Origin of the sequence: Campylobacter sp. CH278 (genome assembly GCF_004378845.1) — a bacterium.
Lineage (GTDB): Bacteria > Campylobacterota > Campylobacteria > Campylobacterales > Campylobacteraceae > Campylobacter_D > Campylobacter_D jejuni.
On sequence record NZ_RYXZ01000005.1, the window covers coordinates 115,344 to 157,023 of the forward strand.

At 31.0% G+C, this 41,680-nt stretch carries 46 protein-coding genes (1 of these 46 running past the window's edge); 28 read left to right on the forward strand and 18 right to left on the reverse strand.

Translation table 11 applies throughout. From position 1 onward, the window contains the following. A protein-coding gene (locus ELQ04_RS05625; protein WP_002791314.1) for a 50S ribosomal protein L25/general stress protein Ctc crosses the window boundary here: on the reverse strand, positions 1-502 show its 5' portion. Its footprint begins 35 nt before the window's first position; only the first 502 of its 537 coding nucleotides appear in the window; the start codon lies at positions 500-502; its stop codon lies off the left edge, out of view. Positions 503-632: 130 nt separating this feature from the next. Between ELQ04_RS05625 and ELQ04_RS05630 the strand changes: the two genes are divergently transcribed. From ELQ04_RS05630 to bioD, 3 genes are read left to right on the forward strand one after another with little or no spacing between them, the layout of a single operon-like run. Then, positions 633-971, forward strand: coding sequence for a multidrug efflux SMR transporter (locus tag ELQ04_RS05630; RefSeq protein ID WP_002936895.1), 339 nt, complete (start codon positions 633-635; stop codon positions 969-971). A gap of 2 nt (positions 972-973) precedes the next feature. After that, positions 974-1,288 (forward strand): multidrug efflux SMR transporter, encoded by a 315-nt coding sequence (locus tag ELQ04_RS05635; protein ID WP_002794052.1) that lies wholly within the window; start codon positions 974-976, stop codon positions 1,286-1,288. Between the two features lie 9 nt (positions 1,289-1,297). After that, entirely contained in the window at positions 1,298-1,903 is a 606-nt protein-coding gene (gene bioD / locus ELQ04_RS05640; protein ID WP_002892869.1) for an ATP-dependent dethiobiotin synthetase BioD, read from the forward strand. Here bioD and ELQ04_RS05645 read toward each other — a convergent pair. Then, entirely contained in the window at positions 1,890-3,173 is a 1,284-nt protein-coding gene (locus ELQ04_RS05645) for an adenosylmethionine--8-amino-7-oxononanoate transaminase (protein ID WP_002936893.1), read from the reverse strand. The two genes, bioD and ELQ04_RS05645, sit on opposite strands and share 14 nt — an antisense overlap. Positions 3,174-3,240: 67 nt before the next feature. On the opposite strand from ELQ04_RS05645, the gene ELQ04_RS05650 reads away from it, so the two are divergent. Genes ELQ04_RS05650 through ELQ04_RS05680 form a run of 7 tightly spaced genes read left to right on the forward strand, consistent with a single transcriptional unit; the run spans position 3,241 to position 8,408 of the window. Beyond that, positions 3,241-4,383: a pyridoxal phosphate-dependent aminotransferase family protein gene (locus ELQ04_RS05650; RefSeq protein WP_002936892.1), complete on the forward strand. Its 1,143-nt coding sequence runs from the start codon at positions 3,241-3,243 to the stop codon at positions 4,381-4,383. After that, complete coding sequence (locus ELQ04_RS05655; RefSeq protein ID WP_002936891.1) at positions 4,380-4,991, forward strand: pimeloyl-ACP methyl esterase BioG family protein; 612 nt, start codon at positions 4,380-4,382, stop codon at positions 4,989-4,991. The genes ELQ04_RS05650 and ELQ04_RS05655 overlap by 4 nt, the downstream gene beginning before the upstream one ends. Next, positions 4,988-5,674: a malonyl-ACP O-methyltransferase BioC gene (gene bioC / locus ELQ04_RS05660; RefSeq protein WP_002936890.1), complete on the forward strand. Its 687-nt coding sequence runs from the start codon at positions 4,988-4,990 to the stop codon at positions 5,672-5,674. Before ELQ04_RS05655 ends, bioC begins: the two co-directional genes overlap by 4 nt. Positions 5,675-5,724: 50 nt before the next feature. Further along, the gene (modA, locus tag ELQ04_RS05665; RefSeq protein ID WP_002936889.1) at positions 5,725-6,474 is read left to right on the forward strand and encodes a molybdate ABC transporter substrate-binding protein; all 750 of its coding nucleotides are present in this window, start codon (positions 5,725-5,727) and stop codon (positions 6,472-6,474) included. Further along, entirely contained in the window at positions 6,471-6,872 is a 402-nt protein-coding gene (locus ELQ04_RS05670) for a hypothetical protein (RefSeq protein ID WP_002936888.1), read from the forward strand. Before modA ends, ELQ04_RS05670 begins: the two co-directional genes overlap by 4 nt. Next, on the forward strand, positions 6,865-7,539 hold the full coding sequence (gene modB, locus ELQ04_RS05675; protein ID WP_002936881.1) for a molybdate ABC transporter permease subunit: 675 nt from the start codon (positions 6,865-6,867) through the stop codon (positions 7,537-7,539). Before ELQ04_RS05670 ends, modB begins: the two co-directional genes overlap by 8 nt. Next, positions 7,536-8,408 (forward strand): sulfate/molybdate ABC transporter ATP-binding protein, encoded by an 873-nt coding sequence (locus ELQ04_RS05680; protein WP_134224472.1) that lies wholly within the window; start codon positions 7,536-7,538, stop codon positions 8,406-8,408. The genes modB and ELQ04_RS05680 overlap by 4 nt, the downstream gene beginning before the upstream one ends. Before the next feature lie 11 nt (positions 8,409-8,419). On the opposite strand, the gene ELQ04_RS05685 is transcribed toward ELQ04_RS05680, so the two are convergent. The 5 genes from ELQ04_RS05685 to surE all read right to left on the reverse strand — a co-directional run bounded on the left by ELQ04_RS05685 (position 8,420) and on the right by surE (position 11,955). Continuing rightward, a complete protein-coding gene (locus ELQ04_RS05685; RefSeq protein WP_002936878.1) occupies positions 8,420-9,238 on the reverse strand; it encodes a CPBP family intramembrane glutamic endopeptidase in 819 nt (272 codons plus the stop codon). A 114-nt stretch (positions 9,239-9,352) separates the two neighbouring features. Then, positions 9,353-10,099, reverse strand: coding sequence for an OXA-184 family class D beta-lactamase OXA-623 (locus tag ELQ04_RS05690; protein ID WP_002936877.1), 747 nt, complete (start codon positions 10,097-10,099; stop codon positions 9,353-9,355). Further along, complete coding sequence (locus ELQ04_RS05695; RefSeq protein WP_002936876.1) at positions 10,096-10,545, reverse strand: GNAT family N-acetyltransferase; 450 nt, start codon at positions 10,543-10,545, stop codon at positions 10,096-10,098. Before ELQ04_RS05695 ends, ELQ04_RS05690 begins: the two co-directional genes overlap by 4 nt. Then, the gene (locus ELQ04_RS05700) at positions 10,529-11,185 is read right to left on the reverse strand and encodes a ThiF family adenylyltransferase (RefSeq protein ID WP_002876872.1); all 657 of its coding nucleotides are present in this window, start codon (positions 11,183-11,185) and stop codon (positions 10,529-10,531) included. The genes ELQ04_RS05695 and ELQ04_RS05700 overlap by 17 nt, the downstream gene beginning before the upstream one ends. Beyond that, positions 11,182-11,955 carry a 5'/3'-nucleotidase SurE gene (gene surE / locus ELQ04_RS05705; protein WP_044778202.1) on the reverse strand — a complete coding sequence of 258 codons (774 nt, stop codon included), beginning with the start codon at positions 11,953-11,955 and terminating at the stop codon, positions 11,182-11,184. Before surE ends, ELQ04_RS05700 begins: the two co-directional genes overlap by 4 nt. A gap of 178 nt (positions 11,956-12,133) precedes the next feature. Between surE and ELQ04_RS05710 the strand changes: the two genes are divergently transcribed. The 11 genes from ELQ04_RS05710 to ELQ04_RS05755 all read left to right on the forward strand — a co-directional run bounded on the left by ELQ04_RS05710 (position 12,134) and on the right by ELQ04_RS05755 (position 22,241). Continuing rightward, a complete protein-coding gene (locus ELQ04_RS05710) occupies positions 12,134-13,270 on the forward strand; it encodes an MFS transporter (protein ID WP_002936874.1) in 1,137 nt (378 codons plus the stop codon). Further along, the gene (locus ELQ04_RS08875) at positions 13,243-13,503 is read left to right on the forward strand and encodes a hypothetical protein (RefSeq protein WP_002936872.1); all 261 of its coding nucleotides are present in this window, start codon (positions 13,243-13,245) and stop codon (positions 13,501-13,503) included. Before ELQ04_RS05710 ends, ELQ04_RS08875 begins: the two co-directional genes overlap by 28 nt. Before the next feature lie 141 nt (positions 13,504-13,644). After that, the gene (gene peb3, locus ELQ04_RS05715) at positions 13,645-14,397 is read left to right on the forward strand and encodes an AcfC family glycoprotein adhesin PEB3 (RefSeq protein ID WP_002886243.1); all 753 of its coding nucleotides are present in this window, start codon (positions 13,645-13,647) and stop codon (positions 14,395-14,397) included. A 96-nt stretch (positions 14,398-14,493) separates the two neighbouring features. Further along, on the forward strand, positions 14,494-15,588 hold the full coding sequence (gene lpxB, locus ELQ04_RS05720) for a lipid-A-disaccharide synthase (RefSeq protein ID WP_002936871.1): 1,095 nt from the start codon (positions 14,494-14,496) through the stop codon (positions 15,586-15,588). Positions 15,589-15,599: 11 nt separating this feature from the next. Further along, positions 15,600-16,085, forward strand: coding sequence for a transcription elongation factor GreA (gene greA / locus ELQ04_RS05725; RefSeq protein WP_002851733.1), 486 nt, complete (start codon positions 15,600-15,602; stop codon positions 16,083-16,085). Positions 16,086-16,094: 9 nt separating this feature from the next. Continuing rightward, positions 16,095-16,853 (forward strand): UDP-2,3-diacylglucosamine diphosphatase, encoded by a 759-nt coding sequence (locus tag ELQ04_RS05730; protein ID WP_323469985.1) that lies wholly within the window; start codon positions 16,095-16,097, stop codon positions 16,851-16,853. Further along, positions 16,846-17,802 (forward strand): chemotaxis protein, encoded by a 957-nt coding sequence (locus ELQ04_RS05735; protein ID WP_002936868.1) that lies wholly within the window; start codon positions 16,846-16,848, stop codon positions 17,800-17,802. Before ELQ04_RS05730 ends, ELQ04_RS05735 begins: the two co-directional genes overlap by 8 nt. Before the next feature lie 3 nt (positions 17,803-17,805). Then, positions 17,806-20,115, forward strand: a complete 2,310-nt coding sequence (locus ELQ04_RS05740) for a chemotaxis protein CheW (protein ID WP_134224474.1) — start codon at positions 17,806-17,808, stop codon at positions 20,113-20,115. Between the two features lie 4 nt (positions 20,116-20,119). Continuing rightward, complete coding sequence (locus ELQ04_RS05745; RefSeq protein WP_002826355.1) at positions 20,120-20,641, forward strand: chemotaxis protein CheW; 522 nt, start codon at positions 20,120-20,122, stop codon at positions 20,639-20,641. Next, positions 20,641-21,264 (forward strand): phosphoserine phosphatase SerB, encoded by a 624-nt coding sequence (gene serB / locus ELQ04_RS05750; RefSeq protein WP_002857594.1) that lies wholly within the window; start codon positions 20,641-20,643, stop codon positions 21,262-21,264. The genes ELQ04_RS05745 and serB overlap by 1 nt, the downstream gene beginning before the upstream one ends. Further along, positions 21,264-22,241, forward strand: a complete 978-nt coding sequence (locus ELQ04_RS05755; protein WP_002936866.1) for a transaldolase — start codon at positions 21,264-21,266, stop codon at positions 22,239-22,241. The genes serB and ELQ04_RS05755 overlap by 1 nt, the downstream gene beginning before the upstream one ends. Here ELQ04_RS05755 and ELQ04_RS05760 read toward each other — a convergent pair whose 3' ends face one another. The 10 genes from ELQ04_RS05760 to ELQ04_RS05805 form a co-directional block, all read right to left on the reverse strand. Beyond that, the gene (locus tag ELQ04_RS05760) at positions 22,242-22,664 is read right to left on the reverse strand and encodes a hypothetical protein (RefSeq protein WP_002851686.1); all 423 of its coding nucleotides are present in this window, start codon (positions 22,662-22,664) and stop codon (positions 22,242-22,244) included. Beyond that, entirely contained in the window at positions 22,661-25,930 is a 3,270-nt protein-coding gene (gene carB / locus ELQ04_RS05765) for a carbamoyl-phosphate synthase large subunit (RefSeq protein WP_002936865.1), read from the reverse strand. Before carB ends, ELQ04_RS05760 begins: the two co-directional genes overlap by 4 nt. Positions 25,931-26,190: 260 nt before the next feature. Beyond that, positions 26,191-26,940: a rod shape-determining protein MreC gene (gene mreC / locus ELQ04_RS05770; RefSeq protein WP_002877813.1), complete on the reverse strand. Its 750-nt coding sequence runs from the start codon at positions 26,938-26,940 to the stop codon at positions 26,191-26,193. Continuing rightward, positions 26,930-27,970: a rod shape-determining protein gene (locus ELQ04_RS05775; RefSeq protein WP_002936864.1), complete on the reverse strand. Its 1,041-nt coding sequence runs from the start codon at positions 27,968-27,970 to the stop codon at positions 26,930-26,932. The genes mreC and ELQ04_RS05775 overlap by 11 nt, the downstream gene beginning before the upstream one ends. 11 nt (positions 27,971-27,981) lie before the next feature. After that, complete coding sequence (clpX, locus tag ELQ04_RS05780) at positions 27,982-29,205, reverse strand: ATP-dependent Clp protease ATP-binding subunit ClpX (RefSeq protein WP_002936863.1); 1,224 nt, start codon at positions 29,203-29,205, stop codon at positions 27,982-27,984. After that, positions 29,198-29,989, reverse strand: a complete 792-nt coding sequence (gene lpxA, locus ELQ04_RS05785; protein WP_002936861.1) for an acyl-ACP--UDP-N-acetylglucosamine O-acyltransferase — start codon at positions 29,987-29,989, stop codon at positions 29,198-29,200. Before lpxA ends, clpX begins: the two co-directional genes overlap by 8 nt. Beyond that, positions 29,989-30,429, reverse strand: a complete 441-nt coding sequence (fabZ, locus tag ELQ04_RS05790) for a 3-hydroxyacyl-ACP dehydratase FabZ (RefSeq protein WP_002851782.1) — start codon at positions 30,427-30,429, stop codon at positions 29,989-29,991. Before fabZ ends, lpxA begins: the two co-directional genes overlap by 1 nt. Before the next feature lie 94 nt (positions 30,430-30,523). Then, positions 30,524-31,615 (reverse strand): epoxyqueuosine reductase QueH, encoded by a 1,092-nt coding sequence (locus ELQ04_RS05795; protein ID WP_002936860.1) that lies wholly within the window; start codon positions 31,613-31,615, stop codon positions 30,524-30,526. After that, entirely contained in the window at positions 31,615-32,070 is a 456-nt protein-coding gene (gene bcp / locus ELQ04_RS05800; RefSeq protein WP_002851665.1) for a thioredoxin-dependent thiol peroxidase, read from the reverse strand. Before bcp ends, ELQ04_RS05795 begins: the two co-directional genes overlap by 1 nt. Next, the gene (locus ELQ04_RS05805) at positions 32,067-32,273 is read right to left on the reverse strand and encodes a 4-oxalocrotonate tautomerase family protein (protein ID WP_002936859.1); all 207 of its coding nucleotides are present in this window, start codon (positions 32,271-32,273) and stop codon (positions 32,067-32,069) included. The genes bcp and ELQ04_RS05805 overlap by 4 nt, the downstream gene beginning before the upstream one ends. A gap of 176 nt (positions 32,274-32,449) precedes the next feature. On the opposite strand from ELQ04_RS05805, the gene ilvE reads away from it, so the two are divergent. The 6 genes from ilvE (at position 32,450) to ELQ04_RS05835 (ending at position 39,102) form a co-directional block, all read left to right on the forward strand. Then, a complete protein-coding gene (gene ilvE / locus ELQ04_RS05810; protein ID WP_002857493.1) occupies positions 32,450-33,364 on the forward strand; it encodes a branched-chain-amino-acid transaminase in 915 nt (304 codons plus the stop codon). Between the two features lie 12 nt (positions 33,365-33,376). Further along, on the forward strand, positions 33,377-34,465 hold the full coding sequence (locus ELQ04_RS05815) for a prohibitin family protein (RefSeq protein WP_002854522.1): 1,089 nt from the start codon (positions 33,377-33,379) through the stop codon (positions 34,463-34,465). 12 nt (positions 34,466-34,477) lie between these two features. Next, entirely contained in the window at positions 34,478-35,008 is a 531-nt protein-coding gene (locus tag ELQ04_RS05820) for a DUF2393 domain-containing protein (RefSeq protein WP_002851753.1), read from the forward strand. Beyond that, positions 35,008-35,517 carry a DUF2393 family protein gene (locus ELQ04_RS05825; RefSeq protein ID WP_002872028.1) on the forward strand — a complete coding sequence of 170 codons (510 nt, stop codon included), beginning with the start codon at positions 35,008-35,010 and terminating at the stop codon, positions 35,515-35,517. The genes ELQ04_RS05820 and ELQ04_RS05825 overlap by 1 nt, the downstream gene beginning before the upstream one ends. Positions 35,518-35,999: 482 nt before the next feature. Next, a complete protein-coding gene (locus ELQ04_RS05830) occupies positions 36,000-36,575 on the forward strand; it encodes a cytochrome c3 family protein (RefSeq protein WP_002936857.1) in 576 nt (191 codons plus the stop codon). A 10-nt stretch (positions 36,576-36,585) separates the two neighbouring features. Then, entirely contained in the window at positions 36,586-39,102 is a 2,517-nt protein-coding gene (locus tag ELQ04_RS05835; RefSeq protein ID WP_002936855.1) for a molybdopterin guanine dinucleotide-containing S/N-oxide reductase, read from the forward strand. 23 nt (positions 39,103-39,125) lie between these two features. Here ELQ04_RS05835 and zupT read toward each other — a convergent pair whose 3' ends face one another. After that, positions 39,126-40,001, reverse strand: a complete 876-nt coding sequence (gene zupT, locus ELQ04_RS05840) for a zinc transporter ZupT (protein WP_002851840.1) — start codon at positions 39,999-40,001, stop codon at positions 39,126-39,128. Positions 40,002-40,201: 200 nt separating this feature from the next. On the opposite strand from zupT, the gene ELQ04_RS05845 reads away from it, so the two are divergent. After that, positions 40,202-41,680: methyl-accepting chemotaxis protein (locus ELQ04_RS05845; protein WP_134224475.1), on the forward strand; the 1,479-nt coding region annotated here is incomplete at its 3' end.

Below are 41,680 nucleotides of genomic sequence, written 5' to 3' on the forward strand. Positions count from 1 at the left end.
TATCAGCATCAATCATAGTTACTCCCGCAGGAACTACAATATCACGAACAAGTAAAGCATCACCCACATCAAGTTTACTTACATCAAGTTCGAAGAAATTTGGTAAATTTTCAGCTGCACATTTTACTTTTAATCTTCTTTTTGATTGGATTAAAACACCTTTATTTTTAAGACCTATAGCTGTTCCTGTGATTTTAACTGGAACCATGTATTTAGAAATCACACCTTTTTGTGCAACTTTTAAATCCACATGTTTAAGTTCTGCAGTTACAGGATCTTTTTGATAATCCACAACTACAACGCTTAAAGTTTGAGAACCTACTTTTACATCAAAAATTAAAGTAGTTTTTTTACGAACTTCCTTAATAAACTCATTTACTTTAAAAGCGGCATTGATGTTTTCTAATCCTTTTCCATAGATGTTTGCGATTAGATAACCATCTCTTTTTAAAGCTTTAGCAGCTTTTCTACCGATACTCTCTCTAACGATACCTTCTAACATCTTTTGTCCTTTCTTAAAAAATGAGCTTTGATTATATCTAATTTTGGCTTATGGAAAAGTAAATTTATAGCTTCTTTAATTTCTTTAAGATATAATTTGTTTTATAAATTATGTTAATTTAAGGCTTCATGTGAATGAAAAATTCAATATCAATATAGCTTGGTTTTTAATAATCTTAGGTGGGATTATAGAATGCTTTTGGGTAAACGGACTTAAATATTCTACAGAAATTTGGCATTATATTTTAACAGCCATTGGAGTTTGTATTTCTTTTACTTGCTTTTTAAAAGCTTGTGAAAGACTTGAAGTAAGTATTACTTATAGTGTTTTTGTAGGCATTGGCACTGTTGGGGTGGTTTTAAATGAAATGTTTATTTTTAACGAGGCTGTTTCTATAGTTAAACTTGTGCTTATAGCGATTTTACTTTTAAGCATTATAGCCCTTAAATGGGTAAGCAAGGAAGCTTAGTTATGGAATGGTTTTATTTGTTTTTAGCTACTGCTTGTGAAATTTTTGGTGTGGTGATCATGAAAGAACTTGTAAGCACTAAAAACAAGCTTTACCTTTTGGCTTTGATTGTGTGTTTTGGATTTTCTTTTACTTTTTTAAGCTTAAGTATGCAAAATATCGCTATGAGTGTTGCTTATGCTATATGGACAGGAGCTGGAACTGCTGGTGGGGTAATGATAGGAGTACTTTTTTATAAAGAAAGTAAAAGTTTTTTAAAACTTTTTTTAATCGCTGTGATTATTGCTTGTACAGTAGGTTTAAAATTTCTTTCTTAAGGATTTTTTGTGCAAATTTATGTAAGTGGAATACATACTGATGTAGGAAAAACACATTTTAGTGCAGCTTTTTGTGCGAATTTTAACTATGATTATTTTAAACTCATTCAAGCAGGAACTCCAACAGATAGCGAGTTTATTGCAAAATTTAGCCCAAAAACAAAAATTTTTAAAGAGGGTATTTTTTTGCAAACTCCAGCTTCCCCTCATCTTGGAAAAATCAAAGAAAAGCTTGATTATAAAGCTTTAGATATCATTTTACCAAAAAGTGAGAACCTACTTATTGAGCTTGCGGGTGGGCTTTTTTCTCCTATGGATGAAAATTACACTATGATTGATTTTGTGAATATTTTCAAACACCCTACGATTTTAGTAGCAAAATACTATCTTGGAAGTATTAATCATATTTTACTTAGCATTGAAGCTTTAAAGCAAAGAAATATTAATATTTTAGCCCTTGTGATGATGGGTAAAAAAGATATCTTGCAAGATGATTTTATAAAAAATTATGCAAAAATTCCTATAATCAATCTTGATTTTTTTGATGAAAATAACATTTTAAATCAAGATTTTAAAGAGCAAATGCAAGAAATTTTGCAACTTAAAATTCCTTAAAAATTTGTTCTAAACTCTCTACTACATAAACGATTTGTTCTTTTGTGATGATGTAAGGAGGCATAAAATAAATCGTATTTGCTAAAGGTCTTAAAAGCAAACCTTTTTCTAAGGCTTTTTGAAATACAAAAAGTCCCACGCGTTCGTGTTTATGGCTTAAAATATCAAAAGCACTGATCATTCCACAAGTTCTAAAATTTCCTAAAAAATCAAATTTTTTAAGTTTTGAAAATTCTTGCTGGATAAAGGTGCTTAAAATTTGATTTTTTTCTAAAATATTTTCATTTTCAAAGATATCTAAAACCGCATTAGCTGCTGCACAAGCTAGAGTGTTTCCTGTATAACTATGAGAGTGTAAAAAGGCTTTTTGTTCGCTATAGGGTGCATAAAAGGCATTATAAATTTCATCCTTTGTAAGCACTACAGAAAGAGGCATAAATCCTCCTGTAATCCCCTTTGAAAGACAGATAAAATCGGGGCTTTGTTTGCATTGATGCAAGGCAAACAAAGTGCCTGTGCGTCCAAAACCCACTGCAATTTCATCAAAAATCACTTGCACATTAAAATCATGGCAAAGCTTGATCACTTCATCAATAAAACCAGCTTCATACATGTGCATATTTCCCGCACATTGCACCAAGGGTTCAAGTATAAAAGCGCAAATTTCATTCGAGTGTTTTTCTAAAATATCTTTTAAAATTTCAAGCTCTTTAGTATAGTCTTTACCTTGTGGCACAGGAGTGCTTAAACACTCTAAAAGCAAGGTTTTGTAAGTATCTTTATAAAGTGCAACATCGCCCACACTTAAAGCCCCTAAGGTTTCGCCATGATAGGAATTGCTTAGGGATAAAAATTTATTTTTTTTCAAACCTTTATTTAAATGATAATGAAAACTCATCTTAAGTGCTACTTCAATGGCACTTGATCCATTATCCGCATAAAAACATTTATTAAAATCACGCCCCACTTTTTCACAAAGTCTCGTAGAAAGCTTGATGATAGGCTCATGTGTAAAACCTGCTAAAATCACATGCTCAAGCTCATCAACTTGTTTTTTGATGGCATTTGCGATTTTTTCATTACAATGACCAAAAAGATTTACCCACCAAGAACTCACACAATCCATATAAGCCTTATCATCAAAATCATAAAGCCATACGCCTTTTGCTTTTTTTATAGGGATTAAAGGTAGGGTTTCGTGATCTTTCATTTGTGTGCAAGGATGCCAAATGTGTTTTAAATCGAGATTTTTTAAGATTTGATTTTGCATTATAACTTCTTTTTTAAAAATATTTTGGCAAAATAATACTTTAAATTTTTAAATTTACAGGAAAAAAATGAAGCTTGAAAAAATTTTGCAAGATCTAGAGCAAAATCACAATCTAAGAACTCTAACGCCTTTAAAACATGAAAATAAATTTGTTTATAAGCAAGATCAAAAACTTTTAAATTTAGCAGGAAATGATTATCTTTATTTGGCGTCTTCTAAAGAGTTAAAAGCTGAGTTTTTAAACACCCTAAAAGAGCAAGATTTGTTTTTTTCAAGTTCGAGTTCAAGAAGTTTGAGTGGAAATTTTGAAATTTATGAAGAATTAGAAAGTTTTTTAAAGACTAAATTTAAAGATAAGGAAATTTTACATTTTAATAGTGGTTATCATCTAAATATCTCTTGTATAGCAGCACTTTCTAGCGTTTCTAAGACGCTTTTTTTAGCCGATAAATTTATTCATGCAAGTATGATTGATGGCTTAAAACTTGGTGGGGCTGATTTTTTTCGTTTTCATCACAAAAATATGAATCATTTAGAGAGTTTGATCCAAAAACATTATGAAAATTATGAAAATATCATCGTTTTAAGCGAAGCTTTGTTTAGTATGGATGGAGATTTTAGCGATTTTAAAACTTTGTGTGAGCTTAAAAAGCGTTATGATAAAATCAAGCTTTATATAGACGAAGCACACAGCGTGGGTTGTTTTGATGAAGAGGGTTTGGGGCTTGTTAAAAAACTAGCCTTGGAAAATGAAGTGGATTTTTTGGTTTTTACCTTTGGAAAAGCCCTTGCTTCCATAGGTGCTTGTATGATATGCGAGGAAAAATATAAAAAATTTTTCATCAACAAAGCTAGAGCTTTTATTTATTCTACAGCCTTGCCACCTATTAATATAGCTTGGACGCAATTTATTTTTAAAAAAATGCCTTATTTTAAGAAAGAAAGAGAAAAATTAGAGCTTTTAAGCACTTTTTTTAAAAGTAAATTGCAAGAAAAAAATCACACTGTTTTAGGTGATGCTTATATTATTTGCTTGCTTTTAGGTGAAAATAAAAAAGCCTTAGAAATTTCACAAAAACTCCAAAAAGCTGGATTTTTTGCTCCTGCGATCAAAGAACCTACCGTGCCAAAAAATACAGCTAGAATTCGTTTTTCTTTGCACGCAGGACTTAACACAGAAGAACTTGAAAGGATAATAGAGCTTTTATGAAATATGAATTTTTATGTAAAAATCCTGATTCAAAAAAACTTATAGTGGTATTTGGAGGGTTTGCTTCACATCCTAGTCATTTTTCGCATTTAAAAAGCAATAAAAATGTGATTTTATTTTATGATTATGAAAATTTTGATTTAAATTTTGATTTCAAAGCTTTTGATGAACTTTTTTTAATCGCTTTTTCTATGGGAGTTTACGTAGCAAATAGACTTTTAAAAGAGCTTCATTTTAAACAAAAAATAGCCATAAATGGCACAAATTTAGGCATAGATAAATTAAAAGGAATTCATCCTACAATTTTTAAAAAAACCCTGCAAAATTTTAAATTAAAATATTTTAAAGAAGTTTTATTTGAAGAACGCAAAAGCTTAGCCAAAGATTTTATTTTTAAAGATGAAAAATCTTTGAAAATAGAGCTTGAAAAACTTTTTGACTTTGCTTTAACAAAACAAGAAGAAAATTTGCTTTGGGATAAGGTTTATTCAAGTAAAGAAGATGAAATTTTTCCACCAAATGCCTTGAAAAATAGTTTTAAAAATTTGATTTTTTTAGATGAACCGCATTTTGCTTTTTTTCATTTTAAAACTTGGGATGAGCTTTGAATTTTTTAAAAGCAAAAGATTATGAAAAACATGCAAAAGTGCAAGATTTTATGGGTTTAAAACTTTGTGAAATTTTAAAAGATTTAAAAATTTCACATTTTGAAAAAGTATTTGAATTTGGTTGTGGTAGGGGTGAATTTAGCAAAAAACTTCAAAATTTCATTACTTTTAATGAGTATTTAAAAAACGATATTTTAAACTTTAAAGAAAATTCTAATATTTTAATTTTTGATATGAATGAAATTGCAAAACAGGATTTAAGTAAAGAGAAATTTGATCTTATTGTTTCAAATGCAACTTTGCAATGGCTTGATTTAAAACGCATTATACCAAGTCTTAGAAATATGCTAAATCAAAATGGAATTTTACTTCTTTCTACTTTTGCAAAACAAAATTTAAAAGAAATCAAACAAAGTACGGGTTTTGGTTTAAATTATTTTAGCTTAAATGAATTAGAGCAAATTTTTAAAGTCTATTTTGATGAAGTAAAAATCACTCAAGAACTCATAGAATTAAGCTTTAATAATACTTTAGATGTTTTCAGGCATTTAAAATTAAGCGGTGTAAATTCTTTAGGATTTTATCCTTTAAATAAAAGTTTTTTAAAAGAATTTGAAGAAAAATTTCAAAACAAACTCACTTATCATCCTGTATTTATTTTATGCAAAAATGATATAAAATGAATTTTTTGTGTTATAATCCAAAAATTAAATTTTTACACAAGGAAAACTAAATGAAAAAGTTTATAGTATTTTTTGGGATTTTGTTTTTTGTTTCGTGTTTAAATGCACAAAATTTAAGTATTTTCGCGGCTTCTTCAGCTTCAAAGGCAATGAGTGAAGTTAAAGATGAGTTTTTAAAAACACATCCAAAAGATAAAATAGAATTGGTTTTTGGTGCTTCTGGAAAATATTATGAGCTTTTAAAACAAGGGAGAGAATTTGATCTCTTTTTTTCAGCAGATACTAAATATGCTAAGGCTATTTATGATGATAAAAATGCCTTAATAAAGCCAAAAGTTTATGTTTTAGGAGTTTTGGCTTTGTATAGTTTGGATGAAAATTTACTCCAAGGAGGTGTTGAAAATTTAAAAGAAAAGGCAGGTAAAATCACGCATCTAAGCATAGCCAATCCTAAAGTAGCTCCTTATGGAGTAGCGGCTAAAGAAGTACTTGAAAATTTGGGTTTAAATGAGCTTTTTAAAGACAAAATCGTTTTAGGCGAAAATATCTCAGTACCTGTTTTACATGTAGATAGTAAAAATGCAGATATAGCTATAGTGGCTTATTCTTTAGTTTCTCCTATCAATCATCCTAAAGGTAAAACAAGCATTATTAATCCAAAGTATTTTAGCCCTTTAGAGCAAAGTTATGTCATAACAAAATACGCTAAGGATAAAAAATTAGCCTTTGAATTTAGTGAATTTATTAGTTCTTCAAAAGCAAAAGAGATTTTTAAAAAATACGGATTTAGCACACCATGAACCTTATAAAAGGACAAATTTGTGAACTTTTAAATCAAGAGGATATAGTTATTGTTAAAATACTTTCTAAAGAAGTGATTTTTAATGTTTTAATGCTTGAATTAAAATCTTTAGAAAATTTAAAAATTGGTGCGAGTGTAGAACTTCTTTTTAAAGAACATGAGCTTTGTTTTAGCACAAGCAAAACTCTTTTAAGTGTTGAAAATTCTTTTTTAGCTAAAATTACAAAAATTAAAAAAGGCGAACTTTTGTATCAGGTATTTTTTGATTTTAAAGGTAATGAGCTTTCTAGTATCATCACTAAAGAAAAAGCCTTAGAACTTGAACTTTGTGAAAATCAAGAATGGCTTTGTTTTGTAAAAGCAAATGATATTGTATTAAGGAGTCATAGTGCTTGATCCAGCTTTTTTACAAACCCTTTATCTTACTTTTAAACTTGCTTTTATCACGACTTTTATTCTTTTTTTTATCGGTGTTTTTTTAGCTTATTTGTTAAGTTTTGTGCGTTTTCCTTTTAAAACAATCCTTCAAAGCTTTATTTCTTTACCTTTGATTTTACCTCCTAGTGTTTTGGGATTTTATCTACTTGTAACTTTTTCGGCTAATAGTTTTTTAGGGCAAGTTTTAAAAGAATATTTTAATCTTTCTTTAGTTTTTAGTTTTGAAGGCCTTGTTTTTGCTTCTTTGATTTTTTCTTTGCCTTTTATGGTAAATCCTTTACAAAGTGCCTTTTCATCGATCAATCCAAATTTGCTCGATGCTTCTTATAGTTTAGGTAAAAGTAAAATTTATACTCTTTTTAGAGTGATTTTACCTAATTCTAAAGCAGGAATTTTTAGTGCTTGTGCGATGAGTTTTGCTCATACTGTGGGTGAATTTGGAGTCGTGATGATGATAGGAGGACATAAACAAGGCGAAACTTTAGTGGCTAGTATAGCTATTTATGATGAACTTGAAATCTTAAACTATAGCTTAGCCCATCAATATGCTTTTATATTGTTTATTTTTTCTTTTTTAGTGCTTTTTAGTCTTTATTTTGTCAATAAAAAAATGAGTTTTCAATGATAAAAATTGATATCAATCATCCTATGAATACCGCTAAAGGAAGGATGGATTTAAATTTTAAAAAAGATATAGAATCAGGAAAAATTACTGCACTTTTTGGCGAAAGTGGAGCAGGAAAAACTACTCTTTTAAAAATCATAGCAGGGCTTATAAGACCTGAATTTGGGCGTATAGAAGTAGATAATGAACTTTGGTTTGATTCTTCAAAAAATTTTAGCTTAGCTTTACAAAAAAGAAAAATTGGTTTTGTTTTTCAAGATTATGCGCTTTTTCCAAATATGAATGTAAAAGAAAACATCGCCTATGCCGCTAGTTCTAAAGCAAAGGTTAGTGAGCTTTTAGCCTTAATGGGTCTTGAAAATTTGGCTAAAATTTATCCTAAACATTTAAGCGGAGGACAAGCACAAAGAGTAGCTTTAGCAAGAGCTTTAGCAAGGGAGCCAAAAATTTTGCTTTTAGATGAGCCTTTAAGCGCTTTGGATTTTAAAATGCGTGCCAATTTACAAGATGAATTGGCTAAAATTTTAGAATATTTTAAGATAAGCACTTTATTGGTAAGTCATGATTTAGCTGAAATTTATAAGTTAAGTCATAGAATTTTAGAGCTTAAAAATGGAAAAATCATTAAGGATTTTCCTAAAAATGAATTTTTTACTCATTCAAGTATTAGTGCGAAATTGCGTTTGAGTGCAACTTTGCTAGAAATTAAAAAAAGTGATATTTTAGTGGTTTTAACTTTGCTTTTAAATCAAGACATTATTAAAATTACTCTTAGTGAAGAGGAATTTTTAAAAGCTTATCAAGATATAAAAATAGGCGACACTCTCATACTTTCAGTAAAAGCTTTCAATCCTTTAATTCTTAAATAATACATACTTAATTATGATTTCAAATAAAAAGGATAAGTAAAAAATATTAGATGGATTAAATTTAATCCGCAATGAAATAATACACTTATCCATAAACTTTTACTATATTTATATGCTAATCCATATATAATTCCAGCTAAACTCGCAAAAACAATCATTAAAACTCCACTTCTATAATGGATCAATCCAAAAGCTATACTTGCTATCAATAAAGCAAAATTTGGATTCAAAATTTGAGAGAGTCTTTGTTGAAGATAACCTCTAAAATACACTTCTTCAACCAAAGCTACCAATAAAACATTAGAAAATAAAAAATAGGGCAACCACCAAGGTAAGCTAAATTCAAATTTCAAAACATTGAAATACCAAGGTATAGATAATAAAAATAAAGGACTTAAAATTAATAAAATCCATTTTAGCAATGAAGCTTTTACATAATTTTTATTTGTAAATAAAGCAGGCAACAATAAAAATAATATAAATACACCCAAAGGCTTATCAAAATTAAAATATAAAGTAAATGGCGCACTATTTTCACTTGCATAAACCTTATCTAAAACTTTTATATTATTAATTCCTGGTATAAAATGTAAAAATAAACCTATACAAAAAACAAACAATATCAATTCTAAAATAAGTGATTTTTTATATCTATAATATAAAGCCAACCCAAATGCAATAATATTAATTGCTATAAAAGTGATATTAATTATCTTAAAATAATAAGCAAAAAATACACTAATTATAAAAAATAAATAAGCTGTTTTAATTTTATTAAAAGACAACAAAACCAAGGCAAGTGCTAAAAAAGCATAAGTTACCATAGACATCTAACATTCCTCTTAAATAAATTTAATATAATCAGTATATTTTATATCTATTTTTCTTAAAAGCTATTATATTGCGATATTTTTATCATTAAACAATTTCTTATAAAAGCTTAATTAATTTAAAGAATAAATATATTTTTCTAGCAATTTTTCTCTTATTTTAATATTTTTAATGTCCTTTATATCAACATTTAAAGCAAAAGATAAAATTTTGTTTTTAGTCTTTACGAATCCAACAATCCAAGCTAAATTTATATTATCATTAAAACCTGTTTTAGCATAAATTTTTTGTATTTTATTTTCTTTAAAAAGAAGAAGTTTTTTGACTTCTTCTTGACTTTTATTGGAAAAGGGTAAAGAATTTTGTGAAAGTTTAAAAAGTAAATCAGCTTGATTTTTTGCAGAAATTTGCAAAGAATTATCCAGCCAAAAAGTATCGATTTTTGAAATTTTTGCATTTCCATAAGAAAGTTTATTTAAGCTTTCTTGCATGGTTTTAAGTCCTATTTTTCTTGCCAATTCTTTAAAAGCAGGCACTTGAGAGCGTTTTATGGCTGAGCTTAAACTAGCATCTTGTTTCCAAGAGGGCAAAAATACTTTTTCGCCCTTATAATGATAAAAAATTTCCTTTGTATCTTTAATTACACCATTATCAAGCGCAATTAAAGCATTAAAAATTTTAAAAGTTGAAGCAGGAGAAAAGGTTTGTTTTGCTCTTTGAAAATCATTACTTGCATAATTTTTTCCATCAAAGACTATAAAAGTCCCACTTGTATTATAATCTTTAAAAAAATCTTCTAATATTTTATCTTGTCCAAAGGCAAAATTTAAAATCCATAAAAACAAGATGATTTTTTTCATAAATTTCCCTTTTTCATTAAAAAGTTTTTTAAAATTTGTCCTTCTTTTGAGACTTCATTTTCTCTAATAACCTCAAAGCCATTTCTTAAAAAGAAGGGTTTTGCGCTTAAAGAAGCAAAAACATAAAGTTCTTTGTAAGAGTATTTTTTTAATACAAAATCGAGCAAATCTTTAGCCAAACCAAGTTTTGTAAATTTAGGGTGAGTGAAAAGTAAATCAAGCATTTTCTCATCTTCTTTTAAACTTATAAAACTTACAATTTCTCCTTGTTTTTCATAGATATAAACAAAATCTTTTGTGAATTTTTCTTCCCATTTTTTCTTATCTATCTTAATCCAAGCTTTGATTTGATCTTTAGTATATTCTTTAACGCAAAGCTTACTCACACTTTCTTTGAAAAGTTTTATGCAAGGGATTAAATCTTGAAATTCAGCTCTTCTTATCAAGTATTTTTCTCATTGCTAAACTTGCCAAAGCTAAACCAAAAGAAGCCGTTACACCCATAAAAGAACCCAAATCTTTACAATGTGCTTCTTCATCAGAAAATACCACATCAAAATTTCCCTTAAAGCCTGATTTTCTAAGTTCATAACGAAATTTTTTCGCTAAAGCATCGCCGTGAGTTTTAAAAATACTTGTAGTTTTAATGCGTGTTGGATCAAGCTTTCTAGCTCCACCTGTTGAAGAGATAAAAATTTGTTTTTTAAAATCTATAAGATGAGCCAAAGCTACTTTTGCAGGGATATCATCAATGGCATCTATGATAAGATCAAACTCGCTTAAATCAAAATTTTTTAAAAAATCTTCATCGATTTTGCTGACTATACCTTTAGCCTTATAAATTCTTTCAAATACTTTAGCTTTTTCTTCGCCTATATTTTCGCTATGAATTTGGCGATTTTGATTGGTGATTTCAAATTTATCCGCATCGATTAAAGTAAGGTTTTTAAAACCACTACGATAAAGCGCATCAACGCAAATTCCACCCACTCCACCAAGTCCGCAAACCAAAACTTTTGTTTGTGAAATTTTTTGAAATTTTTCTTCTCCAACTAGCCATTTTATACGTGTAAATCTATCATTCATTCTTTTGCCTTTAACCATTTTTTAACTTTTTTCATTCTTTCATAAGCTGTAAGATCCAGCATTATAGGTGTTATTGTAGCGTAACCTTTTTTAAGTAAGGCAATATCGCTATTTTTCTCATCTTCAAAGTCTAAATTCGCCGCTGCAAGCCAATAGTACTCCACTCCTCGTGGATTGACATTTGAGTGGGCTTCAAAATTATAAACCCTTTTACCTGCTTTACAAATTTTAATACCTTTGATTTTTGATTTTGCAGGAAAATTGATATTTAAAAATTCTTTTTTTTCCAAAGGAAAACCTTTATCAAAAATATTTTGAATGATTTTTTTGGTAATTTTTAAAGCATTTTTATAGTCTATTTCTTTTTCGCTTTTTTTATAAAATTGAGAAAGAGCGATAGCAGGAATTCCTTGTAAAACCGCCTCCATAGCTCCTGCGCAAGTTCCTGAGTAGGTAATGTCTTCGCCTACATTTGCTCCTTTGTTAATCCCACTGATTACAAGATCAGGCAAGCGTGTTTTATAAAGTGCGTGAAGTGCAAGATAAACACAATCTGCAGGAGTGCCATCATCAAGTTTGTAAAATCTTTTTCCTACTTTAACAAAACGCAAAGGTTTGGTTAGGGTTATAGAGTGTGAACAAGCTGATTTTTCACTAGCAGGAGCTACTATGGTAATCTTGGCTTTAAATTCTTTTTTTAACATCTTAATGAGTTTTTTAAGTCCTTCGCTTTCATAGCCATCGTCATTAGTGATAAGAATTTCTTTCATTGTCTTCCTTGCAAAAGATAAAATTTGGATTTTAACATATTTTTTTAAAGCTTCATAGTATAAAAATTTTAATTTTAAATTATATAAATTTCGTATTATTTTTAATTATTTTTTTATTTTATATCGATTAATATTATTTAAACTATAAAAATATAAAGCTAGCAAGGAGGGTTTAAATATGTTTGATTTTTTCAAACCTAAGGCAAAAGCTATTAAATTTCCTAAAGAGGAAATTTTACCTAGATATTACAAAATGAGAACTTGGAGTTTAAGTGGGGTTTTTATAGGATATATGGGATATTATCTTGTACGAAATAATATCACTCTTTCAACTCCATTTATACAAAATCAACTTGATCTCAGTAAATCAGACATCGGAACAATCACAGGCTCAATGCTTATAGCTTACGGGATTAGCAAGGGTGCAATGAGCGTTATAAGTGACAAAGCTGATCCTAAAAAATACATGGCTTTAGGTCTTATTTTATGTGCTCTTGTAAATGTTTTACTTGGTTTTTCAAATTCTTTTTACGCTTATGTAGGTTTTGTTATCGCGCTTGGGGTTTTTCAAGGTATGGGGGTAGGTCCTTCTTTTATCACTCTTGCAAACTGGTATCCTAAAAAAGAGCGGGGAATTTACACGGCCGTTTGGAATATCTCACATAATATAGGAGGCGGGATAGTTGCTCCTATAGTTTCGCTTTCAGGTTTTGCTTTAGCAGCATTATTGGGTGTGAGTATGGCGGATTTTAATGAAACATATTGGCACATGAATCATTTTTATGTTCCTGCTGTTTGTGCAGTTATCATTAGTCTTTATGTGCTTTATGCAGTTAAAGGAAGTCCTAAAAATGAAGGTTTGGTTGATATTACTGAAATCAATGAAATGCGAGGGATTAAAACAGAAGAAATCAAAGCTATAGAAACTCCAAATTTAAGCAGTTTTGAAATTTTTTATCGTTATGTGCTTAAAAATAAAAATGCTTGGTATGTGGCTTGGATGGATACTTTTGTTTATATGGTGCGTTTTGGGCTTATTTCTTGGCTTCCTATTTACTTGCTAGAAACAAAAGGCTTTAATAAAGAACAAATGGGTATTGCCTTTTGGCTTTTTGAATGGGCTGCTATACCTTCTACTTTACTTGCAGGATATATTTCAGATAAAATTTTTAAAGGCTATAGAATGCCTCCTGCTATAGGTGCTATGGTGATTATTTTCTTTATGATTATTGGATATTTTACTTCAAATAATCTTTATATGGTTATTTTCTTTGCAGCTATGGCGGGGTGTTTGGTCTATATACCAAATTTTTAGCAAGTGTGCAAACTATGGAAGTCGTTCCTGCTTTTGCAGTAGGATCTTGTGTAGGACTTCGTGGCTTTATGAGTTATGTAGTTGGCGCTTCACTTGGAACAAAAGCTATAGGTTGGGCTGTGGATTACTATGGTAGTTGGAATGCTGGTCTTATCATGCTCCTTAGTGCTTGTATTCTTTGTATACTTTGTTCTACTTTATGTCATTTTAGCGCCAAAAAGAAGTATCAATAACAATTTTAACTTTTGCTTGCAAAAATACCAAGCAAAAGTTAGATTTTAATAATATTTTTATTACATTATAACTATTTATTAACATATAATTTCTAAAATCTTACCTTCAATCAATAAAAATTTATCATAAAAGGAAATACTATGAAAAAAATTATTACTTTATTTGGTGCATGTGCCTTAGCTTTTAGTATGGCAAACGCAGATGTAAATCTTTACGGACCAGGTGGCCCACACACGGCCTTAAAAGATATAGCAAGTAAATATAGCGAAAAAACAGGCGTTAAAGTGAATGTAAATTTTGGTCCTCAAGCGACTTGGTTTGAAAAAGCTAAAAAAGATGCAGATATTTTATTTGGCGCTTCGGATCAATCGGCTTTAGCTATAGCAAGTGATTTTGGAAAAGATTTTAATGTGAGTAAAATCAAGCCTTTGTATTTTAGAGAAGCCATCATACTTACTCAAAAAGGCAATCCTTTAAAAATCAAAGGTTTAAAAGATTTGGCTAATAAAAAAGTAAGAATCGTTGTGCCCGAAGGTGCTGGAAAGAGCAATACTTCTGGAACTGGAGTTTGGGAAGATATGATAGGTAGAACTCAAGATATAAAAACCATACAAAATTTTAGAAACAATATCGTAGCTTTTGTTCCAAATAGTGGAAGTGCAAGAAAGCTTTTCGCACAAGATCAAGCCGATGCTTGGATCACTTGGATTGACTGGTCAAAAAGTAATCCTGACATAGGAACTGCCGTAGCTATAGAAAAAGATTTGGTTGTTTATAGAACTTTTAATGTGGTAGCTAAAGAAGGTGCGAGCAAAGAAACACAAGATTTTATTGCTTATTTAAGTTCTAAGGAAGCTAAAGAAATTTTTAAAAAATACGGCTGGAGAGAATAAACCTTCATACACGCTTTTTAGCGTGTATTCTTGCATAACTTCTTTTAATTAAGCCAAAATAAGATAAAATGTTTAAAATATTGATAAGGAAATTTTTTGAAAACCTTTTTAGTTTGTGCCTTAGAGCCCTCAGCAAATTTGCATTTAAAAGAAGTTTTAAAAGCTTATAAAAAAGACTTTGGAGAATTTGAACTTCATGGGATTTATGATGAGAGTTTATGTAAAGAATTTGATTTAAATTCTAAACCACTTTATAGCTCACATGAGTTTAGTGCTATGGGTTTTATAGAGGTTTTGCCACTCGTTTTAAAAGCCAAAAAAGCTATAAAAGAGCTTGTAAATTTAAGTTTTACTCAAAAAATAGATGGGATTTTATGTATAGATTCGCCCGCTTTTAACATACCTTTTGCCAAGGCTTTAAAAAAATCAGGCAGTAAAATTCCACGCATTTATTATATCTTGCCTCAAGTTTGGGCGTGGAAAAAAGGTCGCATACCTATCATAGAAAGTCATTTTGATATTTTAGCTTCTATTTTACCCTTTGATAATCAGTTTTTTAACAAAAGCACTTATGTAGGCCATCCGCTTTTAGATGAGATAAAAGAATTTAAAAATCAAGAAGATATTAATCATACATTTTCAAAAAAAGATGATGAAAAAACTATAGCCTTTTTACCAGGTTCAAGGCGTAGTGAAATTAAGCGTTTGATGCCTATTTTTAAAGAACTCTCGCAAAAATTTAAGGGTGAAAAAATTCTTTGCGTTCCCTCATTTAATCTTGAAAAATTAGAAATTTATGGTGATATTAGTGAATTTAAGATAGAAAGTAATACCCCAAAAGTGCTTAAAAAAGCTGATTTTGCCTTTATTTGTAGTGGAACAGCTACTTTAGAGGCGGCTTTGGTGGGAACTCCTTTTATTCTTGCTTATAAAGCAAAAGCTATTGATATTTTTATTGCAAAACTTTTTGTAAAATTAAAACACATAGGACTTGCAAATATTTTTTGTGATTTTGCTAAAAAAGAAGCTTTAAACCCTGAATTTTTACAAGATAAAGTCAATGTTTTAAATTTATATGAAGCTTACAATAAATATGATTATAAGGCATTTTTTGCTAAAGTTGACTTTTTAAAAGAATATTTACAATTTGGAAGTGCTAAAAATTTAGCAAAAATCCTAAGCGAAATATAAAAGGATAAATCATGCAAAAAGAACCAATGAGTCAATTTGGCTATGATAAATTAGCCGCAGAATTAAAAGATTTAAAAGACAATCAACGCCCTGCCGTTGTAATAGAAATCGATACAGCAAGGAGTCATGGGGATTTGAAAGAAAATGCGGAATACCATGCTGCAAGAGAAAAACAAGCTTTGATAGAAAGTCGTATTGCAGAGCTTAGTGACTTGCTAGCAAGAGCTCAAGTGATCGATCCTTCAAGCTATGAACATGATAGTGTGAAATTTGGTTCAAGTGTTGTGATCATGGATTTGGATACAGAAAAAGAAAGTAAATATACTTTAGTAGGAATTTGCGAAGGAGATTTAGATAAGGGTTATATTTCCATCGCATCTCCAATAGCAAAAGCTATGCTTGGGAAAAAAGAAGGAGATGATTTTAAAGTGCGTTTGCCAAAAGGTGAGAGTGAATTTGAAATCCTTTCTATAAATTATGAGCCTTTGAAATTTTAAGGATAAAAAATTTTACTACAAAATGGAGCGATTTTAATCGCAGATGCTCATGAAAATGAACAAAGAAAGGGATTTTGGGAATTTTTACAAGCCTTAAAGAAAGGTAAAATTTCCACCCCTCAACTCATACTTATGGGTGATATTTTCGATTTGCTTATAGGCGAAATCTCTGCTACACATGAATTTGCTAAACCTTACATAGAACTTTTAGAAGAATTGGCCTTAAAAATTGAAATTATCTACTTAGAAGGCAATCATGATTTTAATCTTTCTTGTTTTTTTAAAAGGGTAAAAATTTTTAACTTACAAGAGCAGCCCATAAAGCTTAATTTGCATACAAGTAAAGGTAATAATCTTGTTTTAAATAATGCTTTTATAAAATTAGCTCACGGAGATATTTTTTTACCACCTCTTTTACAATTTACTCTTAAAACATTAAGAAATCATTATTTGCTTATATTTTTGAATTTTTTAAATATTATTACTTGTAATTTTATTTCAAATAAAATTCTTCAAAATCAAAACAAAAAAAACCTTTTTTATCAAATAAAAGATTTTGAAAATTTAGCGAAAAAAAGATATGAAAGATATGAAAATTTAGGATTTTGGGTATGTGAAGGACACTATCATCAAAATCATCAAATCAACAAAGAAAACATTAAATATCTTAACTTAGCTAGTTTTGCATATGAGAGAAGTTTTTTTGTAGTAAAATATCAGCAAGAAATCAAATTTCGAGAACAGAAATTGAGGGGTCAAAATGTTTGATGAAAATATCGTGAAAACGGGTTCAAATGAAATGGAGCTTGTCGATTTCCGTATCTTTAAGCAAGGACACGATAAAGTCTATGAAGGAATTTATGGTGTAAATGTTTCTAAGGTAAGGGAGATTATAAAAATCCCAAGCCTTACAGAACTTCCAGGTGTACCTGATTACATCGAAGGTATCTTTGATCTTCGTGGCGTGGTTATACCTGTAGTCAATCTTGCCAAATGGATGCAAATCACTGAGCCAGAAAGCACTATGCTAAAACCTAGAGTTATTATTACTGAATTTAGCAATATTCTTATTGGTTTTATAGTTCACGAAGCAAAAAGAATTCGTAGAATAAACTGGAAAGATATAGAACCAGCAACTTTTTCTACAGGATCAAGTGCTTTAGATAAAGGTAAAATCACAGGTGTAACACGCATTGAAAATGATGAAGTGTTGCTAATTTTAGATCTTGAAAGTGTTGTTGAAGATTTAGGAATTTACGCTCCAAAAACAGATATAGATTTTGGAAAAATAGAAAAATTTACTGGAACAGCACTTATACTTGATGACAGCATGACTGCTAGAAAACGCGTCAAAGAAATGATGCAACAGATGGGCTTTCAAGTTGTTGAAGCTAAGGACGGCGTAGAGGGCATAAACAAATTAGAAGAATTAAGCCAAGTTTATGGTGAAAGTTTAAATGATACTTTAAAAATTATAGTAAGCGATGTCGAAATGCCACAAATGGATGGTTTCCACTTTGCTGCACGCATTAAAGAAGATCCAAGATTTAAAGATATTCCTATAGTCTTTAACTCGTCTTTATCAAATGAATTTATGAATGAGAAAGGTGTTCAAGAAGCTGGTGGAGAAGGCTATCTTGTCAAATTTAACGCTAGCGATTTCTTCAATGAAATTGCAAAGGTTATTAAAAAACATCAATCTCAAGAACAGGGGTAAAATATGGAAGATATGCAAGAAATACTTGAAGACTTTTTGGTTGAAGCTTTTGAGCTTGTTGAGCAAATCGACCATGATTTAGTAGAGCTTGAATCAAATCCAGAAGATTTAGAATTATTAAATAGAATTTTCCGTGTTGCACATACGGTTAAAGGATCATCAAGTTTCTTAAATTTTGATGTTTTAACAAAGTTAACTCACCACATGGAAGATGTTTTAAACAAAGCAAGACATGGCGAGTTAAAAATAACTCCAGATATCATGGATGTGGTTTTAGAGTCTATTGATAGAATGAAAACTTTGCTTAATTCCATTCGTGATAATGGCAACGATACTGCTATTGGTATGGATATAGAACCAATTTGCGCAAGATTAACAGCTATTTCAGAAGGAGAGTCTCCTGTTGCGGCAACAGATTCAAATGAAAAATCTATTCCACAAGCAGAACCAGAAGCACCAAAACAAGAAACAACTACTCCTGAACCTGAAGTAGATGTTAATCAATTAAGTGATTCTGAAGTTGAAGCTGAAATAGAAAGACTTTTAAAAGTTAGAAAAGCTGAAGATCAAGCTCGTCGCGCACAAAAAAAACAAACAACAAATGCGGCACCTAAACCGACTAACAATACAGCAAATAAACCTGCGGAAAGTGGAGAGAAAAAAGTTCCTGCTTCAGGTAGTAATGCTAGCAGTATAGATCAAACCATACGCGTGGAGGCAAAAAGATTAGATCACTTAATGAATCTAATTGGGGAGCTTGTTTTAGGTAAAAACCGTTTGCTTAAAATTTACGATGATGTTGAAGAGCGTTATGAAGGAGAAAAATTCCTTGAAGAACTTAATCAGGTTGTAAGTCAATTAAGTATTATTACAACTGATGTTCAGCTTGCTGTAATGAAAACAAGAATGCAACCTATAGCAAAAGTTTTCAATAAATTCCCAAGAGTTGTTCGTGATTTGAGTCGTGAATTAGGAAAGCAAATAGAACTTGAAATTACAGGTGAAGAAACTGAACTTGATAAATCTATCGTAGAGGAAATTGGTGATCCTATCATGCATATGATTAGAAATTCATGTGACCATGGTGTTGAGGATCCAGCAACTCGTGCAGCTAATGGAAAACCTGAAAAAGGTATAGTTCAACTTAAAGCTTATAATGAAGGCAATCACATCGTTGTAGAAATTACAGATGATGGTAAAGGACTTGATCCAAATGGCTTAAAAGCAAAAGCTATAGAGAAAAATTTGATTACCGAAAGAGAAGCAGATCAAATGACAGACAAAGAAGCTTTTGCTTTGATTTTCAAACCTGGTTTTTCAACTGCGGCTAAAGTAACAAATGTTTCAGGTCGTGGCGTAGGAATGGATGTTGTTAAAACCAACATCGAAAAACTAAATGGGGTAATTGAAATTGATAGTGAGTTAGGTAAAGGAAGTTCATTTAAACTTAAAATTCCTCTTACCTTGGCAATCATTCAATCTTTACTTGTAGGAACTCAAGAGGAATTCTATGCAATTCCACTTGCAAGCGTTCTTGAAACAGTTAGAGTGCCAATTGATGATATCTATACTATCGAAGGTAAAAATGTATTACGCTTAAGAGATGAAGTGCTTTCTCTTGTGAGACTTTCAGATGTATTTGGAGTTAAACAAGTCCTTGAAAGCGGTGATCAAACTTATGTCGTTGTTATAGGGGTAGCAGAAAGCAAGCTTGGTATTATAGTAGATACTCTTGTAGGACAAGAAGAAATAGTTATTAAATCTATGGGTGATTATTTACAAAATATCCAAGGTATAGCAGGAGCTACAATCCGTGGTGATGGTAGAGTGACATTAATCATCGATGTAGGTGCTATGATGGATATGGCTAAAGAAATTAAAGTTGATATTAAAGCGCAATTAGAATCAAGCGCGAAAAAACCTAAAGAACAACCAAGTGATTATAAAGTCTTAATTGTAGATGATTCTAAAATGGATAGAACCTTAATGCAAAAAGCTTTAGAACCGCTAGGAGTTAGTTTAGTTGAAGCAACAAATGGTGTTGAAGCATTGAATATTATAAAATCTGGCGAACATGATATTGATGCAATGCTTATAGATATCGAAATGCCAAGAATGGATGGATACACCTTAGCTGGTGAAATTAGAAAGTATTCTAAATATCGTAACCTACCACTCATTGCAGTTACTTCAAGAACAAGTAAAACTGACCGCTTAAGAGGTGTTGAAGTGGGTATGACTGAATATATCACTAAACCTTATTCTCCAGAATACTTGGAAAATGTGGTTAGAAAAAATTTGAAACTAGGATAAGAATATGAGTAATGAAAAATTAGAGCAAATTTTGCAAAAACAGCAAACTCAGATGGCTGGTCCTGATGTCGATCAAAGAGAAGATGATATCATCCAACTTGTCGGCTTTGTAGTTGGAGATGAGGAATATGCGATTCCAATTCTTAATATACAAGAAATCATCAAACCTATAGAATATACTAGAGTTCCTAGTGTACCTGATTATGTTCTAGGGGTTTTTAATATGCGTGGTAATGTTATGCCACTCATTGATCTAGCTCAACGCTTTCATTTAGGAAGTTCTAAAATGACACCTCAAACAAGATATATTGTTTTAAGAGGTGAGACAAATGGAACTGGAGTTGGAGGAAATGCTGGTTTTGTTATAGATAGATTAACTGAAGCAATTAAAATTCACAGAAACAGAATCGATCCACCACCTGAAACTTTAGTTAAAGACAAAGGTATGATTTATGGTATAGGAAAAAGAGATGAAAATATCTTAACTATACTCAAAGTAGAAGCTTTACTTAAGCGCGAATTTTAATGATTAAACTTTGTGTTTTTGACTTTGACGCTACTTTAATGGATGGTGAAACCATCGATATTTTAGCTACAGCGCATGGCAAGGGTAATCAAACAAGCGAAATTACCCGCCATGCCATGGCTGGAGAGCTTGATTTTTTCGAAAGTCTTCAAAAACGAGTAAGCCTTTTAAAAGGTATGTCTTATAAAAAAGTTTTAGAATTAGGTAGTACACTTCCACTAATGCATGGAGCACATGAACTTATCCAATATTTAAAATCTAAAAATATACAAATTGTTATTTTTAGCGGTGGTTTTCATGAAGGCATAGATCCCGCTATGCAAAAACTTGGAATTAGCCTTGGTTTTGCAAATTATCTGCATCATAAAAATGACATTTTAACAGGGCTAGTTGGTGGGGAAATGATGTTTTCAAATTCAAAAGGCTTAATGCTACAACGATTAAAAAGCTTTTTAAATTTGAAAACAGATGAAGTGATGTGTGTTGGCGATGGGGCAAATGATTTGGCAATGTTTAACGAAAGTGGATTAAAGATTGCATTTTGCGCTAAAGAAATTTTACGTTCCAAAGCTGATATTTGCATAGATATAAAAGACTTAAAAGAAATAATAAAGGTAATATAATGAAAAATTTTTCTCTTTGGTGTGATTTTATAGAAAATAGTTTTTTAGATAATGAATTTTTAAATTTATTATCACATGGAATTAATGGTGCTACTTCAAATCCTGCTATTTTTAAAAATGCTATTTTAAATTCTCCAATTTATAAAGATAAAATTCTTAAATTAAAAGGAAAAAAAACAAAAGATATTTATGAAGAATTAGCAATTTCTGATATTCAAAAAGCAGCTGATAAATTAGCTCCTCTTTTTTATCAAAAAAACGATGGATTTATAAGTATTGAAATAGATCCAAGACTTCATGATAACACGACTCTTAGTTTAGGCGAAGCTAAAAGACTTTATAGTACTATTAGCAAAGAAAATGTAATGATTAAAATTCCAGCTACAAAAGCTTCTTATGAAGTAATGTATGAACTTATGAAAAATGGTATTAGCGTCAATGCTACCTTAATTTTTTCTCTTGAACAAAGTCAAAAATGTTTTGAAGCTTTAAATGCAGGTTTAGTCGAATTTAGAAAAAACAATATAGCCTTAAAAGAACAAAATACTAGAACACCACAAGCTGTTATAAGTATTTTTGTAAGTCGTTTTGATAGACTTTTAAATCCTAAAGCCAAAGAGCAAAATCGTATTGGAATTTTAAATGCAAATTTAGCTTATAACAATATCTACTCAAAAAATGAACCTAATATTCGCGCCTTGTTTGCAAGCACTGGAGTTAAAGGAGATGATCTGCCAAAAGACTATTATATCAAAGAACTTCTTTTTGAGAATTCTGTTAATACTGCTCCTCTTGATGCAATAGAGGCATTTAAAGGAAAAATGGATTTTAAAAAACCTTTAATGAATTTTGAAATTTATACAGAACTTAATCAAATTATTTCTCAAAGCGAACGAGAAAAAGCTTGCAATGATTTATTAAGCGATGGCATAGAGCAATTTTGTATTGCTTTTGAAGATATTTTAAAATCTCTTTAATTAACGTATTTTTATCATTTTATTCTTTGAAAGTTTTAATATTTTTGATGGGATATTTTCGAAAAATTTCTCATCAAGTATTATATCAGCAACACTTCTAGCCCATTCTTCATCAAATTCTTTTCCATGCTTGTTTGCCGAAGATGAATAAAAATAGCCATTTTTACTTAAAAAATTCGCATGTTTACACTCTTTCACAATACGAATGGCCTGATTATTTGGATAAATAAAAGTTGTTTTTTTAGAACGACGTACTAAATTTTTAAAAGATTTTGGAATTCTTGCTAAACTTTTTAACTCGCAAAATTTCGCAGAAGTGATTAAGCAAGGTTGATTTTTATCTCTACCTTTTAAAGCATTAATCTCTTCTAAATTTTTACTTAAAAATCCTACCGTAGTATCTGTTTGAGCTAAATAAATCAAGATTTAAGCCACTCTTGCAAACTCTTTACATCTAGACAAGATTTACTCTGTATAGCTTTAATCGATTTTGCACCTGCTAAAGCTGATCGTAAATTTGTAAAATAAGGTATTTTAAAACGAATGATATTTTCACGAATTTTTTTCGTATCACCTTTAAAACTGTGATTATCACTTGTATTGATAACTAAGTGAATTTCTCCATTTTTCAATTTATCTTCAACATTGGGACGTCCTTCTGAAATTTTATGCACAAGTTCGCACTCAAAACCACTTTCTAAAATTTCCTTGCAAGTTCCCCCAGTTGCCATAAGTTTAAAGCCAAGCTTTACATATTCTGCAGCAATTTTTTTGGTATATTTTTTATCCTTATCTTTTAAGGAGATAAATACCACACCTTGCTCTGGAAGATGATTAAACGATGCGATTTGACTTTTTGCGTAAGAATTTGCAAAATCCTTGCTTATACCCATAACTTCACCCGTTGAACGCATTTCAGGGCCTAATTCTAAATCACTTCCGCTAAGTTTTGCAAATGGAAATATTGCTTCTTTTACGCTCATATATTTTGGAGTTTTAGGGCGTAAAATTTTAGTATCAAAATTAACCACTTTGAAAGTATCATAAAATTTTAAAGCTTCTTTTAAATTTCCTTGCCACATCACACGCGTTGCCACTTTTGCTAAAGGAATACCCGTAGCTTTACTAACAAAAGGCACAGTACGACTAGCTCTAGGATTTACTTCTATCATATAAAGCTCATTATTATGTAAAGCAAATTGTATATTTAAAAGCCCTACAACTCCTAAATTTAAAGCAATATCTGCTGTTTTTTGTGCAATAAATTCTTGCATTTTTTCATCGATATTACAAGGTGGTAAAGAACAAGCACTATCACCTGAATGAATTCCTGCTTCTTCTATATGCTCCATAATTCCTGCCACATAAACATCTTTGCCATCACAAATCGCATCAACATCAATTTCTGTAGCATTGTCTAAAAACTGATCGATCAAAACAGGACTTTTATCACTCACATCTACAGCTTCTTGCATATAGAGTCTAAGTTCGGCCTCATCATTTACTACACGCATCGCACGCCCACCTAAAACATAACTTGGTCTTACAAGCACAGGATATCCTATATCACTAGCCTTAAGCACCGCTTCTTCTACGCTTGTTGCAGTGGAATTTTTTGGCTGATTGATGCCTAATTTTGTAATAAATTCGGCAAATTTCTTTCTATCTTCTGCCATATCAATTACTCTTGCACTAGTACCTATAATTTTAGCTCCAAAAGCACTCAAACGCTTAGCAAATTTCAAAGGAGTTTGTCCACCAAAATGCACAATCACTCCATCAGGTTTTTCACGCTCAATCACCGCTCTTAAATGTTCAAAATCAATAGGTTCAAAATACAAAATATCGCTTGTATCGTAGTCAGTCGAAACGGTTTCAGGATTACAATTATACATAATAGTTTTAATACCCATATCTTTAAGCGCAAAAGAAGCATGTACGCAAGCATAGTCAAATTCTATACCTTGTCCTATGCGGTTTGGCCCCCCGCCTATAATCATCACTTTTTTTTCTTTTTTATCCTTAGCATCGTTTTTACTTTGAGTGAGTTCGCTTACATTAATACTTGAATAAAGATAAGGAGTTAAAGCTTCAAATTCACCCGCACAAGTATCCACTTCACTAAATTCTGCGATGATTTTTTGCTTCATTCTTGCATAATAAATATCATTTTGGCTTAATTCTAAATTATCTTTCAAATTTACAAGCAAGGCTATCATTTTATCTGAAAAGCCCATAGTTTTTGCTTTTCTCAAAAGAGCTTTATTGTTTAAAATATCCATATCAATTTGCTCTTCAAAATCTACAATTTCTTTAATCTGTGTTAAAAACCAAGGATCTATTTTACAAAGCTCATAAAGTTCTTCTACGCTAAAACCTTCTCTAAAAGCTTGAGCAACATAAAGCAAACGCTTTTCATTGGCATTGCGAATTTTAAAAACAAGATCATTTCTATCTTCAAATTTTACTCTATCAAAACCACTCAAAGAACGCTCAAGAGAACAAAGTGCTTTTTGTATACTTTCTTTAAAAGTGCGTCCTATAGCCATCACCTCACCCACACTTTTCATAGCTGTACCTAAAGTTGTGTTTGCTCCTGGAAATTTTTCAAAAGTAAAGCGAGGAATTTTTGTTACAATATAATCAATCACAGGCTCAAAAGATGCAGGAGTTCCTGTAATATCATTTTTAATCTCATCTAAACTAAAGCCTACTGCCAAAAGTGTCGCAACCTTTGCTATAGGATAGCCCGTTGCCTTAGAAGCTAAAGCACTTGATCTTGAAACTCTTGGATTCATTTCTATAACTATCATTCTTCCATTTTTTGGGTTGATAGCAAACTGCACATTACTTCCGCCTGTATCTACGCCAATTTCACGCAAAATAGCAAAAGAAGCATTACGCATAACTTGATATTCTTTATCCGTCAAAGTTAATGCTGGAGCTATTGTAATACTATCTCCTGTATGAACTCCCATAGGATCGATATTTTCTATACTACAAACTATGATACAATTATCCGCTCTATCGCGTATAACTTCCATTTCATATTCTTTCCAACCCAACAAACTTTCCTCAATCAAAATTTCATGGATAGGCGATAAAGCTAAAGCAGTATTGGCAAGTTCTTTAAATTCGTCCATATTATAAACCACACCACTTCCAGCACCTCCTAAAGTATAAGAAGCACGGATCATCAAAGGAAAGCCAATTTCATCTACAGCTTTTAAAGCTTCATCATAATTATACGCATACATCGATTTTGGTAAATCCATGCCGATTTTTTTCATACATTCTTTAAAGATCTGACGATCTTCACCTTTTTTAATCGCCTCAGGGTTTGCACCTAAAAATTTCACATCTCCTAAAAGTCCACTTTCATAAACTTCCATAGCAACATTTAACGCTACTTGTCCACCCATGGTTGGTAAAATTGCATCAATTTTTTCTTTTTTAATAATACTTAAAATACTTTCTTTTGTTATGGGTTCTATATAAGTCGCATCTGCAAATTCGGGATCTGTCATGATGGTTGCAGGATTTGAGTTGATTAATACTACACGATATCCTAATTCTTTTAAAGTCTTTGCGGCTTGAGTTCCAGAATAATCAAATTCACAAGCTTGTCCTATCACAATAGGACCACTTCCTATAAGTAAAATGCTTTTAATATCTGTTCGTTTTGGCATAAATTTTCCTAAGAGCATAAATTTGGGCTGATTATAACAAAAATTAGTTTTATAAACTTTGAAATTATCGATATAATTTTAAAAAATAAACACTCTGCTTTTAATCTAGGAAATAATACATAAATAAATTTAAGATTTTTTATAAAATTCTCATTCGATTATAAAAATTTATTTGATAATTTAACAAAATTTTTAGCATTAAACAAAGTTATAATAATTAGCAAAAATATAGAAAATTTTTAAAAAGTCTAATCCTTGACTTATAAATTATCTACTACATATAAATAAGCAGGAATACTAATCTTAACATAAGGCTTTACTTCTACACTTTGATACATATCTTCATCATCAATTCTATTCACAATCCCAACAGGTATATCTGAAAAGAAAATATTATCAAGTCCACTTGTTAAAATTTCATCTCCGATATTAATTTTTGCCCATTTTGGAATAAATTTAACCACAATCCTGCCATCTTCACCTTGGATTAAACCTGGAGCTTTGGATTTTCCTATATAAACAGAAAAAACACACTGATCATCACCTTGTAAAAGAGCCATTGCTCTACCATTTTTATTAATAGCTATACCTGCAGTATATCCTTGATATATCAAACCGCGATTTTTACCAACGGGAATTTTGCTCCAATCTAACCATAATTTTTTATAATCATTCAATTGAACATAAGAAATAACTCTAGTTAAAGAAACTTGAGGTAAATATTTTGTAGAATTTTGATCCTCTAAAATACGATTTAATTGATTTGCAAAACTAGTTACCTTTACAGCAATATCTTCTAATTCTTTATTTCTAGCTTTTAGTTGCTGAATTTGATTTGCTTGATTAAAGTGTTCTGAAATTTTTTCTCCTAAATAATCTTTAATATTATAAAAATTACCTATAACAAAATCATTAACACGGAGAACATTTTGCTTAATAAGTCCTCCATAATAAAAAGATATAAAAACCAAAAAGGCTAAGACAAGAACATAAAAAATCTTATTCTTCATTGGTTAATTGTTGCAATAATGAAATTTCCTCTAAAGCTTTACCTGTTCCTTTTGCTACAGCTAAAAGCGGTTCATCTGCGATATAAACTGGCAAACGTACAATTTCACTTAAGTATTTATCAAGACCACGAATCAATGCTCCGCCACCTGTTAAAACTACACCATTTTCTACTATATCACTTGCTAAATCAGGCGGCATCATTTCAAGAACCATTTTTAAAGCATCAGCAATTTCTTTTAAATACTCACGCATCGCTTCTCTTACATCTTCGCTTGTAAGTTCAATACGACTTAAAAGTCCACTTACTTGATCGCGTCCTTTTACCACCATAGAAATCTCTTTTGGAAGTTGTATTGCTGAACCTATAGTGATTTTGATCTCTTCGCCTGTTCTTTCACCTATGATAAGATTGTATTTTTCTTTTACATAATTAACTATACTCATATCAAGCTTATCTCCAGCTGTACGAATAGACTTTGAAATCACAAGTCCACCCAAAGAAATCACTCCAATCTCAGTAGTTCCACCCCCTATATCTACTACCAAATTTCCTTTAGGCTCTTGTATAGGTAAACTTGCACCAATAGCTGCTGCCATAGGCTCTTCAATCAAAAATACCTCTCTTGCACCTGCGCTTAAAGCACTTTCTCTTACCGCTTTTCTTTCTACTTGAGTTAAACCATAAGGAACAGAAATGATAATTCTAGGGCGTAAAAAACTTTTTCTACGGTGTGTTTTTTCTATAAAATAGCGGATCATTTTTTCAGTCATATCAAAATCTGCAATCACGCCATCTTTCATAGGACGAATAGCTTCGATATTGCCTGGAGTTTTTCCAACCATATCTTTAGCTTCTTTACCTACGGCTAAAATTTTTGCTTTGGAACCATACCTTTCTCTTTCAACTGCCACAACAGAAGGCTCATTTATCACTATACCCTTATCTTTTACCAAAACTAGCGTATTAGCTGTTCCTAAATCAATCCCCATATCACTAGAAAAAAATCCTATAAGCTGATCTAATATCATTTCTATCCTTTTTAACTTATTTTTCTTTTTATTAATAATGCCTTTGCATTGTCTTTAACAACTTCTTTGGTTATTACAATATCATAGTCTTTATACTCTGGTAACTCAAACATTAAATCTACCATCATTTCTTCTATAATACTTCTAAGCCCCCTAGCCCCTGTTTTTCTCTCTAATGCAAGTTGTGCGATAGCTCTTAGAGCATCTTCTTCAAATTTTAAATTCACTCCATCAATAGCAAAAAGCTTTTGATATTGCTTAATAATGGCATTTTTAGGCTCAGTTAAAATTCTTACCATATCTTCTTCATTAAGCTCATTTAAAGATGCAATCACATGCAAACGACCTATAAGCTCAGGAATCAAACCAAAATGCACCAAATCATCAGGTTCAATTTTCTCAAGTAAAGCTTTATTTTCTTCTTTTGCATCATCAAAAAAGCCCACAACTTTATCGCCAAGTTTTCTTTTTAAGATAGTTTCCAAACCATCAAAAGCTCCACCACAAACAAATAAAATATTTGAAGTGTCAATTTGTATAAACTCTTGATTTGGATGTTTTCTTCCCCCTTTTGGTGGAATATTTACCAAACTTCCTTCGATAATCTTAAGTAAAGCTTGTTGCACGCCCTCTCCACTTACATCACGAGTAATAGAACGATTTTCACTCATTCTAGCAATTTTATCAATCTCATCAATAAAAACTATACCTTTTTGAGCTCTTTGCACATCTCCATCTGCAGCTTGTAAAAGACGTGTTAAAATATTTTCCACATCCTCACCTACATATCCTGCTTCAGTTAAAGAAGTTGCATCACAAATTGCTATAGGTACATCTAAAAATTTAGCTAAAGTTTGTGCCAATAAAGTTTTTCCACTTCCTGTTGGCCCAACAAGTAAAATATTTGACTTAAAAAGCTCTGTATCATCATCTTGAAGTTCGGCTTTAAAAAGTCTTTTATAATGATTGTATACTCCAACACTAAAAACTTTTTTAGCTCTATCTTGTCCTATGACATAACGATCTAGATAAGCTTTTAATTCTTTTGGAGCGATATCTTTAAATTCTGTATTATGGCTTTGTTTAGGTTCTTTAAATTCTTTTTCTTCTCCATAAATAATACTATAAGCACCTTCAACGCAATATTCACAAATAAAAGCATCATCATTTTCATTTGCTAAAATTCTTCTTTGTGGATTCTCCACTTCATTGCAAAAACTACATTTTCTAGGCATTATTTTTACCCCTATAGATAGGAATTCCGCGCTTTGTTTCTAATATAAAATGGCACATTTTTTTAACATTTTCACTTTCTTGATTTTCAAGCAAATTTTTAGCATTTTCTTTTAAATCTCCTTGTCTAAATAAAGTTTTAAAAGCTCTACTAAGTCTATCTACTTCATCTTTATCAAAACGACGACGAATACCTACTAAATTTAAACTTCTAATACTTGCACGATTTCCTTCTGCTAAACAAAACGGTACTATATCCTGAGAAAGTGCACTTGCTCCTGCTATCATACAACCCTCACCTACTTTGACAAATTGATGAATAGGTGTAAGCCCGCCTACAACCGTAAAATCTCCAAGCTCTACATGTCCTGCTAAAGTTGCATTATTAGCTAAAATAATATTATTACCTAAAAGACAATCATGAGCAATATGACAATAAGCCATAATAAAAGCATTATCGCCTATACGAGTAAAACCATCTCCTTTAGCTGTACCTGAATTTATCGTTGCAAATTCTCTAATAGTTGCATTTTTTCCTATAACAACACCGCTTTTTTGCTCTTCTTTATAAGATATGTCCTGAGGAATATCGCCTACTATAGCATAAGAAAATACACGAGAATGATCACCTATAGTTGTATCTGAAAGAATTCGAGCACCTTGTTTGATGACAACATCATTACCTATTTTAGTATCTTTACCTACATAAGCATAAGCTTCTATTACAACATCGTCACCAAGTTGTGCACCCTCTTCAATCACCGCACTTGGATGAATTTTTTTCATTATTTATCCACTATCATAGCTTTAAGCTCGGCCTCTGCAACTAAATTTCCATCTACAAAAGCTTGCCCTTTAAAAATCCACATATTGCCACGATTTTTAACCACGCTCATTTCATAATCAAGCCTATCTCCAGGACGCACAGGATTTCTAAATTTTGCTCCATCTATGCCTGTGAAATAAACTACTTTACTTTTTGGATCCACTTTATCTTCCATACTTTCAAAAGCTAAAACTCCACCTGTTTGAGCCATACCTTCTAAAATCAAAACTCCAGGATAAATAGGATGTCCTGGAAAATGTCCCATAAAAACATGGTCACTTATACTGATGTTTTTATATCCTCGCACCACTTCTTTAACTTTTAATTCTGTAATTTTATCTACTAGTAAAAAAGGATAACGGTGTGGTAAGATTTCTTGAATTTGCATTACATCTATCATTATTAAATTAACCTTGAAAACAATTAAAAATTTTATTATATAAAAAAATCATTAAAAATTACATTAACAAAAAAAGTTTTTCTTAATAAATTTCTTAAATTTTTGCAAGCACCTCTTGATTATCATGATAAATTTCACTTTTTGCTATCACTTCATATCTTGAAGGAAAAATTTCTTCAAGTATAATCACAGGGCTAAGATTATAAGCTCCAAAAACTTGATTACGCCATCTAACTTCTGCTTGAATACTTAAAGGTTTTTTTAAAAAATCTTCAAAATTTTTCCATTTGTTTTTAAAAAACGCATTAAAACGCCAAAATTCCACAAAAACCATTTCATCTTTGGTACTTCTATAAAAGCCTTCTTTTAAATTTTGTTTTAAATTTTCCTCATCTAAAGAAAATCTTGTATAAGCGTTTTTAAAATGCGAATAAAATAAAATATGAGATTTAACGGGCTTTTTATCTAATTTTATCAAAGCGCTTAAAAGACGATAATTTAAAAATTTCTCTCTTAAAATTTGAAATTTTATACCCTTTTTTTCCCATAAAACTACTTTTTTATAAAGAGCTATTCTTGCTTCTATACTTGCAGGTAAAATTTGCTTATTTACAGGAGACATTAATTCATCAATAAAATTCTTATCTTGTTTTTGTTTTTTAAGCCCATAAATACAACCACAATAGTTTTGATGATAAAGCATTTCTTTTTTTGCTAAAGCAAACTGCCTTTGAGTGCCACCATTTTTACGAAAATCAGGAGCTAAAAACTCTACCCCATAAGGCTCACATTCTTTTTGTAAAGCATTTTTTAACTGTTCTAAATCTTTTTTAGGGCTGGTTAAAAGCGTAGTAGTAAGCTTTTTTTCTCCTATTTTAGCAGCAAATTTAACACTAGATCCCATTCTTACATCAAAGCAAATTTCACACCTTGCACCTTTTTCAGGCTCATCTTCATAACCACGCACAGCATTAAGCCATTTTTCATACTCATACTCACCTTTATGAAGCTTGATGCCAAGTTTATCACAAGATCTTTTTACGTCTAAAAATCTTAGTTCGTATTCGCTTAAAGGATGGATATTTGGATCATAAAAATATCCTATGATTTTTTCATCAGGATAAGTCTTTCTAAGTTCTTCAATAAAATAATGGCTATCTACGCTACAACAAATATGTACTAGCATTAAAGACTTTCAAGCACTTTTAAAGCATGATCTTTTACACGAACATTACTATAAATTTGAGCAATCTTACCTGTTTCATCGATAACAAAAGTAGAACGAATAAGACCTTCGTATTCTTTTCCGTAATTTTTCTTAAGCCCCCAAGCTCCATAAGCTTTAGCAACTTCTTTTTCACTATCGCTAAGTAAAATATGTTTTAAATCAAATTTAGAGATAAATTTTTCATGACTTGCCACGCTATCAGGACTGATACCAATAATCACCGCATTTTTACCACCAAATTTATCATAATTTGCACTAAAATCACAAGCTTCTGTAGTGCAACCTGGGGTATTATCTTTTGGATAAAAATACAAAATCACCTTTTTGCCAATAAAATCTTTTAATGCTATTTTTACCCCATCTTGATTTAAAAGCTCAAATTGAGGTGCCTTATCTCCTATATTTAAACTCATTTACTTGCCTTTGCTTTGATAGCTTCTACACTTTCTCCGCCAAAGCCTATGTCATAATTTTCCACATCTTCTAAAATCACAACAACTCTTTCTTTACTTTTATTATATTTCGTGCTTAAAAGTTCGGTAATATCAGCTATAAGTTCCGCTTTTTGTTCCTTACTTAAAGACGGCTTTGCTAATTTAATATTTACCAATGGCATAATTTCTCCTTTTTTAACGATAATTTTTCATAATTATTTCAAAAAATACCTAATATTTTTTTTAACAAAAAAGCTTAATTTAATAAAAGCTTATTATTAGTATATTTTTGATATAATCCCGATTTATTCTTAAAATAATATTTTTTAAGAAATAAACAACTATAAAAGGTAAAAAAATGATCTCAGCAGATAAAATTTGGATGGATGGAAAATTAGTTGATTTTAAAGATGCAACTTTGCACTTTTTAACCCATTCTTTGCATTATGGCAATGCTGTTTTTGAAGGAACTAGAGCCTATAAAACAGATAAAGGCTTAGCAATTTTCAGACTTGAAGATCACACCAAAAGACTTTTAGAGTCTGCAAAAATTACTCTTTTAAATTGTCCTTTTTCTCAAAAAGATCTTGAAAATGCACAAATTGAACTCTTAAAAGCAAACAATTTTCAAAGCAATGTCTATATCCGCCCTCTGATTTTCTTAGGCGATGGAGTTATGGGACTTTATCATATAAAAGCTCCTGTAAGAGTTGGAATTGCAGCTTGGGAATGGGGTGCTTACCTTGGAGAAGAAGGTTTAGAAAAAGGCATAAAAGTAAAAATTTCGTCTTTTGCAAGAAATAGTGTTAAATCATGCATGGGAAAAGCTAAAGCAAGTGCAAATTATCTTAACTCTCAAATTGCAAAATTTGAAGCTATTGAAGCAGGATATGAAGAAGCTTTAATGCTTGATGAAGAAGGTTTTATCGCAGAAGGAACAGGAGAATGTTTCTTTATTGTAAAAGATGGGGTTTTAATCACACCTCCAAATGATTTTTCTTTAAAAAGCATTACTCAAGATACAGTGCTTAAAATCGCTCATGATCTTGGTATCACCGTGCTTCGCCAAAGAATTTCAAGAGATGAAGTTTATACTGCTGATGAAGCATTTTTTACCGGAACAGCCGCTGAAATCACACCTATTAACAATATTGATGCAAGAATAATAGGAAATGGTTTAAGAGGATCTGTAACTAAAAAACTTCAAGATGCTTATTTTGATGTAGTTTATGGACGCAATGAAAAATACGCATCTATGCTAACTTATATTTAAAAAAGGAAATAAATGCCAGCTGATTTGAATGATTATTTCAATAAAAAAAATGGAAATTCTAACAATAACGGAAACAACAACCGTCAAAATTTCAATTTCAAAGCACCAGAATTTAATTTTAAAGGTTTTGGGAAATTCTCTCCATTTGTTTATGGGGTGATTATTATTATCTTATTTTTAATCGTTGCAAAACCTTTTATGGTGATAAATTCTGGGGAAATGGGGATTAAATCAACAACAGGTAAATATGACCCAAATCCATTAGAACCAGGACTTCACTTTTTCTTACCTTTTGTACAAAAAATAACCATAATCGATACTAGAGTAAGACAAATCAACTATGCTTCTATAGAGGGAAGTAATGAAAATTTATCTTCAGGTTCAGGTGTTATTAATAAAAATAGTATTTCTGTACTTGATTCTCGTGGATTGCCTGTATCTATTGATGTTACAGTACAATACCGTTTAAATCCTTTGCAAGTTCCTCAAACCATAGCTACTTGGAGCTTAAATTGGGAAAATAAAATTATCGATCCAGTTGTTCGTGATGTAGTGCGAAGTGTTGTAGGAAAATATACAGCCGAAGAACTTCCTACTAATCGTAATACAATAGCCGCTCAAATAGAAGAAGGTATAAGAAAAACCATAGAAGCCCAACCAAACGAACCTGTAGAACTTCGCGCTGTACAACTTAGAGAAATTATTTTACCTTCAAAAGTAAAAGAACAAATCGAACGCGTGCAAATTGCAAAACAAGAGGCTGAAAGAACTAAATATGAAGTAGAAAGAGCTAATCAAGAAGCCTTAAAAAAAGCTGCTTTAGCTGAAGGGGAAGCAAATGCAACCATAATCAGTGCCAAAGGTAAAGCTATGGCTGTTAAGATAGAAGCAGATGCACAAGCTTATTCTAATAAAGAAATTGCAAACAGCTTAAACACCCCTTTGCTAAATTTAAAACAAATTGAAACTCAAAAAGAATTTAATGAAGCCTTAAAAGTCAATCAAGATGCTAAAATTTTCTTAACTCCAGGTGGAGCAGTGCCAAACATTTGGGTTGATACCAAAGATGCTAAAAAGCAAAGTGCTGCCAACATGAACTAAAAGGATACGCAAGTGGAAAAACTAAGAGAAATCGTGCTTTTTTACACTACTCATTTATATTTAGTAGATTATATGCTGATTTTATTAGTTTTTTTTCTCTTCACTTGTGTTTTACTTCTTTGTGTATTTTTACGCCATAGGCCTATAGCGGCACTTTTTATTATCGCATTTGATATTATTATTTGTTTTTTAGTTTATATCTATGGGTATAAACTAATAGACAATGAAGTAAGAACTCGAAAAACCGCTATTACAGATCAAAAAATGATACAAAGCTCAAATGATTTAATTGTTGATTTTAACATTACAAATAATTCAAAAAATAATTTTAAAGAATGTAAAATTACAGCTAAAATTTTTGCAGATAAAATACCTAATGATAATATCATAGAAGAATATAAAAAGAAATTTATCCCTTTTAGACAAAAAAGTAGAGAAATTAAAGATCTAAAGAAAAACGCAACCCAAGTTCAAAGAATTGCTTTTGAAAATTTTAACTATGAAAATAACTATACCATACGCTTAGTTTCGGAGTGTTTTTAATGCATTTTACGATTTTTCATATTATAGCTTTTATCATTTTACTTATTTGCTTTGCCTTGATTTGTATTTTAATCTTTCTAAAAGTCAAACAGAAAGAAATGGCTTTGATTTCTTATACCATAGCTACTATTTTTACCGCACTTTTGATATATTCTATTTTTCTAACAATCAATCAATTCACCACTCAAGCCGATCTTAGCAAACTAACCTACACAAGAGATCTAAGACATGAAAGCGTTATAGTAAGTGGAAAAGTTCAAAATCTTACTAAATTTGAAATCAGAAAATGCTATTTGATACTTAGCATATTAAACCAAAAACAAGTAGGAGGAGAAATTTTCAATGATAAAAATGTCCGTAACGCTAAAATGCAAAATACAAGTGTTTCTTATACTATAGAAATCATAGACACACTCCCAGGTAATACCTATAAAGAATTTAGAGCCAGTGTTCCTTTTCCTCCAAGTTTTAATAATCCTGAATTTTATCACACTTTAAAATGTATTTGATTCAAGAAATCAACTAGCAAAAATTCTAAAATACATTAATTATTCACACAACAAAACAATAATTCCACTATAAATTATATAAATATTAATAATAATTTAAGTTTTATTAATATAATATTTATTAATATACAAGATAAGGAGTCAATCAACCTTTAAATCTAAAAGCACTTTGCTAAATGAGAGTTAAAAATGGGAGGGAAAATAAAGCTATAAAAAGCTTATACCTTAAAACTCAACGAGATCGAAATGAGCTCAGAAGTATTAATCTGAGCTCAAAACAAACTTTTTTTTATAATTGAAGTTTTATCTTTTCTAAAAAAACAATAAGTAAAATATAATTAACTCAAATTTATTATATCAATAAAGAATAATATTAAAGCACTAAAAATAAATAATCTTAGTAAAAATTATACAATTAAGTAATAATTAAATTGCATAGTATTAAAATACATTTACATCAAATTTATATTAAGGAATTAGTAATGAAAAAAATTTTCATTTCTTTTGTTGTCCTAGCGACATGTTTATGGGCAAAAAATACCGCCTATACCGATGAAGTTGTATCGCTTTATCTTAATAAAGATGATACTAAAGTCATAGGAAGACTTTTACCTACAAATCCTTTTGAAGTGTTAAAAAGCGAAAATAACAGGGTTTTGCTAAAAATTGATGGTTATGTAAATCCTAAAGCACCTTCTGTGATTTATTTCAATGACTCTCAAAGAATTATTGTTGCAGCTTTTTCTAAAAATACAAAATTAAATTTCTCTCAAAGAATAACTGAAAAAAATGGCAAATGGGATAAGGTAAGCCTTGAAATTTGGGCAGATAAAAAAGAATTTATCAAAGACAATAAAGAAATGTTAAATCGAGCTAAAGAACTTTTTGTAAATAACTGCGGAATTTGCCACGCTATCCACAAAGAAAAAGAATTTACAGCTAACGCTTGGCCTGCAATTTTCCGTTCTATGGCTGATAGAACAGGTATTGATAAAAAAGACAGATGGCTAGTTATAGAATACTTACAAAAAAACGCAAAAGATTTTAAAACAAAATAAGGAGAAAAGCATGCTAGATAGAAGAAAATTTTTAAAAATTGGAGCGAGCTTAAGTGCTTTACCTCTCATCCCAAGCTTAAGTGCAGGAAAAACCGTAGAAGCTTCAAAAGTTAGCCTTGGACTTGTAAAAAATGGAGAAGTGATCACCGCAGCACACTGGGGGATTTTAAAACTCACTATAAAAGATGGCAAAATAGTAAAAAGCGAACCTTGGGAAAAAGTTACAAAAATGGATAATCCTTTACAGCACTACACTGCTGATATGGTTTATAAATCTCGTGTGAAATACCCTTATGTGCGTAAATCCTACCTTGAAAATCCTGACAATCCTAAACCTGAACTTCGTGGTAAAGATGAATTTGTCCGCGTAAGTTATGATGAAGCGATCAAACTCATCGCCAAAGAACTTAAAAAAACAAGAGATAGCAAAGGTGCAAGTGCAATTTTTGGTGGAAGTTATGGCTGGAAATCAAGTGGAAATATGCAAAACTCACGTATCTTGCTTCATAGATTTTTAAATGTAACAGGTGGATTTGTAGGAGCTACTGGGGACTATTCTACAGGAGCTTCTCAAGTGATTATGCCTTATGTTGTAGGATCGATTGAAGTTTATGAGCAACAAACCTCATGGGAAAATATCTTAAGCGATTCTAAATATGTTGTGATTTGGGGTGCTGATCCACTTTCTACTTTACGTATAGCTTGGACTTCAAACGAACAAAGAGGTTTGGCGTATTTTGAAAAACTTAAAGACAGTAAAATCAAAATAATTTGTATAGATCCTGTAAAAACCACTACAGCAAAATTTTTAAATGCCAAATGGATAGCTCCACGCCCAAATACCGATGTAGCTTTAATGATGGGTATGGCAAGCCATTTAATCGCTAAGAAAAAAGTCAATTACGAGTTTTTAGACACTTACACCACAGGCTTTGATAAATTTAAAGACTATTTAGAAGGCAAAGAAGATGGAGTTAAAAAAGATACCAAATGGGCAAGTAAAATTTGCGGTATCGATGAAAAAACTATCAAAAATTTAGCTGAAACTTTTTACGATAATCCTACTATGATTATGAGTGGTTGGGGTATGCAAAGAGCACATCATGGAGAACAACCTCACTGGATGCTAGTTACTCTTTGTGCGATGTTAGGACAAATCGGCACAAAAGGAGGTGGTTTTGGACTAAGCTACCATTACAGCAATGGCGGTGTTCCAACTTGCAAAGGCGGAGTGATCGGTGGTATGACAGCAGGTAGCTTAGGGATTTGGAAAAATGGTAAATTTAAAGGTTTAGCAAAAAGCGAAACTTCAAACGAAGGTGCAGAATGGCTTCAAAATGCAGCGAGTTATTCTTTCCCTGTAGCAAGAATTGCTGATGCTTTACTTCATCCTGGAAAAACCATAGATCACAACGGCTCTAAGCTTACCTATCCTGATATTGATTTTATTTACTGGGTAGGCGGAAATCCTTTAGTACATCATCAAGATACCAACACTAATGTAAAAGCATGGAGAAAACCACGGACCGTTGTGGTAAATGAAATTTACTGGACTCCAACAGCTAAAATGGCAGATATTGTTATGCCTGTAACTTCATCTTATGAAAGAGATGATATTACCATGACAGGAGATTATTCAAATATGCATATAGCTCCTATGAAACAAGCAGTTGAGCCTGTGGGTGAGAGCAAAGATGATTATGTAATTTTCTCTGATATTTGCAAAATTTATGGAAAAGATGTCTTTAATGCCTACACAGAAAATGGCAAAAAAGCTAAAGATTTCATCAAAGAATACTACAACAGTGCCCTAAAACAAACTCAAAGTTTTGGCGAAGCTTTTGCTACTCCTATGCCAAGTTTTGAAGAATTTTGGGCTAAAAATGAACCAATCACTTTTGAACCAACAGCTGAAAGTTTAGAATGGACTCGTTTTTCAGAATTTATAGAAGATCCTATCTTAAATGCTCTGGGTACAGATTCAGGACTTATTGAAATTTACTCAGAAACGATTAAAAATTATAATTATGATGATTGCAAAGCCCACCCTACTTGGTTTGAGCCTATTGAATGGCTTGGAAATGCAAGCAAAGAAGCACCTTTCCACTTACTCACAAATCACCCAAGAGATCGCTTGCACTCTCAACTTTGCCACACAAGCTTAAGAGATACTTATGCAATAAAAGATAGAGAGCCGATTTTAATCAATTCCAAAGATGCAAAAAAACTTGGTATAAAAAATGGCGATGTAGTGCGTGTGTTTAATAAACGCGGTGAAGTTTTAGCAGGGGCAGTTGTAAGTGATGAAATCATGCAAGGGGTTGTAAGACTTTGCGAAGGTGCTTGGTACGATCCTAATGAAAACGGACTTTGCAAATGTGGAAATGCAAATGTTTTAACCATGGATATACCAACTTCAAAACTTGCCAATGGCAATATCTCTCACACAGGACTCGTAAATATAGAAAAATTTAAAGGTGAACTACCAAAACTTACTGCCTTTAGTGCGCCAAAAGGTGCGAACTAAATTTAAGAAAGCCGCAAGGCTTTCTATTGTCCAAGCAAATTTAAACTTAAAGCCATTATTGCCATTCCTGCAATAAGTCCATATAAACTATCATGAGCCTTATCATAAGTTTTTGCAGCGGGCAAAAGCTCATCAAGAGATATAAAAACCATAATTCCTGCAATCACAGCAAAACTTATAGCTAAAGTAAGATCGCCTATAAAAGGCAATAAAATCAAAGCTCCAACAAAAGCACCCAAAGGCTCTGCAAAACCCGAAAGAGCTGAATAAATAAAAGCTTTTTTCTTATCTCCTGTAGCATGGTAAATTGGCAAACTCACAGCCAAACCTTCAGGGATATTGTGTATAGCCACAGCTATAGCTATGGCAATTCCTAAAGTAAGATTATCAAGACTTGAAATAAAAGTAGCAAAACCTTCTGGGAAATTATGTATAGCAATAGCCAAAGCTGTAAAAATCCCTGTACGTTTTAAAGCTTTAGTATTGATCTGATGCAACTTTTCTCCAGGATGAAATTTCGGAGGATTTTGTCCTTTTTGGGGTAAGGGACAAATTTTTAACTCGCTTAAATCCTCTTTAGGTTCGTGAGGATTGACATCTTCGGGGATTAATTTATCAATCAATAAAGATATTAAAATTCCACCAAAAAAACAAGCTAATCCCAAAAGCTCAGCCCAATGCGAATCATAGTGATTTTTAAAATCTTTAAGTGCAGTAGGTAAAATTTCCATGAAAGAAATGTATATCATTACTCCAGCTGAAAAACCAAGCCCCAAAGAAAGCACTCTTAAATCATCTTTTCTGGAAAAAAAGGCTATTATAGAACCTATAGCCGTAGAAAAACCTGCAAAAAGAGTCAATAGCATTGCGATAAAAATTTGTTCGAATGTAAATTGCATTAATATTCTTAAATAAATAATATTTTAAAACTCTTTATATTTATAAAAAGTTAATACTTGGTAAAAATATACAAAATAATTAAAAATTTTTGATTTTTTATGTAAAAAATTCACTTTTTATACGCTTTTTCTCTTATTTTTTGCTAGAATAATTAGAATAATATTTTTATTTTATTTTCAATATAAATATAGGAGTTATAATGCAAAAAATGAATTCAGGTAAATCCGTTGGAATTTCAGCCAAGCTTACACTATGGGTTGGAATTTTAGTTGTATTAATTTTAGCAATCACAAGTGCTGTTAGTTACTTTGATTCGAGAAACAATACATATGAATTGCTAAAAGACACTCAGTTAAAAACTATGCAAGATGTGGGTGCTTTCTTTGAAAGCTATGGTATGTCAAAAAGAAATGGCATTCAAATACTAGCTAATGAACTTACTAAACGCCCTGATATGAGTGATGAAGAACTGATCAATCTTATTAAAGCATTTAAAAATGTTAATGGCTATGATCTAGTTTATGTAGGATTTGAAAATACAGGTAAAAATTACCAATCTGATGATCAAATTTTAGACTTATCAAAAGGTTATGATACCAAAAATCGTCCTTGGTATAAAGCCGCCAAAGAAGCAAAAAAACTTATAGTAACAGATCCCTATAAATCAGCCAATAGTGGACAAGTTGGTTTAACTTACGCTGCTCCATTTTATGATAGAAATGGAAATTTTAGAGGTGTTGTGGGTGGAGATTATGATCTAGCAAAATTTTCAACCGATGTGTTAGCTGTGGGTAAATCACAAAATACCTATACCGTAGTGCTTGATCCAGAAGGAACGATACTTTTTAGAGACGATATCACTAAAATCCTAACAAAAACAGAATTAAGTATCAATATCGCTAATGCAATCAAAGCAAATCCTGCTCTTATTGATCCAAAAAATACAGATACTTTATTTACTGCTAAAGATAATAAAAGTATAGATTATGCAATCATGTGTAATTCTACTTTTAATCCTTTATTTAGAATTTGTACAGTAACAGAAAACAAAGTTTACACCGAAGCTGTTAATTCTATTTTAATGAAACAAGTTATAGTTGGTATTATAGCTATAATCATAGCTTTAATTTTAATTAAATTCTTAATTAATAGAAGCCTCTCTCCACTTACAACTATTCAAACAGGTTTAAATTCATTCTTTGATTTTATCAATCATAAAACAAAAAATATTTCTACTATAGAAATAAAAAGCAATGATGAATTTGGGCAAATCTCAAATGCTATCAATGAAAACATCCTTGCTACTAAAAAAGGTTTAGAACAAGACAATCAAGCCGTTAAAGAATCAGTTCAAACCGTATCAGTTGTAGAAGGTGGTAATCTAACAGCAAGAATCACTGCTAATCCAAGAAACCCACAACTGATTGAACTTAAAAATGTTCTAAATAGACTTCTTGATGCTTTACAAGCTAGAGTAGGTTCTGATATGAATGCTATTCATAAAATTTTTGAAGAATACAAAAGCTTAGACTTTAGAAATAAATTAGAAAATGCTAGTGGTAGTGTAGAATTAACTACTAATGCTTTAGGGGATGAAATAGTTAAAATGCTAAAACAAAGTTCAGACTTTGCTAATGCTTTAGCTAATGAAAGTGGAAAATTACAAACTGCTGTTCAA

Excerpts from the sequence above, each read along its gene's own strand:
- ELQ04_RS05815 (WP_002854522.1), top strand. The coding sequence starts at position 33,377 with ATGCCAGCTGATTTGAATGATTATTTCAATAAAAAAAATGGAAATTCT.
- modA (WP_002936889.1), top strand. The coding sequence starts at position 5,725 with ATGAAAAAGTTTATAGTATTTTTTGGGATTTTGTTTTTTGTTTCGTGT.
- clpX (WP_002936863.1), bottom strand. The coding sequence starts at position 29,205 with ATGCCTAGAAAATGTAGTTTTTGCAATGAAGTGGAGAATCCACAAAGA.
- ELQ04_RS05795 (WP_002936860.1), bottom strand. The coding sequence starts at position 31,615 with ATGCTAGTACATATTTGTTGTAGCGTAGATAGCCATTATTTTATTGAA.
- ELQ04_RS05655 (WP_002936891.1), top strand. The coding sequence starts at position 4,380 with ATGAAATATGAATTTTTATGTAAAAATCCTGATTCAAAAAAACTTATA.
- ELQ04_RS05740 (WP_134224474.1), top strand. The coding sequence starts at position 17,806 with ATGGAAGATATGCAAGAAATACTTGAAGACTTTTTGGTTGAAGCTTTT.
- surE (WP_044778202.1), bottom strand. The coding sequence starts at position 11,955 with ATGAAAGAAATTCTTATCACTAATGACGATGGCTATGAAAGCGAAGGA.
- serB (WP_002857594.1), top strand. The coding sequence starts at position 20,641 with ATGATTAAACTTTGTGTTTTTGACTTTGACGCTACTTTAATGGATGGT.
- ELQ04_RS05690 (WP_002936877.1), bottom strand. The coding sequence starts at position 10,099 with ATGAAAAAAATCATCTTGTTTTTATGGATTTTAAATTTTGCCTTTGGA.
- ELQ04_RS05775 (WP_002936864.1), bottom strand. The coding sequence starts at position 27,970 with ATGATATTAGATCAGCTTATAGGATTTTTTTCTAGTGATATGGGGATT.
- ilvE (WP_002857493.1), top strand. The coding sequence starts at position 32,450 with ATGATCTCAGCAGATAAAATTTGGATGGATGGAAAATTAGTTGATTTT.
- ELQ04_RS05670 (WP_002936888.1), top strand. The coding sequence starts at position 6,471 with ATGAACCTTATAAAAGGACAAATTTGTGAACTTTTAAATCAAGAGGAT.
- ELQ04_RS05745 (WP_002826355.1), top strand. The coding sequence starts at position 20,120 with ATGAGTAATGAAAAATTAGAGCAAATTTTGCAAAAACAGCAAACTCAG.
- ELQ04_RS05735 (WP_002936868.1), top strand. The coding sequence starts at position 16,846 with ATGTTTGATGAAAATATCGTGAAAACGGGTTCAAATGAAATGGAGCTT.
- ELQ04_RS05825 (WP_002872028.1), top strand. The coding sequence starts at position 35,008 with ATGCATTTTACGATTTTTCATATTATAGCTTTTATCATTTTACTTATT.
- zupT (WP_002851840.1), bottom strand. The coding sequence starts at position 40,001 with ATGCAATTTACATTCGAACAAATTTTTATCGCAATGCTATTGACTCTT.
- ELQ04_RS05700 (WP_002876872.1), bottom strand. The coding sequence starts at position 11,185 with ATGAATGATAGATTTACACGTATAAAATGGCTAGTTGGAGAAGAAAAA.
- ELQ04_RS05680 (WP_134224472.1), top strand. The coding sequence starts at position 7,536 with ATGATAAAAATTGATATCAATCATCCTATGAATACCGCTAAAGGAAGG.
- ELQ04_RS05685 (WP_002936878.1), bottom strand. The coding sequence starts at position 9,238 with ATGTCTATGGTAACTTATGCTTTTTTAGCACTTGCCTTGGTTTTGTTG.
- ELQ04_RS05645 (WP_002936893.1), bottom strand. The coding sequence starts at position 3,173 with ATGCAAAATCAAATCTTAAAAAATCTCGATTTAAAACACATTTGGCAT.
- ELQ04_RS05805 (WP_002936859.1), bottom strand. The coding sequence starts at position 32,273 with ATGCCATTGGTAAATATTAAATTAGCAAAGCCGTCTTTAAGTAAGGAA.
- lpxA (WP_002936861.1), bottom strand. The coding sequence starts at position 29,989 with ATGAAAAAAATTCATCCAAGTGCGGTGATTGAAGAGGGTGCACAACTT.
- greA (WP_002851733.1), top strand. The coding sequence starts at position 15,600 with ATGCAAAAAGAACCAATGAGTCAATTTGGCTATGATAAATTAGCCGCA.
- mreC (WP_002877813.1), bottom strand. The coding sequence starts at position 26,940 with ATGAAGAATAAGATTTTTTATGTTCTTGTCTTAGCCTTTTTGGTTTTT.
- ELQ04_RS05835 (WP_002936855.1), top strand. The coding sequence starts at position 36,586 with ATGCTAGATAGAAGAAAATTTTTAAAAATTGGAGCGAGCTTAAGTGCT.
- peb3 (WP_002886243.1), top strand. The coding sequence starts at position 13,645 with ATGAAAAAAATTATTACTTTATTTGGTGCATGTGCCTTAGCTTTTAGT.
- ELQ04_RS05650 (WP_002936892.1), top strand. The coding sequence starts at position 3,241 with ATGAAGCTTGAAAAAATTTTGCAAGATCTAGAGCAAAATCACAATCTA.
- ELQ04_RS05635 (WP_002794052.1), top strand. The coding sequence starts at position 974 with ATGGAATGGTTTTATTTGTTTTTAGCTACTGCTTGTGAAATTTTTGGT.
- ELQ04_RS05710 (WP_002936874.1), top strand. The coding sequence starts at position 12,134 with ATGTTTGATTTTTTCAAACCTAAGGCAAAAGCTATTAAATTTCCTAAA.
- fabZ (WP_002851782.1), bottom strand. The coding sequence starts at position 30,429 with ATGATAGATGTAATGCAAATTCAAGAAATCTTACCACACCGTTATCCT.
- ELQ04_RS05830 (WP_002936857.1), top strand. The coding sequence starts at position 36,000 with ATGAAAAAAATTTTCATTTCTTTTGTTGTCCTAGCGACATGTTTATGG.
- carB (WP_002936865.1), bottom strand. The coding sequence starts at position 25,930 with ATGCCAAAACGAACAGATATTAAAAGCATTTTACTTATAGGAAGTGGT.
- bcp (WP_002851665.1), bottom strand. The coding sequence starts at position 32,070 with ATGAGTTTAAATATAGGAGATAAGGCACCTCAATTTGAGCTTTTAAAT.
- ELQ04_RS05755 (WP_002936866.1), top strand. The coding sequence starts at position 21,264 with ATGAAAAATTTTTCTCTTTGGTGTGATTTTATAGAAAATAGTTTTTTA.